Source organism: Nocardia brasiliensis, from assembly GCF_042691675.1.
In the GTDB taxonomy this organism is placed as follows: domain Bacteria; phylum Actinomycetota; class Actinomycetes; order Mycobacteriales; family Mycobacteriaceae; genus Nocardia; species Nocardia brasiliensis_D.
Genome location: NZ_CP170507.1, coordinates 8,488,776 through 8,542,586 on the forward strand (window position 1 = coordinate 8,488,776; position 53,811 = coordinate 8,542,586).

Sequence of the window (53,811 nt, forward strand, 5' to 3'; positions counted from 1 at the left end):
GCTGAGCTGGAACGGTTTATCGAAATTGTTGAGCGGTGGCGGGTAGAGGTTCGCACTGTCAAGGCTGGACACTGGGATTTGACTACACCATCGGGTCGAATGGTAGCCCGCCAACTTGGTGCAGTCGCGCGGTACGAGAGTGAACATAAATCGGACAGGGCTACGCGAGAGCGTCAGCAGCGGGCGGATATTGGCCAGTGGGCTGGGGGGCCACGCCCATACGGGTACGAGCCTGATGGCGTCACGCTTCGACCGTCTGAACAGCAAGTCATCGAAGGAGTAATCAGGTCACTCAGTGCAGGAATCTCGCTGCGCGCCATTGTGACTGACCTGAACGCGCGTGGTGTTCCGACGCCGAGAAGCGCCAAGCGCTGGACGTCATCGGTACTGCGCAACCTGCTACTGAAACCACGTATCGCCGGTTTGTCCTCATACCGTGGCGTCATCGTCGGCAAGGGAGCATGGCCTGCGCTCGTGAGCGAAGATCAATGGCGGGCCGTGCAGGCGATGTTAATGAATCCGGAACGCAGGACGAATGCCAAGGGTGCTGCGGTCCGTTGGCTGGGCAGCGGGATATTCAACTGCGGCGGGTGCAACGAGTACGCATTGTCTGTGAGTGCCATCCATGGGCGGCGAAAGGTATACAGGTGCAACAGTGTTCGCGAGCGGCGCATGCCAGGGGAAATCCACGTCGCTCGGGACATGCTGAGGCTGGATGAATACGTTGAGTTCACGGTTGTCGAGCGGTTGTCGCGCGGTGATCTGGTCGAGCTTTTCATGCCCAAGTCAAGCGCGGTGGATGTGAACGGGCTGCGATTGGAATTGGCTGGGGCGAAGGCGCGACTTGATGATTTGTCGTCGCTGTTCGCCGACGACCGCATCTCGGCTGCTCAGCTCGCTACAGGCTCCGAGAAACTTCGGGTGCGTGTCGATGAGCTCGAGCGCGACCTCGCGGATATAGCTCAGGTCGGTCCGCTGGCGGAGTTCGCGACTGTTGCCGATGTCGAAAGGCATTGGTTTGGGACACAGCCGAATCGTTCGGATGGCCTGTCGTTGATGAAGCGCCGGGCGATCATTGACGAACTCGTGACTGTGACGATACTTCCCGGTCGGTGTGGTTCGACCTTCGATCCGTCCCTGGTTGATCTATCTTGGAAGATTGCTGCGTGAGTCCCTAGTGGACCGTATTTGGTGATACGTGTTCACCGCTCAGTTTCTCGCTATAGGCCCCCGAACTGCGGCCTGGTTCGGGGGCCTACGCATGTCCGAAGCACTTTCGATCAGGGGCGGGGATCCGCGGTGGTGGCCGGTACCCGCTAGGTCTGCGTGCGCTCGGGGTGGCACCGTCGCTGTGTCGGAAGGGTGGACTACCCTGCCGCGCTATGCCGTACGTGTCGCTGCTCCGCCGCAAGCCCGTTCTGGTGCTGTGGTCAGCGAACGCCCTATCGGTGCTCGGAGACAGGTTCTTTGCGCTGGCGGTGATGTGGATCGCGTTGGAACGGTCCGGGCCGGTAGCGATGGGAGCTGTAGCGATTGCCGAATCCGTTCCTTACGTCCTGATGGGGATGTTCGGGCGGCGAATCGTGGCCCGGTGCGCGTCGTTCCGGGCGCTGGCCGGGTTCGATGTAGTACGGGCTGGGCTTGTCGCCGCTCTGCCTCTCGTGTGGAACCTCGGCGGAACGCCCGCAATGCTGGTGGTGGTGCTGACCCTGGGTATCGCAGGCAGTGTCTTCGATCCCGGATTCGGCTCGCTGGTGCCGGAACTGGTTGCTCCGGAGGAGCGGCAAATGATTCTCGGGGCGATGGACATCACGGGGCGGGTGGCCCGGATCGCCGGGCCGGGTCTGGCTGGCCTGCTGCTGTTGGTCGCTCCGGCCTCGGTGTTGTTCACAGCCGACGCGGCGACGTTTGCGATCTCGGCGGTAGCGCTGCTTGTGGCGGCGCGGATCGCTCCTGTATCTGCGGTTGTCAGTTCGGGTCGGCCATCGGATCGAGGAGCCGACCCGGCGCGTGCTCGGGTGCTGCTGCGAGCCCATCCCGCACTTGGTGCGGCGTGGCTAGTACACGGAGTCGGGTTCTTTCTGTCCGCGATTCCGGCGATCGGTATGCCGCTGCTGTTGGCTCAACATCTGCACGTCGGTGCCAGCGCTTACGGGCTGGTGCTGGCCGCCAGCGGAGCCGGTGCGTTGCTAGGCAATCTCGCCGCCACGCGCGTGCAATTGGCCGACCGCTTCCCTGGCTGGTTCTGTGGGGCGTGGGCTGTTTCCGGTGGCCTGATGATCGCGACTGGGGCCGCGTCGAGTCTGGCGTGGGTGGTGGTGTTCTCGGTGGCCTCGGGTGCGGTGTCGCCGTTCATCAGTATCGCGATGGCGGCGCGTTTGGCGATGTTCCCGGCCGATCAGCGATTGCGTTTGAACTCGCTGAACTTCACGGTCATGCGGGCGTCGGGAACATTGGGGATGGCCGTCATTCCCGCGCTGATCGCGGCCGGACCGGCACGGGGATTCGTGCTCGGCGGGTCAATTCTGGCCGTGTTGGCTGCGGTCGTCGGGGTGTTCGGCTCGTCATGGGCCACTGCGCGTACGCAGGCGGCGCGGGTGGTGGAGGCGGTCGACTCCGCCTCCACCACGTCGGGACCTGATCAGGCGGCATCGACCCGATAGTGGGTCACCTCGATGGCTTCGAGGGGTATGCCGATCTGCTGGTAGATGCGCTGGTGCATCGCACCGAACCAGGCAACCTTGCGGTCTGCGTAGAAGTCGGGGTCATACCAGCTGACGCCGAGATGGATTGTGCCGCCGCCGTTCTCGTTGTCGGGGTCGGCCTGCCACCAGGTGGCGGTCCAATCCCACAGCATGAGTTCTTCGGGCCGGTTGCGCAGTCGCTCGTCGGAGTCGCGCAGGGCTTCGATGCACTTGGCGGCAACTGTGGCGTCGGGGCAGTAGTAGCTGCACTGCGACGTGGCGATCAGCTTCTTGTCACCGCGTCGTTCGCTGCCTGGTTCGCCTTCGCCTTCGAGCACGCGGACGCGGGTCACCGCGGTGTCGGAGATGAGGTCGAGCAGAGGTGTCGACATGGGGTTCCTCCCGTGAATTCGGTTGTTACCTGGGTGCTCCCGCTGTTGGCGGAAGATTCAGTGGCGCCCAGCCGGGGCGCTCGGTGGGGTCGCCTCGGCGGAATGCGTCGGCGGTGGCGTAGCGGATGTTGAGGCCGATGCGGGGTGCGTCGGTGGTGTTGCTGGCGCTGCGGTGGATCAGGCGGGTATCGAAGATCAGGGCTTGGCCGGCTGCGAGTTCAACCGCGGCGAGGGCGTGGCGGTCGGTGATGTGGTCGCCATAGACGGTCAGGGCACGCCCTCGTGCCGCGCCTGCGGCCGGTTCGGCATCGAACGGGAGATAGCCTCCGAGGTGTGACCCGGGCAGGATCTCGAGGCAGCCAGCGCGGGCGGTGGCGTCAGTGAGCGCGGCCCAGCAGGACACGGCGCGGGCTGGGTCCAGTTCGATGTGCTCGTTGATCCCGTCCTGATGGGCTGGGACTTCGAAGGGTTTGCCTGGCCATTTGATGACGAGGAAGGTGTTTTCCACGGCGGCGTCGGGGCCGAGGAGTGCGCTCACGCGGGCGATCAGGTGGGGTGAGTTCACCAGTGCCCAGGCCCAAGTTTCGGAGCGGTGCGGGTTGCGCACGATCTCCTGGTGGTCGCGGCCATAGGTGTTCACGAGTTGAGCGGCCAGTGCTCGCGCGTGCTCCGGTTCGCTCCACTGGCATGGGTTTTCGTATCCGCGGACGTCCAGGCCATTCGCCGTTGCCTGCTGAGCCATTGCGTTCCCCTCGATCCGCTCGGGTGTCTGTATCGAGTGGACGGGGTGACAGCCGATGTGCACCAGGTGCGCACTATGAGTCGTCACAAGTCCGCACATTCGTGCGAGGGTGCGCGCTACCGTGGAACTACCACCGACACGTGCAGGGGTGGTGGCCGGATGGGTGGATCACAGGATGCAGCCGAACTAGGCTCCGCGCTGCGTCGTGCCCGCCTCGATGCTGGCTTGAGTCAAGATGCCGTGGCCCGCCACTGCCTAGTCCACCGGACTCACGTCACGCACGTCGAAGCTGGCAGGCGGGTACCGGAACGGCCGTTTTGGGTCGCCGCGGATATCGCTGTGCACGCCAACGGCGCGCTGGTTGCCGCTTACGACGAACACATCCGCCGCCACGCCGTGACCGCTACCGGATTCGTCGGTGGCGGGTCTACGGTGCCAGGGATCGACGTATCCATACTCGACTTGGATGTGAGGGTGTGGCTGGATATGAACCGACGCGATGTCTTGCGATTCCTGTCCGCGGTGGGTTCGTCGTGGCCTGCGGCGATGCTGCTGGCAGGGCTCGAACAGCCCGCACGTGAGCAACTGGCCTACGCGCTGACCGTGCGCGTGGACGCCGCCGCTATCGACCGGATCGAAACCGTGCTCGAATCGACCTATCAGCAGTACGAGGCATTCGGTCCGCGCGCTGTCTTGACGGTGCGGCGCGGCCAGGCCGATCTCGTCGACGCGTTGCTGACCAACTGCCCTGGCGAACTGCGCCCGCGGCTGCTGTCGATCCGCGCCGAGCTAGGGCGGACGTTGGGGTGGATGGCCTACGACGCAGGCCATTACGACGATTCCCGCACCGAGTACAAGGACGCTCGCGACGCGGCCGAGGCGGCTGGCGATCCGGCGCTGTGCGCGTTGGTGCTGTGCAACTGGAGTCTGCTCGAAACACGCGATGGCAAGCCGGGGCTGGGTTTGGATCATGCTGTCGCTGGACGGTATTGGGGCCAGCGGGCCGGAGACCCATTGCTGATGGCCTACAGCACCGACATGGCGGCCGAGGCATACACCCGCCAGGGTGAACGGCGGTTGTGCCTTGCCGCGATCGAAGACGCGCACAATCTGGTCACCTCCACTCGCTACAGCCCGACCCCGAGCCATGTCTACGACGCGGCGCTGAACGCCGGTTTCCGGTCAGAGTGCCTGATCAAACTCGGCGTCGCTGACGCTGCGGTGCCAGCGGCGGCCGAATGTGTGGAGTTGTTCGACCCGGCGTTCGTACTGTCGCGTGGATTCGCTGAAATCGGCCTGGGCAAGGCGTACTGCCTGATCGGGGAAACTGATGAAGCTGCCCGGATCATCAGCCGCACCGCCGATCTCGCGATCAGCTACGGATCGACCCGGCTCGCAAGCGAGGTGGTCGACGCGCGGGCGGCGGTGGCGCGTGTGGCGCCGGGCTCGGTGAGCTTGCGTGAGCTGGATGGCAAGCTCACCGAGCACGGCCTTATCGCTGAACCTACGTCGATGTGAGGTCCGGGGGCGGATTCAGCTGCCCCATTTTCGTTTTCCATGCCACGATGCCCTGACGCAGTTCATTGACCCGGATCGGTCCCAGTTCCGCGATCTCCAGCAACTGGGCGTCAGTCATCTCTGCGAGGTCTGCCATGGTGCGAATACCGTTGCGGCACAGAAGGTTTTTGGACACCGTGCGCATCCAGTCGAACTCGTGGCCGGGCGCTGTTTTACCGTCCAAGGAAACCATCATGTCGTGTCCGTAAAGGGTGTTGTAGATCAGTCTTTGGATGCTGGGCTGTAGATCCCAGTGCTCCAGGCCCCTGGGGGAAACGATCCGAACGTCAGTCAGTTTCCAATCACCGGAAGATGTTTCGGTGATCGTGGTTTCGTACTCGACGCCGGGGCGGCCGTCGAGTACGAAGGTTGCGTCCTTGGTTGGGTTGCTCATAGCGGTGGCCTCCATGTCGGATTGTCGCGTGTGGTTGCTTTCGTGGTGCTCGTCTTCGATTCGTTACACAGGTTCTCGGCTGAGGTGGTCGTTGAGAACGCGCGAGCCGGCCACCGGGCACGGGGTTCCGTCGCGGTTGTGATGCTCGGGGACCACTGCGTCAACGAGGCCGACGCTCTCACCGCAGGCCGGGCCCGGGCAGGCGATCAGCATGGGGGTCATCAGGATTGCTCGGATGACGGCGGCACGGCATTCGGACAGCTTCACGGTGCGTCCGGAGTCGGTTCTCAGCATGGTTCCTTTCCTCGAACCCGTTCCGGTGGAGCGGGTGTCGTCGTGCGGATTGACACGTAGGTGTCAATCGCGTGAGCGCTGTGTGATGGTCAGGGCTTGCGCCCAAGTCCGACGTAACACGGCAGATCCGTGGGATCGGGCACTTCGCCGGGACGGAGTCGGCGCGGACCCTCAGCCGGGGTGACCGTCCATTTATCGACGGATACGACGCCGGGGCTGAGGAGTTCGAATCCGTCGAACAACGCGCTGAACTCGGCCAGGCTTCGATTGCGGAAGGCGAGCCCGTTGGCCTTGAAACTGGCTTCGAGGCCATCGCGCCCGGCCGCGTGGTCGGTGAAACTCGCCAGCAGCAGGTATGAGCCGGAGGCAAGAGCGTTGCGCAGAGCGGTCAGCATCGTGTGCGGTTCGACGGGCATGTACTCCAGGACTGATACCAGTGAAACCGCCACCGGTCGCGAGAAGTCCAACAGAAGTTGACTTTTGGCTAATATCGGAGAGGGATCGGTGAAATCACCGTGCACGTACATCGCATGGGGACGAATGTCTAGGAGAGCGCGAGCATGAGCCGCCACCAACGGGTCATAGTCCGCGTAGACAACCTTCGCCTCACGATTGAGCGTGGCGGCGACGTTGTGTAGATAGGGGTCCGCTGGCAACCCGACTCCCAGGTCGAGGAACTGCGTAACCTTGCACTCGGTGATCAGGTGTTCAGTGACGTCGAACTGGAATCTACGTGCGCCATACGCGGCTGAGGCCAGGCCAGGGTATCCACCGACCTGGTCCGCGAAATCCCGGTCAGCCTGGTAATGATCCTTGCCGTGGTGCCAGAAGTTATGCACCCGTGCCAAACTCACCTCTTCCGTGGTGAATCGGACGCCTGTCTCGCTGTCCACGAGAACGCCGCTCTCGTCCTCGTGGACGTTCGAACCGCTCATGAGGTGCGTGACGCCCCGCGCGCCTGTGCGGCATTGCGCATGTGGCGGATGATCTGGTCACGCAGCGGTGCGGACAGGTCGGGGTATTCCTCGAGGGTGGGCTGGTGAGGGAGGGTCGTCACTGTGCCGTCGTGTTTGATGCTGAGCAGGTGCACGGCTCCGGTGGTCTCGCTCACGAACCATCGTGCCGATTCGTTGTCGACGGCAGACTGTTGTATTCCTGTCATGGCGAATTCCTTTGCGGCAAAGCGTGTTTAACTGGTGCAGGCCGTAGGACTGAACAGGCATTCACACGGCAGGCGAGTCAAACCGGTTGTGGGACCGGGGATTACCGTGATGTCGTCCAGGTAGTGATGGATCTGCTCGTCGGCGATAAGTGCATTAGCCGCCTCGGCGCTGGCTGCGTAGTGCAAAATCACCCCGCTCAGGTCGATCTGCAGGTGCACGTCCGGGGCGCTCATCTCTCACCGCTCCGACTGCGGCGCGTCCTTGATGGTCACACCCGGTTGCTCGGTGAACGCCGCGCGTACCTCGGTCAGGCTGACTTGCTCGTCGCTAGCCGACTCAGGCTTTGCGTCAAGGTTCCGCAGAGCCTCGGAAAATACTTCGTATATTTCGGCCGGATGCGGCGGCCATGGAGCAAGGCCGAGTAGCTGCGGAACGCGCTGCGGTAGAGCATCTTCCGTTACGTCAGGCTCGGTATCAGGTAGCTCCTCAGACATGACTCAGCCTCCGAAGGGGCCGACGTATGCCGCTGGTGCATGCCTCGATCGCGTCGACAACGACGCGGCCGGATGGCCGGAATGGCCCGTGTGGCGCTTCGATCCACTGACGGAACACCGAGCAGTTGTCATCCGGCGATGGCAACGCGATGGTTCCGCCGTTGCGGACCACCTTCACATCGAGGCGGAACAATGACGCATACACCGCCGCGTCGGCGGGAAGGTCGGGCACGATCAGGAATGACCACTGGTGCGACCGGGGGTCCGACAGAATCGGCCCGATCTCTGCGCCTTGGCGATCCAGTCGAATCCGGACCGCCGCGCCGAGCGGTGCAGACGTCACCAACGCCCAGGTACGTCCGGCGCGCATCGAAATCCTCCGCAGCTGTGGAGGATCGACAACCGCGGGCAGGCCACACACCCGCCGATAGAACTCACACCGGGCGTACAGCGTGTTCCCTATGCCTGTGTCGTCCATCTGTCGGCCTCTGCTCGCATCGAGAAGTTCCAGGAGCGCGGTATCCGGCGATTCGGCCCGCAACCCGCAGCCGTACTGGTCGCCCGCACAACGGCGTCGAGTTGAGGGGGCTCCCCGCCACTCCGGATACCGCGCAGTTCCAACGACAGCACCCCCGGTGACCTGGGACAACGCAGAAGCGAAATCCCATCCAAGAATTTCCATTTCGCCAGGTAGGTTTCCGGTGATCATGTGAGACTGATTCCGGAATCCGGATCGACATGTTCCGCAAACCCTGTTTGCTCGTTCCGGAAACCGTGTCAAACTCGTGTTCGCTCCCCGCTGTCCACCGTTCCGTCCACCCAGGAGCTACCAACAGATGGCCGACGATGACAGCACCCTGCCCCGCCGACAGCTGGGGCGACAGCTACGTAAGTACCGCGAGGAAATCGGCATGACCCTGGCCCAAGCGGCCAGGAGCGTGGAAATCGGCACGACGACGTTGCACCGCTTGGAGAAGGGAGGGGCCGACAAGGTACGCGTACGAATCGTGCAGCACCTGTGTGAGGTCTATGAGCGTTCAGCCGAAGAGACTGCCGCGATGAAGCACCTTGCCCAGCAGGCGGCGGTCAAGAGCTGGCACGCCGAGTACAACGATCTGCTGCCGGACAACTTCGATAACTACGTCGGACTGGAAGCCGCAGCACGCCAGCTCATCTCGTATCAGGAGCTGGTTCCTGGACTACTCCAAACCGAGGAGTACGCCCGGACGATGATCCGCAACTACTTCGTAGATGAGGCCGACACCGATATCGACCGTCGCGTCGAACTGCGAATGACGCGACAGACGATCGTCAAACGCAAGACCGAGGCGGTTACCCTCGATGTGGTGCTGCACGAGTCCGCGCTGCGCCGCGCGGTCGGAAGCCCCCGCATCATGGCCACCCAACTCCGTCACCTAGCCGACGCCAGCACGTGGCCCAACGTCAGCGTACGGGTACTACCGTTCTCGGCGGGAATACCGCTGGGCCTGCTACCGGGACCGTTCGTCATCCTGGCCTTCGGGGTCGACGCCAAGGGGCGACCCGTCGAACCCGACGTGGTCTACGTCGAAAGCGTGGTCACCGCGAACATCTACCTGGAGAAGCCCCACGATGTCGACCGCTACCGTTCAGTATCGGCGGCTTTACACGGTGCATCGCTGAGCGCTGCGGACAGCAGAGCACTATTGAGGAAGATAGCGAAGGAGTATCAAAAGTGAACGTGAACCTTGCTGGTGCGAAGTGGTTCAAGAGCAGCCGCAGCCAGGGGGGCTCGGAATGCGTGGAGGTCGCATTTCTTGATGGCGGGCACGTCGGTGTCCGTGACTCGAAGAACCCGGCCGGGCCTGCGTTGGTCTTCACCCCGGGCGAGTGGTCTGCATTCGTTGCGGGCACCCGTGACGGCGAGTTCGATCAGCCGTAAGTCTCTCTGCAATTCAGGCCCGTCCGTCCGAATGTGTGACAGTGGCGGGCCTGAACTGTTTTCGGGGACGGCCAAGCGCTAAGACAGGGCCGAGCTACGGTGGGGGCCGATCCGGTCTGGAAGGAGAAGCGCGAACGATGGAAGACACGGCACCCAGGGGTGCGGCGTGGTACCGGGCTACCCGCAAGCTGCTCGGCCTCAACGACCGCCAGTGGTGGTCGGAATTCATCGGCGTTTCAGGTAGCTCCGTCGATCAGTGGGAACGCGGCAAGCAGGCGATACCGGAACACCGCATCGCCGAGCTGGCAGCGATCTCCGAGAAGACCCTGGACCTGATCGAAGAGACGATTACCGCCCTCGATCGCGACGATGCGGAACAGGTGCTCTACACCTACCGCACGAACCATGACTACCGCTTGGCCGAGCCGGATAGCGTCTATCCGGCCGCGTGGCATGAGGCATGGACCGCTCGGGTGGTCGCTGAGCGTCCGAGTGTCCAATTGCGCTGGTACACACCACCGCAGGCGTGAACGACCGGAAGCCTCCGAGCCGGCCAGTGGCAGGCCCGGAGGCTGGTGGTCGAGTTGGTCAGTCCTCGTCGGTTTCGGGAGCCTCGTAGGGTTCCATACACAGCCCGCAGATGATCGGGCCGCGGTCGCGCTCCTTGTTCGATACTCGGAGCTTGCGACCGCACGGGCACGACAGCGAGACACCGTTGTTGTTGGACTTGCGCCCGCCGTTGTCCTCGCCTTCGCCTTCCCCGTCTTCGCCTTCGGTCCCGCTCTCGGTGTCGCCGGGACTCATCTCGTGGCGGCGGTGAGTGGTCATGGCCCGTTCGAGGGCTTCGATCTCCTTGCGCCAGTCCCACCGTTGAACCTCGTCCAGCGTGCTTGAGGACCAGCCGATTTCCTTGGTGTGGCTGACCTCGAGACGGAGTTCTTCGGCGATTTCTTTGAACTTCGCGTTGTGGTAACGGCCCTGGCGGCTGGTGTCCTTGATGCCCCGCGCTGCGGCTAGGCCGTGTGCTGCTTCGTGCAGCAGCGTCGTCAGTAGCTCGTGCGGTCCGCGCTGGAGCCCTTCACCACCGATGAACAGTTCGTGCACGGTGGTCCCATCTGCCTTGGCAACCCAGCGGTTCGCCGCGAAGTGTCCGAGGGTCTGGAACTTGCCGTTGATGGAACCGGGTCCGATGGTGACGATGACGTCGGGCACATCGGGGTGCCGCTCTTGAATGCGCTTCCAGGTCTTTTCGACGGCGACGACGAGAGGGCTGATCTTCATGAGTGGTTGCTCCGGTGGAGTCTTGAGCCTGTGCGTATCCGCTGGGCTCCGCTGAGTTGAGGGGGTTCGGGTGCCCCGGCCGGTCTGGACCGGCCGGGGCGTAGGTTCAGAGTTGGGTGCGCAGGAACATCACGACGCGTTCCATACCTGCTACCTGGCACCAGGGTTCGTCTGCGTGGGGCCAGTGGTTCTGTGCGCACATCCGGAGGTCGTCCAGGATCTTCTCGGCTTCGGCGAGAGTGTCGGAGGTGACCGGTCGAACCCCTTCCGCCCAGGCGTCGAGGTTGAGGTTCCCGTCAGCCCAACCCTGGGCAACGTGGCGGGCCTGTTCCTCAGTGAAGTAGTTGTCCCAATCCTCGTATGCGTATTCGCACAGCCGCAAGTATTCGGCGTGCCAGATTTCATGAGATCGCATTTACCGCTCCGATATTCGAAGGCTTGAGCCTGTGCGTGTCCGCTGGGCTCCTGACAGGAATGAAATTACCGGGCTGACACGTACGTGTCAAGGCAGTGACCTGGGCAAATTAGCGGTTGACACGTAAGCGTCAACCACTTAAGTTCGTTCTTGCACGGAGTCCAGCGGACACGCACAGACTCAAGTCCTCACGAAAGGCAAGCTAATATGTCGAACACCGCAGGCAATACATTTATCGATCGCGTCTACATCCGCGCAATGGAACTGGTCGTGAACGATCTGGAGAACCAGAATCTTTCTGGCGAGGAAGTACGCGAAGCGATCAGGGAGAAGTTTCTGGAGTTGGTTTCCGTGCTGGAACAGGTGATGCCTGCGCACATCGTCCAGGTTGCTCTTGCGGAGTTCCTTCAGGCGCACGGTCACGACTACGAGGCTGGTCAGAGCTAGAAACATAGAGCGCGGGGCACCCGATGCCCGAGTGCCCCGCAGGGTTTGACACGTACGTGTCAGCCATTTAGATTCAGTAACCGAGGAGCCCAGCGGTCACGCATAGGCTCAAGCCCGAAAGAGGCAGTATGTCTATCACTCCCGCCATGGATGTTTACGACAAAATCGTTGAATTGTGCATCGCAATCGCGCGCTACGCACATCAGGACGAAGCGTTGTCCATCGAGGAGATGGAGCAAAAAGCGAATGACCTTTTCGACGTTGTCACGCCGACTCTCTGGATGTCTCTTCCGCCGAAGCTGGTGAAAAACCTCCGGGAGTCATTCATTCATGAACACATGATGAAGTTCGGAAGCACCGAATAATAGAAAAGCGGGGCACCCGGCGAAGGGTGCCCCGCGCTCTCTTTCGATTCCATAGGAGTCCAGCGGTCACGCACGGACTCAAGTCCATAGATAGGCGAATTCAATGCATATCGAGCGTTTCGGTGAGAAGTACTACGACGAGATTCTGCTGGTCACAGATCACTGCATCAGCGATGCCGAGGTTGATTCCAACGGCGGAGGCGGCTGCTACGCGATCTGGGGAACGCTGCCGTGTGGTCTGCGCGTCGGTGCGTCCAACGGCGATATGGAAGGCTGGGGCGACGATCAGTGCACGTGGTCTGTCGGCCTGTACCACGATGGTGCGCAACTGGCGTATCTGATCGCCGGGTCGCTAGCTGATCAGATGAGCATCGTTGGCACGTTGACCGTCGAGCAGGCGCGAGCGTTGATCGACAACACACCGGAATCGTTGCTGTTGCCGACACAGATCATCATCGTCAACTGAACGAACCCTGAAGGCGTCCGGTGGTCCTCCGAATCGGGTGTGACCATCGGACCCTTCGCTTTGTGTCGATCCCCCTCTTATGCTTCGAGTGATTGCGGCTCGACATGATGGAGGGGAATTCGCTTGAACCGCTTTGAAACTCCGCGCCAGACCTGGACGCGCACGCTTACCTGGATCGCCTGCACGCTCGGCCCTCTGCTGCTGGTCGGCTACCTCGTCAACGGCAACGCGGGCGCGACTGCAATCGTCATGCTTTTCGTCGTCGTGCCGATCGCACTGGTTGTTCTGCTCGTGGTTGTCCTGGTGCGCGCGGCCAGTTCGAAACGCACCGTACCGGTTCCGGCGGTACCACCGGTGCCCGTTCGGCAGGGTCCGCCGCCTGGCTGGTACCCCGATCAGGCCGGGGCGCAGCGGTGGTTTGACGGCCACCAGTTCACCGACTTCACGCGATAGGGCAAGATCGAAGAGTCGTTCGATTACCCAACAGTCGACACAAAGCGCCTCCGGACATCACGTGCGACCCGTCCGGAGGCGCTTTCGTGTTCTCACACCGGGGTCGCGGTCAGGTAGGTGCCCGTCCCGGCTAGAACGGTGTTGGCCCCGAACGAACCGCCCCTGAACAACCCGGCCAATCCGACCACATCCCCGGCACGAACCTCGATATTCCCGGTCACCTTCGACACCCCTTCGTCGGCCTCGACACCGCTCAGTAGAAGCGACGCGTTGTTGACTCCGACACCGACGTTATGTGTGCCGAGATTGCCGCTGGACCCCCAGGTGATCTGTGCCGTGACCTTGAGTGCTCCATCGGAGCTGGCGACGAATCCGCCAGCGACCACGCTGGTCAGCGGGAAGCCCTCACGCAGGACGTAGCCAGTGATCGTGACCCATCCTCCATTGGTGCCGAGTGTCTGGTCCTGGTTCTTGTTGATCCCGGCCGGATCGGGTGCGTTGCTCCACACCAGCACCGAACCCAGTGACACTCGCTTGATCGGGGTCGCTCCGATCGACAGCCGTCGAATGGCGTTGCCGCCCAACGAGCTACCGGCCATAGTTCACGTCCTGTGATAGAGGGTATTCGGGTCCTTGGTAGTGATCGCGGCGAACTCGGCTTCGGTGCCGAACCACAAAGTCACAGTCTTTGCCCCGCCCGCCGACGCACCGGTTACGCGCCCGGTACCGAGCTTGGACACCGCGATGCCTGCGGAAGCGCTGATATCGGTATCGGTGATCGAGCCATCGGCGATCTTGGACGAGTCGACCGCGCCGGGCGCCAGTTTGGCGGTAGTGACCGAGCCGTCTGCCAGGTCAGCGGACGGGATGCCTGCGGCAGGCTTGCTGTACTTGCCCGCGAGCGCGGCGGCCGTGTCAGTGGCATAGCTGGCGTTGTTGCCCAGTGCGGCCGCGAGCTTGCCCAACGTGTCGAGCGCGGCGGGCGCGCTGCCGCGCAACTCTGCGGCCACTGTGGCAGCAGCTCCGACGTTCTCCTTGCCGTCCAGGGTGGCCTGCAGCTGGGCTATTTCGGCAATGGTGTGGCTGTGACCGGGTTGTGTGGCCGTGTCGGCGCGTGCAAGTGATGCTCGCACCGCTGCCGCGAGTTTCGCGGCGTTCACGCTGTCGTCGGGCAGGGTCGCGTTCTCCGCGGTTTGTGCCCAGGCGCGGGCCTGCTCGGCTGAGCCGGCCGCAGCAGTGGCCGAGCTGGTCGCCGTGCTCGCGGCTGACTGCGCTTGGTCTCGCCAGCCTGCCAGGGCTGACACTTCCGGGAGCGGTACCGGTTCGAGGTCTCGGGGCGGGATGGTATCGATGGTGAACACCAGTGCGGCGCCGTCACGTCGAACCGCGGTCACGCTGTCGCCCTTCTCACCACGCGTGATACCCGGCGCTGGGGTGCCGGGTACCGGGAAGGCGCGCGCCAGGTCGACCGTTCCCGGTGTCGCTGGAATCTCGATGGGCCGCAGATTGATTCGCTGCCCACCGATCGACATGTTGATGAAGTCGACGCGGTACGCCCCACGCGGCGGATTGGTCCACTCGTCCAGCGCGGGCAGCAGCACGTACTTGCGCCCGCGCTGGGACAGATCACCGTCCGCGTCGATTTCGACTTCGAAGGTGTCGACCACGCGCAGCGTCGACCCGCCCGGATGGTGCGGCATCAGCACGGCGTCACGATCGGCGAGCAGCAGCGAGAATCGGATGGTGCCGCGTAGCCCGATCTCGTCGGGGCGGTCGTCGGGGTCGAGGCCGTCGATGATGAACCCGCCAAGGTTGCCGACCACCTTGACGTACTGCACAGGATTAGTCATTGGGGTCAACCCTTCGGCATATTCGAAAACGCCAGCCACGGCGCGCGGGTCGAGCGACCGAGCGAGGACATGTCGAGCGTTTCGGGAAAGTCTCGGATGTTGTCGGCCCACATCCACCCATACATGACTGGGAAATCGGAGCCGACCGAAGCGGGCAGCAACCCCGATATAGCAGCGGTGCCCAGGATCGGGTAGTCGCCAGTGGTCGCGTAATTCACCAGCAGCGACGCCAACGCGTAGTACTTACCGGCCTCGACCTGTATCTGATTGCCGATGTGACCGCGAAACTCGGTCGGGTTGCGTGTCACCTGGTTGACAAGATTCTGGGTCTTCCCGACGAGCCTGAGCCGTCCACCGCGCACCGACGAGTCGACGGTGTAGGCGGCCATCGCGAAAAGCATTGTCACGTCCATTTTTCCGAAGATGGAGGTCACCGAGTCGAACGTCTCGTTGCGTCGCGCACGAATTAGGCACACTTCGAACGACCCGCGTTGGAAAGGCTCCAGCGAGACCGCATAGCGCGGAAACGTCGCTTCGGTGGTGCCACCGGTCGATGTCCAGGTTCCCTCGAGCCCGCCGAACAGGCTGGTCCGGACCTGGCCTGCGGCTTCGAGGACGTACGGGCTAAATTCCATCTTCTACCTGCTTCTCGATGCTCTCGGGCACGCGCGGGATGCGGGCTCTGCGGTCGGCCAGCACGGCGAGCAGAACCCGGATGTAGGCCACGGCTTCGCGCAGCTGGAACTGGGTTCGCGCTAGGTCACCTTCGCGGCGGGACAGCTTGGTTTTCAACTCGGCGATATCGGCCTTGGCCTTGTCGAGTTCTTCGCGAAGCGGCTTGATCAGCAATTCGGCCTGGCTCTTGACGAACGCCTGCCAGTCCGCGGAACGGTTCGACTCGCGCTGCGAGCGGCGCGCGTAGAGAGCGGCCACGACCGCGCTGAGCCCAGCCAGGACGGCGGGCAAGTTCTCGGTGATCACGCTCACGGCCGGACCACCCTTTCGGTTAAGCGGTTGGGATGCAGGTCAATTCGAGGGTGGCGTGCTCGGCGTAGGTCACCCACGCGTCCCAGAACCCCTCGGCTTTGACCGCGTGCACGTAGTACGTGGCTTCGGTGCCTGCGGGCACGCGTCCGATGTTCTTGGTTGGGTCGATCGGCTCGTTTCCGGCGTACTCGGTGAGGACTTCGACCGGATGAGCGACGCCGTTGAGGCCGGAGGTCAGCAGCGAGCCCAAGCCGTAGCCGACCTGGAGGCCGGTGTCTGGGTGGCCGTGACGCACCTCGATATCGACGCGCGTGGACGCTCCACCGCGGACTCGCACGCGGCCACGCACGCTCGGCCGCCAGGCAAAGGTCTGTGCTGGGATGGTGATCTGGGCCAGCTGCACCCGCGTCGTGGTCGAACCGGTGGTGATGTTGGCGGCGGCGAACTGGCCGGGCTGAATGGTGTACATCGGCAAGCCGAGGTTTGGGCCGGTGGTGTAGCGGCCGTCCGCGGTGCGGATGATCGCGTCGCCGGGCGCGACGTTGGCTGCTGGGGTGAAGTCGGACGCGGCGCCGATCGCGGCGGCCGGGCCGGTCGCTCCTCGCTCGCCCTTGTCGCCCTTGGGCCCGCGCTGGGAAACGACATTGATCCGGTACGCACCCGGGCTTACCTGCTCGATCGAACCGCCGGGTTGCTCGCCGCTGGTGAACGTCCCGCCGACCAAGGTAGGCATCGGCCCGACCGGGCCTTGGACGCCAACCCAGTTGTCACGCTTGAGAAGGCTTGTACCGTTCCAGATCCACCCGGCCGACGAGCCGGCCACTGCCCACCAATGCCCGATCTCGGCGGCGGTCAGCTTCTCCGCAATCGGCACCAGCTCGGCTTCGGTGGCGACAGTGCCCCGATAGAGCGGGGACGGGCCGGGCTCGCCCCGCTCGCCCTTGTCGCCTTTGTAGGCCGGGATGTTCACCGCGACCGCATCATCGAGATATTCAAGGATCGCTCGATGGGAGTCGCGCACATTCCAGATGTCCTTGAACTGGAAAATGACTCGGGCGGTGCGCTCCAGGTTGTACATGAATGTCCTTGACTCGACAGTGATGTCGTTCAGCGCGCTCACCCATCCGCACGGGTACGCGTCTCGAATACATAGTGGTGCGCCCCTGCCCAGGTGCGCACCAGCTCGGATACGAGGGGCATCACGGGAACTACGGCCCCGTGATGCCCCGTCAGGCCTTTAGCGGCTGGCTGCCAGGAACGGAAGGAACCGAGATAGGAACTCGTCGACGCCGGGCAGCGCCAGAACGCGGGTCACCGCACCGCATACAGCGATCACCTGGGCGACGGCGGGCACGGTGTCGATGCCGCCCGCGACCGCGACAACGGGGAGCAGCGAGGCGAGCGCGACGAGCACGGCGAAGACCGTTCGCGCGGTGGCCTGCCACGGGTGGGCAATCTGGGTGGGGGTAGTGAAGTCAGTCATGGTGAAACTCCCTGTGTTGGTTCAGTTCCCGGCCTGCTCGGCAAGGATTCGGTCGAGCTTGATTTCCAGTGCCTTCAGGCGTTGTTCGTTGCGGTAGTCCGCCGCATCGGAATTCAGTACGTAGCCAGCGATCGTGTCGCGGTACTCGGAATCGGCAACCCGTGATTGAAATCCGTAGGTCAGCTCGAAGTGCACCTGTCGCAGCTTGTCGAGCAGCTCGCGCTGTTCCTGATCCGAAAGTGCCATTAGCTCATCACCTTTCAGTCGGCCCGCGATATCGGCGCGGAACCGGTCCATATCCATCGAGCCTGGGTCCCACTTGCCTTGCTTGGGTCCGGCCCATTCCTTGTGCCCGATCACTCGATCGGCGCCGTAGCCGAGTCGGCGCAGGATCGCCGCGCAGCAGCGCACATAAGCGTCGTATTGCGCCGCAGACCACCCCTCGGTGCCGTTGTTGGCTGCTTCGATTCCGATCGTGTGGAAGTTGGCGTTGTCCTCTGGCAGGCCGGGCCACGAGCCCACGCCCGCGTGCCAGGCGACACCGGCAGCGACGACGGTCACCGTGCCGTCCTGGGCCAGATGCAGTTGCGACAGTGGGCCTTCCAAAGACGGTATTCCGTACGCGATTTCGGTCGGAGGAGTACGCGAACCGCCAGTGTGATGGGCGACTATCCCCCAAATGCTTCCGAAGTCTCCGTGCCCGCGGTCACGCCAGCCGGGGAATTCGACCACCCGCAAGCCTTCATCACGTAGTACGTCGGCCAGCCATACCGGGTCACCGGACCAAGCCATATTGTTCCTGCTTTCTATCTGCGGATGCGCCGCGGTGTTAGTTCACGGCAAGGAAGTTCACTGCCTCATTGACGGACTTGATCAGCCGCATTCCCTTGGCTCCGGGTTCTTCGTCGGCTTTGTCGTCACCGATGAAGGTGGAGACCTTCACTCGGTCGGTGCGGGTGTCTTCGATGCTGATGGATTGGATTCGGTCGAAGTAGATTTCGTCTTCGTCTTCCCATCCAGCGACCACACCGACCTCGTAGTCGGCAAACGCAAGGAACGGATAGCCGTCGAGCACTTCGACTTTCGCGCAGCGTTGACCACGCCCTTCCCACAAGCCCTTGCTTCCGGCCTGGTTCGACGCGAAGCTGTAGGCCGATCCCGCATTCACGAACCCTTCCGGGAAGGCCAACGGGCCGAGTTCGGCGCGTGCTGTCCAGTTCACGAATTTCTGGAACGCTAGGAAAACGTCGTGGAATATCGACGCCAACAACGTTCCGACACCGGGGATAACGGTCAGGGAGAGCAGCGCGAATATCGCGTTGACCGCGAGTTCGGCGATCAGGTCGACCATTTTGTTGACCCATGTCGGGGACTTCCCGCCGACGACGACGCTGTAGTACATCGGGTGCTTGACCGTCAGTTCGGCATCGACCACGCCGGAGGAGGATTCGGACCAGATCACCCACGGGACTTCTTTGCGGCGCAGCAGCCCGTCGAGGGCTTCGGCCAGGCCGGGGATGAGGAACCCGCCTACGGCGTTGATGAATCCGGCGATCAGCTCGCCGAGCAGGTCGGCCAGACCGTCCAGGAACGTCCCGGTGTTGATGACGCCGCCGGTCTTGGGGCGGTCGATGACCTGCACGATGTATTGCGGGCGGGTTAGGAACAGGTCCGGGTGCGGTTGCGGGTCGCCGGGCACCCACAGCGAGATGTCGAGCTTGCAGTCCTCTTCGGCCAGCCACGGTGCGAACAGCTCATCGAGCGGCACCATCCGGGCCATACCGACCTTCCATGGCGTGGTGTCGCGGAACAGGTCATAGGGCAGGAACGTGAACGGCAGCCCGAGCCGCCACGCGTTGCGCGCGGCATACCAGTAGATCAGCGTGCGCAGTGGCGCGACCATGATGTCCTGCGGCGGGAACTGGACCTCCGGAATACTCAGTGGCTGCGGCCACGCGATGATCGCGTGGAACCACGCGTAGTCATCGACCAGTTGCAGCGTGATCCGCTTGCGTCCCTTGATGCCCCGGCGGGTCGCCATATCGACACGGCCCGACCACCGTTTCCCGTTGTAGGTAATACTGATCGGCACGACGGTACGGTCAGCGGACATACATAATTTGGCGAATGGGTGATCACCGGGGATATCGAGCTCGCCGGTTCCGACTTCGTTCCACACGAATTCGCATTTGGCGCTGCTGTAGTTGTTGAGTTCACCCAGCGGGCTCAGGAACTTGTCATAGATGATGATCTCGAATTGCGCCCGGTCACCGATCGGAGGATTCGGAGCCAAGAGTTCGAAAAGCTCTGCGGCGGCGTCGATGTCGAGCGGCCCAGGCCGGAGCCGGCCAGGGTCGAACACGATACCCAGATGCTCATTGATGTCGGGCCGGTCGATGGTCGCGGTACTCACCATGGCCCCCTGTTCTTCGGTTCCACTCGGATCACCACCGAGCTATCTGCATTGCCGTCGATGAAGCGGATTCCGGCCAGGTCGAACAACGTGCGTTTGGGAATCGGCGCACGAAACCTGTTCGCGCCCATGGCCCGGAACAGGTTCTCTTCCGGATTCACGGCCACGATCGTGCGCTTGTCCGGGTCGGTGTCGACACGAAGCACCTGGCCGGGTTTGAGTTTCGGAAGAGTGAGGATTCGGCCGTCACCGTCTGGAACCTGTAGGACACCAGGGCCTTTCACGATCATCTGGTACCAGGCCGGACGGTTACCGCGGTTCCAAATCTTCGGCGCCGGTTGCCCGTTACGCCAGGCGACTTCCTCTTCCATCCCGCGCCACCACGGATTTTCCGCGACCACCGGAATCCGGTAACTCTGGAAACCGCGCAGCCCTGGGTCTTTGGTGTAGATGGCCTCTTCGGTGTCGTCCTTGCGGAAGTCCAGCCACCAGTACCCGGAGAACTCCGTCAGCACGTAGATACGTGACAGCTCCTCGAACACAACAGATTCGAAGAACGCGTCGTTCACGCTGCGCCAGCCCCGCATCCTGGTCTGTGACACGTGCACCGGAAGTTCGAACTTGCGCGGCTCTACCACAGCACCGAGCCAGGTAGCACCGTCTTGGCGTGCACCCTGGTTGAAGATGTGCCGGGTCGGCGGGTCGTAGATGTTGCTCCACCCCTCGAGCAGCAGCACACCGTCTTCACCATCGGTCAAATTCCACACCGGGCCTTGCGGTCCAGGCCCGCACAGCACCACTTGCGCGCGACCGTCGCGGAATAGCTGACTCATGGCGTCCCTCTTCAGTTGTGACGACACCTACGTGTCAAAAATGACGGCTGCCGTGGCCGCAGCCCGCCAAAAATCCTGTCTACAACGTAGATAAGTGCTGCTTGCTCGGTCGGGCTTGGAGTTGTCGGTGCCATCTGATCCACTTGCAATTGCCCAGGTACGGAGGCATTTTCGCGGTTCTGGAGCGCACGAAGACTTGGGTGCTTTCGCGGGTACGGTTTGGTGTCGGGTGAAGGGGTTAGGCTCGTTTCACCCGATCGACCGGATTCGTAAGGCACACAGTCGGATGCGTCCGTACGTCGGGAAAGGAAGTGCGGTCCCTCGCCTGTTAACGGCAGGCGAGGGCCGCGAAGAACCCATCACCCCTCCGGCAAAGAAGGACGAAAAGGCAACGTGAGCGTATCGCGAACCGACGACATCCCCGACCCGAGTCCAGCTTCCCCGAAGCAGCCCGAAACCCATCCGTTGTTGATTCTCACGCTAGCCGTGAGTTTGGCAACGGCCGCAGGGTATCTCGCTGACTGGGCAACCGCAGTCACTGTGGGGTTGTCAGTCTTGGCGGTGTTTGTGCGCCAGCGCCCGAATAGCTCGTAGCGGGAATGCTGGGTGGTGGCAGCAGCTCGGCTGCCGCCACCCAGCTGCTGACACGTACGTGTCAGACCCGGACCCGGTACCGGTTGCGGCGCATGTTGTCGTAGCGGCGCATTTCCCGGTACGCGCCTTCGACATCGACAGCGTTGATCGTTGTCGGAGCCGCACCGATCACTCCGGACAGCAGGGATTCGGCCATGCCTGCCCAGTTGTCGCGGGCGAAGGCGTCGACTTTCGACAGCGATTGCTGGCCCAGTTGGGCCCAGCGGTCCGGTTGCGGTGGCGGCGGGGTGTTGACCGCATTGTGCGCGGCCGCCGCCTGGTCGGCCGGGTTGTAGTCCGGCACTGGACCGGGCAGCGGTGCTACCGGTCCAGTGAGAGCGCGGACGAGCTGATCGATACGGGCGGCCCATTCCGGCGACAAGATCCACTCGTCACGGCCGGTGCCGTTGTAGACCATGCTCGCGCCGGGTTTGAGCACCCCGCCTTGATCGCGGACGATTCCCGGTATCCAGTTCAGCGGGTTCGCCGCCTGTGCCGCGTCTTTGACCTTGTCGTACAACCCGGAGATTCCATCGGTCAGCGCGTCGATACGCGATCCGATCTCTTCGCGTACCGCGCCGCGCATCGACTCGAACAGCGTGCCGGGAAGCTGGCCGAGTTTGGCGTCCCCGACCAGCGTGCCGACCCCGTCACGGATCAGGCCCGCGAGTGGTTCGGTGATCTTGTCGAACAACCGTTGCGCCTGGGTGGCGATCCAGCCGCGCTGATCGGCTCCAGCCGAACTGGAACCGGGGCCGGGGTCGATGAACGAGCCCGCCTCGGTAATCGGCAGATGGAACCGCCAGGGGAACTGACCGTCAGTAGCGCCAGCCGCGCCGCCCCCGTACCGCACACCCGCCGACGACGATTCGACATTGATGTCGGGCAATCCCTCGGCGCCGGAGAGAGTTCCGGCCATGTGGCCACCGCCCGGTGCGTTCGGGTTGTCGTTGACGCCGACGCTCAGGCCCGCACCGACGCCGGGCACGAATCCCATGGGGCCACTCGCGCCCGTGAACGACGCGGTACTGAAGTAGCGCTGCCAGGGGTTCTTGCCTTGCAGTACTGCCGCTAGCGACCCCATCAGACCCGAGCAGTCGAAGCTGTCGCCAGGGAACCGCGGGCCTGCCCATTGGTAGGGCTTGCCGTCCTGCGCACGGGCGAACTCGTGGGCCTTGGAGATGGCCTCCCAAGCCGGGTCATCGCGGGTGACCCGCCCGCCCTCGGCCATGTTGAACAAGCCCTCCGAACCCGGGCTTCTGCCCGCGAGCGCGGCGGAGTTGAACGCGTCCAGGTTCTCGATGCCTGCGGCGTTGACCGCGGGCACTGACAACACGAACTCCCCAGGCATCAAGTTGCGCAACACGGAGTCTTTGCCGCGCTGCGCGCCCTCCTCGAGCGGCACGAGGCCACCGCGGGCCAGGCCGGGCACGTCGGTCCAGTCGGGCAGCTTCCCTGCTAGGAAGTTGTCCACAGCCGTCCAGGCGCGCCCGATACCACCGTTGATCACGGTGGTGATCACGTAGTTGATCGGTTCGCGCACAGCGTCTTTCAGTTCCGACCAGTACCCCTTGGCGGCATCGACCACCTCCCGGAAGAAGTCGCGGACCCTGCCCAGACCTTCGGTCAGCTTCGGGAGTGCGGAGTCGATCATGTCGGACACCCCGGAGCGGATCGCGTCGGGCAGCGTCGCCCAATCCGTGACCGCCCCGCCCGCGACCTTCGTGAGCATCGACTCACCCAAAGCCCCGAGCCCGAAACGAAATTCATCGAGCGCAGGCCGCACCCGGTCGGTCCATCCGCCTGACACGGCATCGGCGAGGCCGCGCCAGTTCTCACCGACCGAGGTCACCCAGCCGGCCACCCACTCACCGAACCCGGTCAGCTTTTCGGCCGCCGCGTCGGCGAAACCGACTACCGCGTCCTTGGCCTCGCCCACCTTGTCTCGTACCGCGTTCCACCCGAAGGTCAGTGCGGTACCAGGGCCGGTCATCTGGAACGCGCCAACAACCCGCTCACCGATCGAGCTGTCGTCACTGAACAGCTTGCTCAGCCCCTGCGCCATCGGGTTGCCGCCGAGCTTGTCCGCGAGGCCGACGATCGTGCCCCACCAGTCCGCGGCGGTCTTGATGCCGTCAGCGATGGCGTAAACGATGTCCTTGACCTCAGTGAAGAACTCGCGGACCTTGCGCTGGCCCTCTTCCGAGCCCAGCCAGGCGTTCCACTCCCGCACCGTGGCCTGGATGCTGTCAAGGAACGATTCGCCCGACTCGTTCGAGCCGACGAACACGTTCTTGATCATCCCGCCGACGTTGGCGACGATGTCGAGCAGCTGCTTGAACTTCTCGATGCCCTCACCGATGAACTTCTCGAGGCTCCCGTCTTCGCGCATCTCGTGAATGCGTTCCCGCCACGAACTGGTTGCCTCGGCGAAGTCCTTGCCCAGGCCGGGCAGGAATTTCGAGCCCACTGCCGCTACGTCCCACAGGATCGCGCCGAGGTCGCCCAGGCCATCGACCAGGAATTCCACCGCTTTGCGGCTGTTGTCGAAGATGACGGTTAGATCGGTTTTCGCGGCGTCGGTCGACAGGAACGCCAGCGCCCGCCGAACGCCGTTGTTGATGACATCCGCGATCCCGGACAGCCCGGTTTTCAGGGTCGGCAGTTGGACATAGGCCAGGCGGACCACGTCGTCGCCCAGACCTTCGAAAAGGTTGTCCTGCACTGCCTTTCGCAACTCGGTCCAATCGTCGCCGAGCGTGCGCATCTTGGTCACGAAGTCTGCGGCATTGGGTGCCAGGTTCGCCAGTGCTTCGGCGTAGGCGTCGGCGGACTCCGATCCGGCCTCGAATGCCTCGGACAGCTGGGCTTGTGCGTCGCTGATCTGCTGAGCTGCATCGGCATTCGCGCAGGCAGCCTCTTGGATCGCGTCTGTGACCGCGGTTTCGGCGTCGGCTTGGCGCTTCTTGGCCTCGGTGACTGCTTGGGCGCCTTCCACGCCTTCGCGGTCGGAGGTGGCCAGGTCTTCGCGTAGATCGCCGTTGCGTTCCTGGACCTCGTGCAGGCGTTGGATGGCTTGGCGGTAGGCAAGGTCGGCGTCACGACGATCATTGCGCGATGCCCCGGAGCCGAAAGCGTTGATCTCGGCGAGCTTTTCGGCCGCTCGATCGACGGCGAGCTGAGCGGCTTCCTCATCCAGCGCGCCCCCGGTCACCGCCAGGTTCAGGTCCTCGATTTGCTCGGTGGCCTGCTTGCGAACACGGGTTAGCGCTTCCTCGGCGTCACGGGCGGCTTGCTTGGCGGCGGTGATCTGCTTTTCGCCCTGCTCGTGCGTACGTGCAGCCGAGTCGACCGCGCTGGCGAGCTGGCGTTGCGCGCTGGCTTGCGCCTTGGCGGACTGCTCGCCCGCGCGTCCGGCATCAGCGGACGCCTTGCTCGCGGCGTGGAACGCCTTGACCACCCCGGACGAACCGATCACCGCCGCAGCACCCACAGCGGCAAACGCCGCACCGGCAGCCGGACCAAGCGCGACCAAAGCTGTTGCCGCATGAGCGATTTGGCCGACGAGCGGTAGAAGGGACAGCCCGGCCAGCGCGCCTATCGCGATCACGGCCAGCCCGGCAGGGTTGACCAGCCCGGCTAGCCCGGCGCCGAGGTTGCCGACTGAGGTGTTGAGGTTGCCCAGCGACCCGGCCATCCCTTGCAGCAGCGCCAGCTGAGCGAGCGCGGCCGTCAGATCGACATCCACCCGGATCGGCAGGACCCGGTACATCGCCATGAATTCACGCATGACCAGGTGTGCGTGCGTACGGTCGATGTTCAGTTCGACATCGAGATAGCGGCCGTTGCGTAGCTCGCCGAGCTGGCTGCGGTCGAAGCGAATGTCGACGTTCACACGCGGGCGTACGGTCTCAGCGAACACGCGCAGCCGTTCACGAGCCGCGCTCAAATCGACGTCGACGCCCACTCGGACCGTGGTGTTCTTCAGTGACTCGCGGACCGTCGCCCGGAATGTGGCAAGCTGCGGTTTGATCTCCACGCCGAGGTCTTGCCGGATATCGCGGAGGTCTCGTCGCAGCTGGCGCAGGAACCCGCGCATACCGGGGACGATGGTGACTTCGGCGCTGCCCGCGTGATATTCAGCCATCGCCGCCGCCCTTCCGATATTCAGTTAGTTGTCAGTCGCGCCCAGCCTGGCCAGCGCGTCATCGACGGCGGCATCGTCACGGCGGAACAGCTCAATTTCCAATGCGTTGGTAGGCAACGGGATTGGGGCGAGCTTGCCGGGCTTGTTGCCATGCACCGCCAGCAGTACCGCTTCGAGGTGTTCGATTCGATTGCACAGCAGCACAAGCAATTTCACGCTCAGTGAATAGCCGTGAGGGGTGATCGGTGCGGCCGTAGCTGGTGCGTCTGGGTCGTATTGGTCGGCCCACTGCCGCGCCAATTCTTCGTCCATCGCCTGATCAGCGCGAAACTGTGATTCCGGCGGCAGCCTGGCCAGCAGGCGAGCCAGCTTCGGCCATGCGTGTACCCCGCGGAACCAGTCGAGAAGATCGAGCCGGTAGTAGGTGTGCAGGTCAGCCTCGATGGACTCGCCCCATCGGTTGATCAGTGCGACGAGTCCTCGGAACCCCCCGCCACATCATCGGCCCCGCGTCCGGCGATGCTCGGATTGATGGCCGCCTGGAGGTCTGCGAACAGCTTCGTCAGCACGGCCGGAGGCTTGGAAGTCACTTCGGGCCAGAACCGTTCGAAGTCTGGTTCGGTCATGAACACCTGGAAGAACTTCGCGGCCAGCTCGGTCTCGCTCGTGCCGTCTTCGATCGCGGACAGCTGATCGAACAGGCGCGTGCGTTCGGCCACGCTTTCGGGAATCGGCACGCTGATCGGCGGATTGAGCGGGATCACGAACGGCGCAGGCGGGGTGTAGTCCTCGCCGAGTGCTTCACGGCAGTACTGGGCCCACGGGTCAACGGCCGGGGTGATCTTCTCAGTGCTCAACGTTCTTACCTTCGCTCTTGTTCTGGGCTCGTATTGCCGGGGCCGGAGTCGGTGCGGGTTTGACGCGCCATCCGCGCGCCTGGAGATTGACGACCTCGGTCGCGGAATCAGTGGTGAACTCGCGCCCGTCAGCGCTGATCAGGATGGGCATCGCTCACGACCAGCCCATCTTCGCCAGCAGCGGTTTCCAGCCCGGCCCGCCGAATGCCCAGGCGATTGCGTAGCCGAGCTGGCTGTCGACCTTGGCCTTACCGGTCAGCGGGTAGGCCATCGCCCCATCGCGTGTGGCCTGCTGCGCCCCGACACTGGTGATCTGGAACTTCGGTGCGATACGCCAGATGTAGATAGCGGTCGGGCCCGCACCGTCGATGCCGAGGTGCAGATACCGGTAGAACTTCGTCGCCGGAGTCGTGGGCTCCTTGATCCACAGCTCACCCGTGGTCGCGTCCGGCGTGACCGCGGACAGGTCCGCGCCGATGTAGAGCTCGAGGACCTTACGGCGAGTCTCGTGCGGGGTCAGCTCGATCGTGGTGTTGCGGCTGATGATGTCTTCGCGCGAGGACTCCAGATCGCCGAACGAGTCGATAGCGCTGGTTTCGATCTCGGGGGTGTATGACGGTGCGCCGTCGACGGCGAGCTTGCCGAGTGACTGGTACCCCTCAGGCAGGCTCTGGAGCTCGGCGGTCGCGCCTGCGGTGAACGCGGTAGGTACCGCGACGGTGTCGTCGGCCAGGAAGCACGCGCCTTTGAGGTGCTTGCGGATCAGCTCGTTCTTGAAATCGGCGAGCGTGTCGAAGCTCGTTGCTGGCATAGGTTCATCCCTCGGTTAGGACTCTCGGAACGAGAGCTGATATGTGCTGATCACCCGGCGGTCATCGGGGTCGATCTCGGGTATCTGCTGGTGTCCGACCGCTGTTCTCGTGTCATCGACGAGAACACCGCCCACCATCGACCCGGCCGCGCTGCGGACCGCGTGGCGAACCTTCTCGGCCAGTGCCCACGCTTGAGCGCGTGTCGCACCGAATACCGCAACCTGGACCACCGGGCGATCGGTGATCCCGTCATCGGTGCCGCCGACCCGATTGACTTGGATGAACGGCACTTTCGTGGCCGGGGTCATCACCGTGTCCGTCGCCGCGATCGGGTCCAGCAGTTCGACCATGACCGCCTCGGCGTCAGGCCAGCTCATAGGCTGCCCAGGCGTGCGAGTGCGTCACGCAGGCCACGTTCAGAACGGTTGCGGCGCGTGCCCCACTCCCGGTACGCCGCGTATGGCGAATACGCGTGCACGGTCGCGACCCAGCGGTCCCCCAGCGCTCCGCCGACGCGGGTCGAGACCCGGACCTCGCGGGCATTGCGCCCGGTACGGTGGCGCACCTCGGCCCTGTAGAGGGCCATGGTGATTTCGGCTTGCTCGATCAGTACCGCGCGCAGCTCGGCAGAGGTCTTGAGGTACGCCGCGAGCCCCGCCTGGTCTGATCGGAACTTCACGCGCTCACCTCGCGCAGCCGAACGACCGTGTTCCCGACTCGTCCGGAGCGGGCGAACGCCTGGGTGATCGGGCGGCCCTGGACGCGGTAGCGCACCCCATCCACCTCGAGGATGTCCGAGGCGATCACATCGGCCCCAGCCGGGCCGAACAACTCACACTCGACGTAGTCGCCTTCGCGGAAGTCATCCCCGGCAGCAGGCCCGCCGTCGACATCACTAGTTGTGCCCCATTGCATTACGCACGGGCCGATCTCGTGGTCGATCAGTGCGGCGCCGTCGCCGAACTTGCCGCACGCGCCGCGCCTCCAGACGGTGACCATCACGCCATGAGTGATCCTCACCAGCCCCACCCCCCGTACTGCTCGGCCACCTGATCGCGAGCCGGCCAGCCGGACTGAAACCACAAGGCCGGGTCGATGTTACGGCGCGCGATGGCGTAGGCGTCGGTAGCCGGGGCGAGCTGAGCGGAGACCTCCACTCCGAGGTCTCGCCATTCCTCGGGCAGGATCGCCAAGAAGCCCGCCGCGACGCGGCTGTCGACTTGGTAGGAGAAGCTGCCCGCGGCTTCGCTGCGGTAGCCCTCGGGATTGCGCAGCACGCGACATACGGCGTTGGCCTGCACCATGATCACGGTTTCGATGTCGAGGACACCGGACGCGAGTTTGGCGGCGAGGTCAGGAATCCGTGCCATGATCTTGCGGGCCGCGCCGTCCACCAGTACGGCCGCGAGGTTTCGTTCCGGCTCGCTCAGCGTCCGGCCCAGCCACCGCGCTACGTCCTCCGGTGTCGCCAGGCCGGGTGGAATCATCGCCATCACCGATCAGCTCCCACCCGGTCCAATCCAGCACACCCGGGCACGACACAACCCCGCCGGTTTCGGTGTTTCGGTATCGCGGCACGCAACTCCCCGATCACGCGGTCGCGTCGTCATAGGCGACAAACGCGGTGGAATCGGTGATGATCCAGCCGAAAATGGCTTCGACCAGATAAGCTTCCATGTTCTGCTGCCACAGATGCACGGTGGTGCCGCCGTCGTCAATCGTGGCCTGATCCGACCGCGAAATCGTCAGCTCCTCGGCGAAGCCGTATTTCAGTGCGCCCCAGTCGCCGCCAAACGCGCGTACCTTGTTGTCGGTACCGCCACCGATGTAGCGACCCGAAATGGTCTTCGAGTACGCGGCGTCATAACCGAGCAGAGTGGCGAAGCCGTTACGCAGGTTCACCGCGTCCTGATAAATCGGTCGGCCCTGCAAATCTGTTGCGGTGCGCAGCTTTTGCTTGAGCCTCGGATCAGCGGCGAACCCGGAGAACTCACCGAATTCGTAGTGATCTTCGACTAGCGCGTGACCGTTGGCGAAGTCGGTCGACAGGCCACCGTCAGCCTTGGCCGTGGTGCCCAGCTCCACCCGCTGGGCGGTCTGGTTCACGAACTCGACACCGGCAATCGGGCCGGTCAGCGGATTCGTGCCGTGCAGGACCGCGAGGTCGAAAGCCCGCGTGATCGCACCGACCATATCGTCGGCGATGTTCTCCAGGATGCCCAGCGGATTCTTGAGCCGCAGTTCCTTCGAGAAATATGTCAGGGCCGCGACTTTGATCGGTTTGATGCTCTTGGTCGCGTAATCGGTCTTCGTCACAGGCTTTTTCTGGCCTTCCCCGACGACACCAGCCTGAACGTGTCCGGTCTGCACTGCAATCGCGGTGCCAGTCAAGGGAATAGCGGTCTGGCCGGAAAGCCTCCGGACCACTGACGCGTCCTGTACGCGGGCGATGATTTCGGTAGCGATTGGTTTAGGAACCAAACCCCTGCTATCGACACCAGCAAGAGTTGTTGCACCTACAGCAGGCATCTGTTTCTCTATTCATTTGTTATTCAGTTGTACGTACTGGTCACACTTTTCGCCTCGTAGAACTGGCTTCCAGCGCGTAATCAGTGCGCGCTCGGTGTGGCAAAACCGAACGCTTGCAAGGATCCGGCTGGCATCTACGCACGGCCGGGCGACCACGGAATATGTGGTCGAACTCAAGTTGGCAGAGTCCGAACTTGACGTCAGCGGAGTATAGAAGTCACGAATTTTCGTACCGGCAGCACTCCACGAGCCGTAAAAGGCACTTTCTGCTGCGACCCATCCAGATGCTCCACGGCAACGAATACTCTACGGATTACACAACCAAAGGAGTACACAGTGGTAACTACGAAGAACGCAGCAATCCTTATCGCCACCGGCACTTTCGTGTCGATGGTGTCGCTGTCCGCAGAAGCGCAAGCAGGTGAGTGGCAAACATATACCTGCGATAACGCCGTTGCCACTCACGTAGGCACAAAGGTCGTTCGGGGGAATAAGTACAGCTTCTCCCAAGAATTGCCTGTCTTCAATGTTGTCGCTGCGGACTGTAAACCATCGAAGGGCGCCCCCGCCGAAGGAGTTAATACCAAAGGAACTATGGTAACCATTTTGGCATCCACGAGTGAAATCGTTGACAAAAATGGAAAAACGATCAAAGAAGGTCGACTGATTTCAGAGTGCCAAGAAACGGATGCAGGAGATGGGCAAGGCCTTGTTACCGGCAGTAAGTGCACTGCGGTAAGAAGTTCTTTCTAGCGAAAATGCGCTTGCAAACTCGCCTACCGCGACCTCCGCCCGTGGTAGCTACGTCCATAAGTGTCAACATCGCGTGACAGGTATCGTCCGAAATGGGCAGATACGCTTTATGTCGCTGTGACACGTACGTGTCACTGTTTTCTGACACGTGCGTGTCAACGGGTTTGACACTTACGTGTCAGCCCCGGCCGCTTCGTAGAACGCTCGCGCCAGCGCGGCCCGGTCATCGGTGGCCGGAGCGGCTGTCTGCGCCGGATCGGGAGTCAGCACCGGCCCGCCGGAGCCGACGAGTGCGGCCAGCGCGTCAGCGCTCGCGGCGCGTGCTTCGTCGGTATCGCCCACGATCAGCGACACCACCGGGACCTCGCCGCCGTCTTTCGTCGCGACCGTCAGCGGCAGCCCTCGCGCGACCGCGAGCTGTGTACGCGCATGGTCGGACTCGACTGCGACTCGCGCGGCTTCGCTCGCGCTCAGCTGTTCGCGTAGCTCGCGGTGGGTCTGCTCGGCCGCAGTTGCGGCGGTCTGGCTCTCGGCTTCCAGCTCGGCCACGCGCCGGTGCAGCGTGCGCAGCTCTTGCTGCGCCCAGTCCGGCAGCTGTTCGAGCTGTGCCGGGTCGCCGGTGGTCGTGGGGTCTGTGTCCATGAAGGAGCCTCCCAGGCTTGATGATTGGATGGGTACCGCTCATGCCGCAGCCCGCAGATCGGCGACTACAGGGCCTCCGCGTTCTACGAGCAGTCGCCGGACGGCGTTGATCTGGTGTGTATCTGGGTACCGTTTGGTGGCCTCGGTGTAGATCGCTTCGAGTTCGCGGGCGGCTGCCCAGCCCGGCCAGGCGTCCCGGTCGAATACCGGTACCGCGATGCAGTCGCAATCGAGGTGGTAGGGATCGCCTTTGGCGTCCTCGATCGCGTCTTCGCGGGTCGAGTACACCGCCCCGCGGCCGGCCATTGTGACGCAGAACGCGCACGATTCCGCGCCACTGAGCATCCGCGCCCAGCCCTGGGCGTCGTCCTGGTCGGCTTCGGCGTCTTCGTCGTCGTCCTGCAGCTCGTCTTCGTCTTCGGGTTCGTCGTCTTCGTCGGCCTGGTCGTCAGGTTCGTCGTCGGTGCCGAACTCTCCGGGACCGTCTGCGGTAAGGGCGTCGATCGCATCGTCGTGAACCACCGTCAGCGCTGGGCCGATCGGACGGCGGGCACCGCTGTTGTAGAGCCGTGCGGAGTCACGCGGGACCGAGCGGGCCGCGTGCTCAGCGTGTTTGATGACGGTGCCGACCAATGCTCGCTCGGCGGCGTTCGGGTAGTTCTCCAGCGCGTTGACGACCGCCCGGTCCAGGAACTGCGGCTCGTAGTCCCGGAGGTCGGGAACCACAGCGGCCTGCGGATGGCCTTGCCAGAGCCGCTGCGCCTCGAGGAATTGCACCCCGACCCGGTATGCCTGCTCACGCGCGTAGCTCAGATGCGGCAACAGCAGCTCCACCAGGCTCGCCCGCGCGGCCGGGGTCGGGTCGGCCAGAAACAGTCGCACCAGCGGTCGCGCTATCGCGGTCAGCTCGACAGCGATCGCGTCCAGCGCCAGGCGGTATCCGCCCGGCGTCACAACCCGACCGCCGAAAGCACCGGATCAATCCGCAGCTCAGCTGCCCGCTTTCGCTGTTCGGCACTGAATCCGATCAGCTCGAGCGCCATATCCGCGGGCAACAGCCCGGACTCGAACAACTTGACCGCAGCGTCGGTCTTGGACGCCAGCGTCGGTGTGGACGGGTCGCGCCACACCGTTTCCAGCCGCTCGCCACCACCGGAACCGTAGAGCCGCAATGCGATTCGCATCGTGCGTTCCCAGCTCGAACCGAATGAACGTTGCTTGCGCTCGGCGCGCTTGACCAGCCTGCCTTCATCTGACTGGATCGCTTCGGCACTGGCCGGGTTGTCACTGCTGAATCCGAGGTAGTGCGAAGGCAGGCCCGACAGCGACGACACCAGCCGCGCATACAGGTTCACAACCTCGGTGAAACCGCGCAAGTCCGCGCCCGGGAAGACACCGGCCTTGGCGTCGGGGTTGCTGATCGCCAGGACGTGACCGATATAGGCTTGCCACTTCGGCACGATGTCGCCGTTGCGGTCGACGAAGTCCGATGAGTTGGCACCCATGACCCACTTCTGTGGAATCGACACCATCTCTTGAGTGATCTGGATGTTTGTCAGCGAGCGGGCGCAGGCATCGGTCAAGCTCATCACATCGGCCATCTCGGTACGACCGAACGGGCCGTCGATGCGTCCGCGGTTGACGAAGGGCGTGACCGGAACCATGCCCAAGCCGTGAACGACGGTCTTGTCGACCTTCCACCCGAACCGGCCCTTCTTGTAGTAGACGGTCCGATCGGTCAGGTAGTGCGCCGCCGCGTCCACCCCGTCCAGGTCGCGATACTGGCGCAACGCCTCCACCGGTTCACTTGTCACCGGGTCGAGATGGATAGCCATCCCTTTAGCGCTGTGCACGGTGATCGCCGGAGCATCGCCGGTCCCCGGTCCTGCAATGGAGAACGAGATTCGCTGAACCAGTGCTTCCAGGTGCGCCAGTGACGACTTGTTGTCCAGGTCGCAACGCTGCCACCAATCCCACAGCCGTTGGTCGGTCGTATCCGCTCCGGCAAGCCGGAAGCCTTCGACATCGAGGCGTTCCTCCACGCTCTCGACTACCAGGCGCGGCCAGTTCGCCACGATCTCCAGCACGCGGACTTCGGGCGGCAACGTAACGCCCAGTGCATCAAGACGTTTCGAGCCTTCGAAGTACGCTTCGTATCGTTCGCGGTCACGTGTGAGCGTGGGAATCCCGCGCATCAATCGGTCGAAACTCACAGCACCAACACCTTTGTCTGTTCGCGCATGCGCCCGGATTCCAGAACGCGAGTGCGGGCCATATCCGCGAGCAGCATTCCGGCGTAGCCATCGACTTTCCGGCCGCTCTCGCGATGTTCTTTTCCGAAGCTGACCCCGTGCTGGTTCAACCGGCGCCGGGCATTGAGCACGTGGCGGCGCAACACCTTGTTACCGGTGTGCCGGACCACGCCATCGGCAATCGCGGCGGTCAGCCGTTCATTGCCGCGCGTGAGGTCTTTCAACCCGCCCCGCATATCCCAGCCGACCCATGAGGCGACCGATGCGCGCACGAGCAGCCGCGAGCGATAGTCGATCGACCATTGATCGACATAGGATTCCCATAGCGCCACGTCCGCGAAAAATGCTGCGACCCTGTAGGTTTCCATCGCCCAGCGGACGACCCCGTCGACTTCGGCGCGGTCGATCTCGTCGGCGAATCCGTCGCCCTTCTCCCAGATCCGGATCGGCTCGAACAACCGATCAGAGACCCGGCAGGCAATCAGCGCGGTCGCGTCATCGCTGCGGCCGCCGTCGAACCCCAAAGTGATGTCATCACCAGGGGCAAGCCGGTCAGCCACTTCGCACCGGTCGTACTCGTGGGGTGCGATGAGTGAATCCGACGCGGCCACAACCTGATTCAGATAGAACCGGCGCGATTCCTCGACGGTCGTAACACCGTCCAGGATCTCTTGCACGAGACGATCGATGTCGAGCCAGACAGAATCGCCGCGTGCTGCGATCAAGCCCGCACGCAGCGAATCCCCGTCGCTCAATTGCGTATCGCCGGGCGCTTCGGTGGCGTCGTAGTAGACACCGGTATCGACGGCCAAGCCATCGCGAACACGCTGGAACGCGTCGTAATCGTCTTCGGCCACCGATCCCAAACCGGGAACGTGAGCGTTCTGAATAGCGAGCGCCCTGGCGGAACCGTCCCGCGACTTGCCGAGGTTGCGGCGGATAACCGCCGCCATCGCGGTGCCCGAATTCGTGGGCAACCAGCCCTGAGTCTCGTTCAGCGCAACAAAACTCGGCCGCCCGCCTTCGAGGGCCAGCGGTGAGCTGGTGACAGCCTCCACACGGCCGCCTCCGGCAATGTGGATGATTTCCTTACCAAGGTCGACGCCGTAGCTCAGGCGCGAATCCTTGCGCAGCATCGGACCGAGCAACGTCATCGTGTTGCGGGTCTGGTCCTGCGAAACAGCCGCAACCTGAATCCACGCGGCGGGGTGACGCCGAGAAACCGGGAGCTCCACCGCATTCCAGTGCAAGAACCGGCACGGACCGAGCGCTTCGAACCAGACCAGCGCGGCGACGAACGGGTCCTTGCTAACCCCAGCCCTTCATCCTGCGCAGCACTCCACGGCGATAGCGGAAGCGTCCGACATCGTTGATTTCGTACCAGCGCAACAGGATTCGCAGCTGTTCACGAGTGAGTTCGAACGGTTCGCCCGCGTTGGGGCCGTCTGGCTGTACCAGGTTTTCGGTCATCCACGCTGCGGCGATCCATCCGAGCGTCCGGTTTTCGGCCGGAATGTAGTCCTCGAGAGAGCGGATTGGTTGGGGGCTGGTCATGGCATCACCCCCTCTCGATATTCAGTTAGTCCGCGGCAGCCTTCCGGTAGCGCTCCATGATCGCGATCTGGGCCGAGGCTTCCTCGTTGTCGCTGGTGTCTCGTTCGAGTTCCAGCCGCGCCCGGCGTCGATCGCCTTCGGTAATCAGCAGCCGCTCAAAAGCGGAATAGATCGTTTGCAGCATTTGGGCAGACCGCTTGCTGGTGGACTTGTACGCGGACAGGTCGTCCATCAGCGAGTACGCGAACGCCCAATCGGACGCTTCGTAGTAGGTCGACTGACCTGACCGGGAGAGGGCATCCCAGATTCGCCGTGCGATCGGGTGCCAGTGCTCATCGGGTTCGGGGAACTCCGAACTCTGACCCGCCGCACCCTTGGTGATCCCGGTTTTGTTGCGGCGCCTGCGTTGGTCACTGCGTTTCGGGACGGGGCCAGGCATGCGATCCCTCTCTGTGGCGGACATGCGCGGACAACCAGCTGCCAGCCGGAACCGCGCTCACCCGGATGCCGTTCTCTGGGGGCTCTGGACCTGTTGCGAGCTGTTGCACGTGCTGATCTGTGGGCTGGTAGTGCAACGGTCTCCGGGGGTGTTCGGTCTGTGGCTGCTTGTTGGTCAACCAAGAGATGCGGTGATCATGGTCGACCGAACGCACCAGTCGCGGAGATTGCCGACCAGACACCGGCCGGGGTCTAGCGAGTTCGCATACATCCGTCTCTCGATAAGTATCCGGCAAAGCCATGAACGCACAGGATCCCCCGACAAGGCCGAGGGATCCTGGTGGTCTGAGATCGGTTCAGGGACGGTCGAACTCGCCGCCCTTCACACCAGCAGTAAAGGCGTCCCACTCGCCGGGGTCGAACACCAGGGCGGGCCCGGTCGGATTCTTGCTGTCGCGAACTCCGACGATGCCGCCGTCAAGATGGGCGACTTCCACGCATTGGTCCCCCGAACCACTACGTGACGATTTGAACCACTGAGCCCCGGTCAGATCAATGGACACTGTCATGCTTCCTCCCGATCGCTGAAGACATTCTGGCCAGCGACCCGTCTTGAGTCGCCATTCGGGCAATACCCCTTCTTCACGACACCACACGTAGAGAAGTCGGGTGACTTCAGATCCGTGCACCACACCTGTTGCCATCTGCTACCGCCACCGCCGCCGAAGTTGCTGAGCTGCAAGAACTTCTACGAGAGCCACGCTCAAGTCTCAGGCGCCCCTGAGAAATGGCGTCGAACTGGTCATGAGCTATCGGATGCGGGATGCGGTCGAAGCCGCGGGCGGTCGAGCTGATGACTTGCGCCCAGCCGAGACAGGCACGTATGCGTTTCATCTTGCGCCGATATGCGATTGCGTGTGGCTACCGCCCTCGGCGGCTGTCGGAGCGGGCGCGGTTTCGGTAGATGTCCGAATCAGAACATTCAGGCTGCCGCATCGGTTCTACTGCGCCACACCAGATTTCAACATGTCACCGACGCTTGCACCAGTGCGGCGATTATGCGATCTCGATGCACGCCTTGTGCCAGTGAATGTTTGGGCACCAGCCCCTCGGGTAGCTTCCAAGTGGAAGCACTCGACGGACACGTGGCAGGGGGCCTGTTCGATGACGACGCGAGATACACGTCAGTCGGCGAGACCCCTTGGGCTCAAGCGGATCTGGGCGACCACTACCTGGCGGGTGTGTTAACCGATGCCGTGGGGCAGCTGGTGTGTCAGCGAAGCGGACCTCGTACGCGCGGTGTTGACCGATTGCGACTTCAACGCAGGCATGTCAGGTTCTGCGGCGCGCCCATACCCGCCCGGTCGTCAGCAAGGCTGCGATTCCCCCGGCCGTTCACTCTGCACTGCACCACCAAAGGCCAACAGTTCCACGACTAGAGAAGGAGGTGAGCCTTGATCGCGATATGACACATCGCCATAAACCGACTGCCCCGTGGTGGCGCGGAGATGCAGGTGCCCGCTCGTCCGTCTGACTTTCCCGCAGGCTGAGCGACCTATACGCAGAGCAGAGAAGGTGCATCAGCCAGCTAGAGCGGACTGCAGCGGCTGCGCCGAGCGTCGTCGCCGTGCTTGTTCGGAGACAATTCTTGGTTGCCGAAGGATACGTGGAAGGATCAAATAAGTGCCTCAAAGTATCGACCTTGACAAGCATTTCAGGGATGCCAGCTATTCAATTATTGGGAAGGATAATCCCGATGCGACGAACATAGAGGTGCAAGAACTTCTGCTGGATGAGCTGAGTTTCGATGGCGATATCAACTATCATCTGGATAAGTTAAACCCTGACACGGTGATGGATACCATCGATAGTGTGTCCGAAAAAAATCATACGTCCGTCGAGCAAGAAACGACCGTCACTCGGCACGAGACAATTACCAACAGCTACACATGGTCTAGCGAACATTCCGTGTCCGTGGGTGTTTCGCTTTCAACCACCATCAAAGTCCCCTTAGTAGGGGGGATCGATACAACCGTCTCGACCGAGTACTCGTTCACGTCTTCCAAGTCCGCGACAGAGACGAAGGAGCGCGGCTGGGAGTTCCAAAAAAAGATCACGGTCCCGAAGCATACTAAAGTGACAGCAGTCCTCCAGATCGAGAAGACGAAACCGCGCATCCCCTACACAATGGTTGGCGCCTTCAGCGGAGGTGTGACAATCAAAGGCAAGGTTACTTTCCCTGACTATGAGACGGAGGTGAATTATTTTCGCTGGCCCGTCTTTCTCTTTTTTGAAGCGAAACCGCTTGCGGGGTTTCATAACGAGGGTACAAAGACCTATTTCCACACTGATGGCATCTTCGAGGCGAGTGAAGGAATCAGAGCTATTATCGATGTCATCGAGGAGCCACTGGACAATCATGAGTCTCCCAGGAATTACGTCATCGATGTCACCCCTGAGCTAGCGCATGCAATTTCTGAAACGCCCGCCGGATAACCTCGCACATTCATGGCACTCGGACAAGAGCTACCGCTCCTAATTATTCGTCAGCCCCGACGGTGAGATACGAACTGGCCGATCCCATGGTGGATCGGCCGGTTCGTCCTAGCACGGCAGTTCAGCTGCTGCAGCCGGCCACTGGCGACCCTGGAACCCGTACAGAGCCTGAACTGCTATACGGGACGCTGGACCAGGGTAGGGGGCGGGGGTACCTCCCCCAGGGCCTAGCTGGTCGGGTCGCTGGCGATCATTGCGCGCAGCCATCGGATGGCTCTCGCTGCCTGCTGAGGCACTACACCGTTGCCGAGTAGGCGCAGCTGGCCGCTGTAGGGCAGACCTATGGTCGGGGCAGTTACCCAGCCTTCGGGCAGGCCCATCATCCACTCGACGCACCGAGGGGACAGCCGGGGCTTGCCGTTTCGGTTGGGTTCGCCAATCCAGGGCGCCGGGCGTGTGAGACGTTCCCAGCGGCGCACTGCGGGCAGGAACTCACCCCAAGCGTCTTCGCTACGTCGATCATTCTCACCTGATGGTTCTGGTGCATGCGTAGCGCTACCGGTCGGCCCCCGCCTACCGCTTCGCTCGCCGCTGGTGTCGGTAGGAGACGCAGTTCCTTGGTCATACTCGCTGACTCCTATCGTCGGCGCGGAAATGGCCCAGGGCAGATGGGCACTGATTACCGTGAGCTGTGGATGTTCGCGCCTGTGCTGTGCTGGGCCGTCGCCAGTTCGGGAGTTCGCCGCCATCGGGGTCGGTAACAGCGATGAAGAGTCGGTCTCGTCGGTGGGGTGCGCCGATGTCGGATGCTCGTACAGACACCCATTGCGCAGATAGCCCGATCTCGGCAAGGTCGCCGAGTACCGTGTCGAATCCTTTGCTGCGGTGTCCGGCGACGTTTTCCAGCAATGTGAGGCGCGGTCGTAGTACGCGAATGGCCTGGTAGATGTAGGGCCAGAGGTGGCGTGGATCATCTTCTCCCTTCCGGAGGCCCGAGGTAGAGAATGGCTGGCAGGGATACCCGGCGGTCAGAATGTCGATCGATGGCACTGAATGCCAGTCGACTTCCTTGATGTTGCCGAGATTCCGGACGTCGGGCACGTGATGTTCGAGCAGCCGAATAGCGTTGCGTTCGATGTCGGCAACCCACACGAGTTCGGTATCGGCAAGTTCGGATTCCAGGGCCATATCCAGACCGAGGTAGCCCGAGCAGAGGCTTCCGATTCGGAGCATTGTCACCTTGTATTCAGTTGTGGCGGTGCGCTGTTGACACGTAGGTGTCAACCGAGCGCGCCGGGATGCTTCTCACGGGGACGCTTGCGTGTCGGCGGTTTTGAGCGGCACACGAAGTTCCACCACCCGTTGCACGGCGAGCAGGCTGCGCGCAGATTGGCCGGATCGTTTGTGCCGCCGCGTGATACGGGGATGATGTGGTCGACCTCGCTCGCGCGGACCAGGCACCCGTCAGCGCGGATTTGGCATAGGTGGGCATCCCTGGTCAGGATCATCCGGCGCACTGTTGACGGCAGGTTCGGGCGCGGGTTCCTGGTGTGCCAGCGATGCATTGGTCTTCACCTGCTTCACGGCGTCGATTCCGGTGTGTCCGCGCAAGATGAGCGCGACGATTGCGCGTGCGTCTTCGAAGCCGTCGTGTGCGAACGCGGCAAGGATCTCGGTGACTCGACTGGCCGCATCGAGTGCGTTCGGGTCGGTGGCGCGAATCCCTTTGCCGTAGAGCGATTCAGCGACGCGCAACGGTTCGGGGAATTCGAATCGAATCGGCGGCATCGCGTTCTTGGATGGCACGTCGATGATGCGCAGCGCGTCAGCCAGTGCTTGAACTTCCGGCGAGGTCTGCGGGGCTTGGTTGGTCTGGGCGAACTGCTGTGGGTTCACGCGACCGCTTCCCAGGCCAGGCCGTGACCGAGTCGACGGTAGAGCCGTCCGCCGTGCTCGGTGATGTGGGATTCGGCTTCCTCGCGGGTGGTGAACTCGTGGACGGGCGGAACGCCGTTGCGGTCGATCGCGGCCCAGCCTTTTTGGCCGGGTTCGGTCAGCGAGTGTTTGAGTGCTTCCAGCCGCGGATCGGTCAGCGTCATCGACACGGATTCCTTTGTTCAGTTGTGTTCGGTTGTAGTGGCTTCCCTGTCGGGTCTCGAACCCGTTGCCGCCCGAAAGTTGCGGGCAGGGAACGCTATTCAGTTGTAGGTGGCGGAGTGGGCTCCGCACACAATCAACGTTATCGATGGGGTGGTCCAAACCGCGTGAACTGCTGGTTTTCGTTCTTGCGCCGAAGTGTTCGGTCCAAGGAGTCGGTGCGGTAGAGGCGTTGTCCGCCCTGCCAGGTCCAGAGCAGGCCGCCTTCGAGTCGCCAGCGTTTCAAGGTGCGTGCTCGTCTGTCGATGCGTCGGCAAGCTGCCGGTTCCGGCAGCCACGCCGGGCCGCCGTACATGTTCGGGAACGCGGTTCGATATGCGAGAGTCAGGATTCACCGCCTAGTCGTTGGGGCATTCGGGCGCGGTAAGCGGCCAGCGGGTCAGGTGCCGGGCGCGTACGTCCATCAGGTCGGTCAGCATGTCGCCTACCCAGTCGTGTTCTTCGATGTGGTCGAGCCGGGCGGCGATCCACGCCGACGTCTTGACGACTGGTTCGAGGTTGCCACCGCTGGCGAGTCCGCGGACTCTGCCGCGTACGCGGTGGACGGGTCCGGGGATTGGGTCGAGTCCGGCGACGGCGGCCCAGTACGCCAGCGCTTCGAGTTCAAGGTCTGCGGCGTCGATGGCAACCACATCACAGGGCGGGCGGGAACTGGGTAGCGCTCGGCTTATCGGGTTGTCGAATCCCGCTGCGGTCGACGAATTCGCGCACAAGCGCAGCCATGCGACGACATCGGGTGTCTGGTCGATGATGGAGGCGAACAGCGCGGAGTGATCACGGCACAGGTTGCTGCCGGGTCGGTGAGCTGGATGCGGGTCGCGAAGGTCAATGGTGGACTCGTGGCCCGAGGCGATCAGTTCGCGGCCGTTGAGCGAGTACGGTTCTCCGGCGGCTCGGTAGCGCAAGTGCGGCATGACGCAGAGGGTGGCCACGGTCGGAACTCCTTACGGGATGGGGCGAACGGTGATCAGAGCGCCGGGGTCTTCCCCAGTGACAGCCAGCCGCTTTTCGGCGTAGAGCTGCGTCACCTGGGAGTCATCGGCGTAGGCGATGCCGGACAGCCCGTCCAAGATGGCGCGGACGAGCTTGTCGACATCAGGGCGGCGGATCGCGTGAACGTGCTTGGTTTTCGGTGCGCTGAGCGGGCGGCGCATCACGAACGCAACCGCTACCGCTATCGGGCCGGTGGCGGGTTCGAATCCCGCTTGTCGAGCGCGCTGCGCGACGAGGTTGCGCCAGGGCTTGAGGAATTTCGAGGACTCGACCATTCGTCCGCCGCCGACGTGGCGTTTGCTGCCCTGCGGTGCCGGTTGGCCCGGCACCCACAGAGTCGTCACGCCGGGTTCTCCTGGCGGGCAAGGTAGTTCAGCGACGCGGCGATCCACTGCGTGTGTGTGATGTGCAGGCCGGGCACGTTCTCGGCCGCGTAGCAGGTGTGACGCCCGCCTGCGAGGTAACCGTGGGCGTCGTGCAGCGCTTCGCTCAGGCGCCGGAACTCTTCGAAGGCGTTCCACGGTTTGCGGGCCGCGTTCTGCCAGGTGCGGCTACGCAGGGTCGCGATTGCGTCTTCGAGCCAGGGTCGAAGGTGCGGCGACATGGCCGGGGTGAAGTCGGCGAAATCGCGGAGCATCGAATCTGTTGGGGCGCTAGTGATTACGTCTCCGGGTGCGGCCAGCCAGTGGACGAGTCCGGCGCGGTCGATCGCCCCGGCGAGTCCGCTACCGCCCGGGTCGAGCAGGCCGATATAGCGGCCCGCGGGTCGGTGGGGGTCAGCGAGCAGATACGTGCGAGCGACGTTGCGATGGTTGGTAAACGCGCCTGCCACTGCTGCGCCCTGGGAGTAGCCGACCAGGTACACGGGCCGTTTCGCGCTGTCGATCGCTTGCTGGGTTTCCCGCATGCCCGCAGCCTTGGAATCCTCGTAGCTGCGATGGCGGCCGTAGTCGGCTGGATAGGCGATGTTGCGCGGGCGGAGTCGGCTCGTGTCGAGTCGGCGGGCCACGTCGCCGAGGAGGCCGTATTGGTCCGGTCCTGCGGTATCCGAGCTGGCCCAGGTGCCTTCGACAATGATCACGTCACGCATGAATGGTCTTTCTGTTCGAATCGGATCGGTCGGCGGAGTCGGTCAGATGTCGCCCCACTGGCCCGACCCCGAGCCCCACGATTTGGAGGCGCGTTCACGTGCGGCGCGGCTGCTGCCGTTCGGACGCTGCCCGCGCTCGCTGTTCTTGGACTGCTGGATCGGTCCGGACAGCGACCACACGATGATTTGCGCGCTGGTCCGTTCGTTGCCCTCTCGGTCGGTCCAGCTCTGTAATTCGACCTCGCCGGAGATGTTGAACGTGTCCTTGAAGGAAAGACGCTCGGCGGCGATCTCTGCGTTGTCATCGAACGCGACGCATTGGGCGATGAATTCGGCCTTCTTTTCGTATTCGCCGGTCTGATCGTTCTTGATGCTCTTGTTGAACGCGACAGCGAATCGAGCCATCTTCTTGCCGCTATCGAGTGTTTGAATCTGGACGCCGTCCTTCGAGAGCATGAAGGCGCGACCGGTGATCACGGGCAATGACATGGTGATGACTACCTTTCAGGCGAATTGTTTACTCGGTCGTAGTACTCGTCATCGGCCGGACCCCAGGGAAGCCGGATCGAGAATTGCAAGGAGTCGGGCCACGCGCGTTCTTCGCGGGAACCGCGCCAGGGCACGAGGTCGACTATTTGGGCTCGGCCTTTTCCGGAGTCACGGGTATTTCGGCGCATTCCGAATCCGAATTCGGGCCACCGTCGCCACAGGCTCGATCCGATGGGCCGCATGTTCCGTTTCCCGCTGGAATCGAGGCCGTTGCCTGCGTGGGCTTCGGTGAGCAGTGCGCAGCCGTAGCGTTCGCGCAGGCCATCGAGAATCCAGGTCAGTTCACGCGCGGCCGGTTCGTCGGATGGGTCGCGGTGGTGCAGCTTGTACAGAGGGCCGAGGATTAGCAGGTCAGGCTGTACGGCATTGATGGCGTGTTCAAGGCGGGCGACGTCCCGGCCGGCCAAGAGGTCGATGCCTTTGGGCTGGACTTCGATGCGCATGTGGGCCGACCAGTCGACTGGTGTCATGCCGTAGCCGTCGCGTAGTTCATCGACTCTGGTTGTGATCAGGCGGAACCGGCGCCTGGACTGGGCAGCGGAGTTCTCGCAGTCGTAGACGAGTACTCGCGCGCCGTCGCCGTTGTCCTGAAGGTCTCCGGTGAACGGGTGCAGGCCTCCGGCGACGCATGCTCCGATTTGGCTGCACAGCACGGACTTGCCGCCGCCTTCTTCACCGGTGAGGATGACGCGCTCGGTGCGTTCGATCAGGCCAGGTACCAGCCAGTTGTGAAAATCTTCCTGAGCGAGGAATTCGCGCAGGCCCATCGGTTCCGGTCGGTTCTTCTCGGTGGCGATGGCGTCGGCATCGTCACAGAATTGGCGGAGTTCGCGTGTGGCTAGGCGGACCTCGGTATTCGCGTCGGACTCGTCCACGCTTTCCAGGCGTTGCAACGTGTTGGTGAGCCCGTGGATGAGTTTGCGCCGCGCGGACAGTTCACGAACTCGTTCGGCGAGTTGGGGTGCGGCCTGCGGGTTGTATGCCTGTTGAAACAGGGTCAATACATCCGGCGGTGTGATGCGGCTTGCCAGGCCAGAGGCGAGGAGCTTGCTCGTGACGGTGTTCGGGTCGATGACCTCGCCAGCGACGAGCATTGCGCGAATAGTGGCGGACAGGTCGACGTGGCGCGGGTAGAACCAGTCGTCGGGGCCCACGGTGCGAAACGACGCGAGTGCATCGGGATTGCCTGTGAGGGCAAGGCCGAGCAATGCGCGTTCGGCGTATGGATCGGCCGGTTGGCCGATCACGGGTTCCGTGGGGAGCACGTCGGCGACGGTATTACTAGTGTCAGAGATTCCCGCGTGACACAGTTTCGTCTGACACTAGAGCTAAACTGCTCTTTATCTATTGAGTGAATACTACTAGTAGTTGAATATAACTATTCAAAAAGGGAATATATTCAATACTCAATAGCTATTCTCTCCTCATGAAGCATTCTTTTTTCGCCGGTCAAACCCGAAAACGGAGCGGCGGCACGGACCGCATTCGCAGTCCGCGCCGCCGCGCGTAGGGAACCAGATTGTCAGGGACGGCAGGAACGGGCCCGTCGGCGCGCGTCCCGTTCCAACCACAGGCACGACCGGCAGGTACCCGTAGAAGCCCGGCCGATGCGCACAGTGCCGCCGTAGCGGCCTTGTGAACCGAACTCCCGTCCGCATTTGGTGCAATGGGTGTACGCGGTGCGGGGCTCGATGCCACATCGCTCGCGCTGCTTGCGGTAGCAGTTGCCGCAGCGACCGCCCGCATTCGCCAATACCGTTCCAGGCTTCGGCGGTTCGGATCTGTGCCGCATCGGCCTGTGGCAGTCCGAGCACCGCACGGCCACAGGCGAAGACTCGGCAGACTCCGAAACCCCCTCAGCGGCAACAACAGACGGCCTCGGCACGCGGCGCTGCCCCAGCCCCAGCGGCACCCCACCGCGGACCACTCCGGACTGCCCGATCACGTCCGGGCGCTCCCACACCCCCAACAACTTCGACATGTTCAACGGCATCAGCGCCTCACGCAGGCACCGACTCCGAACCGGACACCCCTCACACAGTGCGTTCGCCGTTTCGTGCTCCCGTCCGCGTGGAAGGTTCGCGACTTCGTACTTGGCTGGGTCGTCACCCGCACACTTCGCGTAGCTACGCCAGCTCACCTAGGCCGACCTCCCGCTGATTCGACTTGCGACAGAACCGCCGTCAGCACCGACACGTCGTCACATTCGGAGAGCTTCCCGCCACCTCCGGCATCGCTGAAGATCGCGCGCAGGTCCGTAGGTGTCAGCCCCTGCGCCTCGCAGGCGGCGAAGATTCGGCCGCGCAAGGTCTCGCTGTCAGTACCCCGTTCGTGATACTCGGCATCCGGATCGGGGTCGTCGGTCGGGAGGTTGAGAGTCTGGATCAGCGCAATGCGGTAGGCCACGGTCATCGCCTTCGCGGTGGCCTTGTCGCTGAAGTCCAGGGCCTCGGTGGCAACCTCGGCATCGAGGTAGTCACCTTCGGGTCCGGTGAACCGGTAGACCACGGTGCCGGTAACCCATGCCTGCCGCTTGCCTCCGCCTGATGCGACCTCTCGGACTTCGAGCGCGCACTTGACCGGGCGGGCGAAGATGCCGAAGCGGTTGAGCGCGGGGGCAACGGCGTTGATCACGTCGTCGGCCTTGCGGAACGCGAAGCGCTGCTGCGTGTTCTGGCCGTTCTTGCCGACCGGGCCGACAACCGCCTTGGCTTCGATGATGAGTTCGTGGATCTTCACAGTTGCAACTCCTTGAGCTTCGGGATGCGGCGCAACTCACGAACGTCGATGGCTGCTTGGGCGGCGGCCCAGCCCCATTCCAGATCCAGCGCGTACAGGTCGCACCGGTACCCGTCGACGCCGCGTTCGAGAGGGAGGTGGATCAGGACCCCGGTCGACACGTCCAGATCCGGGTGCAGCAGCGCGCGTTGCCCGGTCTCGGCGTCATAGCGTTTGCCGTGCGCGTAGATGGCGCACTGGGTCGTCACGCCGAGCGGATAGTCCGGTTCATGGGCACCGGTCTTGATGTCACCGACGATCACGCGTCCGTCTGGCAAACGAACCAAGCGGTCGAGGCTGCCCGCCGCCGTAAGCTCGTCCACGACCACGAACACCTCGATGTCGACCACTTCGAAAACCGCGGTATTGGACCTGTAGGCATTGAGCGGTCCCACCAGATCAGCGGGGATGAACTCAGGCCAGAACCCACCGTCGATAGCCTCGGTGAATTCGTGTACAGCCGTACCGATCGCGGCTTTCTGTCCGGCTCCGGCCGCCGCTAACGCCTGCTCACAGAGCTCGGCCAATGCCGCCCGGTTCGCGCGGTAGACGTCCCGGTTCGGTTTGGCGAGCATGGCGGCGATCCGGGCGAGCAAAGACCGGTCCTTTACTAGACCGATCGCGGTCATTGCCTGTTTCCACCGCGCGAGGTTAGTTCCATCGTCCAGAGCCTTAGCCAGCGTCGACACACGGATGTGGGGTCGAGGTTTACCGCCGTTGGGTGGGACGATTAACGGTCGCCCCCACCGGTCACGAGGGATGGTGAAATCGGTAATGATGACTCCTGATTTCGGGCAGACCTCTCCTACGAGATGAATAGGAAAGGCGCGAAAACGTCACCGAGACAGGAGCAAGCACCCCGCTTATGCGGCTGGCTCGCCCCTGTCTCGGGAGAAGTAAATACCCGGCTACGTCCGGGCTTGAATGATCGCGGCTATACGCTGCCGCTGCTGTTCGGTTATCGGAGGCGCTGAGGCGACGGCACGACGAATATGTGCGTCCAGCTCAGTACGCCGGGTCTCAGCCGGCCGTGTGGGCATTGCTGAGAACATCCCGCAACCGGTTCAACCCCTCCGGCGTTACCCGGACCACGGCGTGTCTCCCCTCGCGCTCCGGGCTTACCAGCACCAGCGATCCAGCAGGCGCACCGGTGGGAACATTGTGGGCGTCGACCCAGCCGAGCTGGCAGAGCTGGGCTTTGAGTCGATGCTGTCCGGTATCCACGCCGTGACGCTGCAACAGCTCTGCCGTTTCCCGGAGGGTGTAGGTAGTAGGGTCGCCACTGATCGGGGTGAACGGGCCGTACTCGTCGGGCGGGCACTCGAGCCAGTCATAGACCGCGCCGTTCTTGAAGTGCAGCCGCCATGCATGCTCGGTCTTCTCCCATACGTCGCCCTCACGATCGCGAAACCAGCGAGGCTCACCGGTGTCCCGCTGGTGGGACGAATCGTTCTCTTTGTCTGATCGCTTCTCTTCGCCTGCTTGCTCTTTGCGAGCTGCACGAAGGATCTCGACTAGCAAGACGTGCGTGATCGTTAGCTCGGTGATCATGTCCGTCATGCGCACATACTGCGATACGGGAATACTGATGGTACTGTCTACCGCTGGCATAGCTTTCTTTCGTCCGGTTGGGTAATCGTCGAGGATCGCGTTGTCATGGGCTTGACAGGTGTTCCCGCACCTGCCAAGCCCTTCCCATTTCATCAGCCTTCATCTCCCTGCACTCGCTATGTCGGCAATTCCCACATGGGGCGGCTCTTATTAAAGGCGGGTTAACAGTTCTGCGTCTCTTCTCCTTTTCGACCAGTACCTTTCTAAGGTCGATTCGAAGACTGGCCGACAAGTAGACCAGCAACTGAGCGGAAGGCGTTCCAGTAAACGATCTCCTAATGGTGGAAAGGTCGAGTTGCGAACGCTCAGCCAACTCTGTCGCCGAGTTAATCCCCATCTTCTTAAGCATTGGCATCAGCAGCCCTCTTTCGAGAACGGTGTACTTCATTCCCTCCCTTTCGAATGCTTGATCAACATCTTTCACGACCCACATCGATGGTCAAGTGCCTAACCACGCCAGCGTCCTCAAACACCCAGGTCAGAGCGTTGCGGGTAGGCATATATGCCCACTTTGCAGGATTCCGGACCGATCAAACCCCGCTGACCAACGGCTAATTTATAGCTACCATTCGTGCGCGGAGGATCCACCTCGCGTCACGTGACCCCGGCCCCTCCAAGACTTCGCCCTTGACCGACCGGCCGCGCCGCGAAGCTGCGATTAGCCAACATGAAGAACCCCCTGTTCCCACCCGACCCACACCTTAAACCTAATGGTTTGTAATCCTCGGATACGACCACCGTAGCTGTCAACGTGCCCCACCGACCAGCTCAAAACCCGCGCAGCAACGCGCGAGTTAGGTCCCCCGTTTTGATACTTACGCAGAAACTCCGGTACCGGAGTTTCGCGCCATATGCCTCGATACTCGGTATGTCAGCGTCAACTGTGGCGACACATGCCTAGTGGCACAGGCAATGACTACTGCCGATTTACAGCGTTACTTGATTAGCAATACAGTTTCGTAACGGTTCGCTGACCCGTCATGGAATCGGACATTTGCGCCCGCCCAAACAGGCTGGATACGCCGGGCACGCAAATGCAAGTACATTCGCACGTGCATTCACATCGCGTTTTGATGGACTCCAGGTCGCCGCCCAGGTCGGCCCGGGTTCTTCAAGGAGGCCGAGACGGGCACGGGTGGACACAGTCCTTCGACCGGTCGGTGCCTTGGCACGGAGGTGCGTCCTAAGTACTCTTTCGCGTACCCGATCATGGCCGAGATCGCCGGGGTCGAGGTGGTTCCGGTGCCGTTGGACTCGGCGGGCAATCAGGATCTCTCGGCCACGGCAAAGGCCATCGACAAGCGGACCGGGTTGGTGGTGGTGTGCCGTCCGCACAATCCGACCGGCACGGTGGTTCCGGCCAGGGAGTTGACGGCATTTCTGCGCGCGATCCCCGCGCGGGTGCCGGTGATCCTGGACGAGGCGTACGTCGAGTTCGTCGGGGCCGCCGAATACGTCGACCCGCTGGCCTTGCTGAGCAGGCATCCGAACCTCGCTGTCCTGCGAACTTTCTCCAAGGCCTACGGACTCGCCGGGCTGCGCATCGGCTACGCGTTCGGCAGGCCCGAGCTGATGGCCAGGGTGCGCAGGCTGCAATTGCCGTTCGGAGTGAGTTCGACGGCGGTGGCCGCGGTGGCCGCGTCCTACGCCGCCGAACCCGAACTCGCCGCTCGGACCACGCGGATCACCACCGAGCGGGAGTCGCTGCGGAACTCGTTGCGCCGCTGTGGGATCGCGGTGCCGCGCAGTCACGCGAATTTCCTGTACCTACCGGGGCCGGGGGTGGCTACCGCGCTGCGGCGGGCGGGTATCGCGGCCAAGGCGTATCCCGATGGGAGCGCCCGCATCTCGGTCGGCGACCCCGACGCGGCACAGGCGGTACGCCAAGCCCTCGCGGGGCTGCGCCAAAGACCTTCAGCTGGCCACTAGTTGGTCGGGTTCCGCGGTCTTGGCCCACCGCTGGGCCAGCGCGGCGCAGACGATCAGCTGGATCTGATGGAAGATCATCAACGGCAGTACGATCAGCCCGACCGGCTGGCTCGCGAAAAGCACTGTCGCCATGGGCAATCCGGTGGCCAGACTCTTCTTGGAGCCACCGAACACGATGACGATCCGGTCTTCCCGGGAAAAGCCGAGGACCCGGCCGGTCACCATGGTCGCGGTGATGACGAGCGCGAGCAGCACGCAGCACACGCCGACCAGGGCGAGGATCCGCCAGGGCGAGAGCATGTGCCAGATGCCCTCCACCATGCCCGCGCTGAACGCGCTGTAGACGACGAGCAGGATCGAGCCGCGATCCACCAGCTTGGTCGGCTCCGCGTACCGGCGCAGCCAGCCGATGACCTTCGGTCGGATCAGTTGCCCGATCGCGAAGGGCACCAGCAACTGCAACACGATGTCACCGACCGAGGAGAAGTCGACGCTGGCCTGGCCCGTGGTGTTCATCAACAGGATGACCAGCAGCGGAGTGACGAAGACGCCGAGCAGGTTCGATGCCGTCGCGCTCACGATCGCGCCGGGCACATTGCCTTTGGCGATCGAGGTGAACGCGATCGAGGACTGCACGGTCGACGGCACCAGGCACAGGAACAACAGCCCGGTGTACAGGTCATCGGTCAGCACGCTCGGCACCAGCAGCCGCGCCGCCAGTCCGAGCAGGGGGAACAGCACGAAGGTGCTGGCCAGCACGATGATGTGCAGCCGCCAATGGGTGAGCCCGGCCAGTGCCTCCTTCGGGGAGAGGCGGGTTCCGTAGAGCAGGAAGAGCAATGCGATGGCAATCTTCGTCAGCACGTCGACTACGTCGGCGGCCGTGCCTTTCGCGGGAAAGACACTGGCCAGGGCAACGGTAGCGAGTATCGACAGGATGAAACCGTCGATATAGAACTTGCTGAGGAATCGCACACCACACGCTAACGCCGGGGCTGTTCCCATATGGAACCGAAGAATACGTACTTGGTCACATCCAGCGCCCGCTTGGCATACTAGATAAACACGAACGTTCGTCCGTATAGTTGGCAGCGCACGAGTGCGACGAAGGGACGACGATGAAGATCCGCCGATTGGGCTGGGCAGGTGTGGAGGTCGAATTCGACGGCGCCACACTGGTGATCGATGCCGTGCAGGACAGCGAGCCGCTGCGCAGTTTGCTGCCGGACGACGCGTTGACCGCACCGCGGCAGCCGAATGCCGCGCTGGCCGCATTGGTCACCCACTTGCATCTCGACCACGCCGACCCGCCGGGGCTGAGCCGCATCCTGGCACCGGACGGCATCGTGCTCCGTCCCGCATCGATGGTGGGCACGGGCGATGACGTCGTGTGGACCGCCGAGGCCGAAAGTGGTTTCGCCGCGAGCGCGCTCCCGACGCGAGTGATGACCGAATGGGAGACCACAACGATCGGCCCCTTCGAAGTGACCGCGGTTCCCGCCGTCGACGGACTCGGCGACCCGCAGCTGAACTGGGTGGTCGGCGCGGGCGGGCACCGCATCTTCCACGGCGGTGACACTATTTTCCACGGCCTGTGGTGGTTGATCGCCCGTCGCTGCGGCCCGTTTGATGCCGCGTTGCTGCCGATAAACGGTGCAGCAGTGAACCTTCCACACCTGCAACCCGCGAGTCCGCTGCCCGCTGTACTCACGCCGGAGCAGGCGGTGCTGGCGGGGAACATACTCGGCGCCCGAACGGTCGTCCCCATCCACTTCGGCCTCGACCGACCGCCGTACTACGTGGAGATCGATCGATCGTTGGTCAAGGTCCGAGCCGCGGCGGCGGAAGCAGGAGTCGGGCTCACCGTGCTCGCCCCTGGCGAATCTCTCGACCTCGCAGCCACGGAGGTAGCAGTCGCGGAATGAAGCCCCGTTCGGACTCGGGCTAGGTCGCGGGCTGGCAGGCGTCGCGGAGGGAGCAGGCGCCGCAGGCGCTGCCGCAGCCGCCGACTTCGGCGGGCGGGGCGATGGCTGCCGCGGTCGAGGCGGCGGCGTTGGCTCCGGCGCCGAGGGTGAACAGGGCGATGATGCCCGCGCCCCCGGCGACGAGGAAGACGACGATGCCGCTCGCGGATAGGGCGACGAGACCACCGGCGAACAGCAACGCCCCGGCCGCCAGCGAGGTGGGGGCGGCGACGCGATTCGCGATGCGGAAGGTCTCGTCGTCGGCAAGGGCGGCCTCGGTGTGCACCCCGACGAAGCGGTTGCGCGGCAGCCTGCCGATCAGCCCGAGTGCGCCGGTTGCGATGGCTACGAGGGCCAGCACGAACAGGACGAGAGCGACGACGAACACTCATGCAGGCTAGCGCATCGGTGTCCGCCGTCCGCTGGCCACTCCCCCGCAATCGCTCAGCATTCCGCGTGGCACCACCCCGGACGAGCGCTTTCCACACTGGACAGCATCCGGCCCGAGGTGTAGCAACCAAACGCACTGTTGGGACCGCTCGGATGGGAACGACAACCCGGGAGTGACCGGAAGGGGATGCGGCGCACGCCCATACCGACGCGTGGGTAACCCCGGACGCGGTCCGGGCGCGGACGCGCCGACGGAGCCGGCACAGCCCGATTTTCAGTACTGCGGTGCACACGTTCTACCCTGATAGACGAAGTTTGTCGGGGATCGGCGATAACAAGAAGGCAGGGCCGTGCAGGACACTCGTGCAACCGAAAGCGATGTACCGGAGCATCGGTACAACGCGGAGCTCGCGGGCCGCATCGAACGCCGGTGGCAGCAGACGTGGGGGGAGCGCGGAACGTTCCACGCGCCGAATCCGGTCGGTCCGCTGGCCGGTGCCACGCCCGCGGACAAGCTGTTCGTGCAAGACATGTTCCCCTACCCGTCCGGTGCCGGTCTGCATGTCGGGCATCCGCTCGGCTACATCGCCACCGACGTGTTCGCGCGCTACCACCGGATGCACGGCCGCAACGTGCTGCACGCGCTGGGCTACGACGCGTTCGGCCTGCCCGCCGAGCAGTACGCGGTGCAGACGGGTGCGCACCCGCGCGACACCACCGAGGCGAACATCGCGACCATGCAGCGCCAGCTCGATCGGCTGGGCCTCGGCCATGACCGGCGACGTTCGTTCGCGACCACCGATCCCGAGTACTACCGCTGGACCCAGTGGATCTTCCTGCGGATCTACAACGCCTGGTACGACCAGGAACTGGATCGGGCCCGGCCGATCAGCGAACTGGAAGCGCAGTTCGCCTCCGGCGCCCGGCCCGCCCCGGACGGGCAGGATTGGGCGACGATGACCGCCGCGCAGCGGGCGGCCGTGGTGGACTCGTATCGCCTGGTGTACCAGACCGATTCGATGGTCAACTGGTGCCCCGGCCTCGGCACGGTGCTGTCCAACGAGGAGGTCACCGCCGAAGGCCGCAGTGAGCGCGGCAATTTCCCGGTGTTCCGTAAGCGGTTGTGGCAGTGGATGATGCGCATCACCGCCTACGCGGACCGGCTGGTCGACGATCTCGATCACCTGGACTGGCCGGACAACGTGAAGGCCATGCAGCGCAACTGGATCGGGCGTTCCCGCGGTGCGCAGGTCAAGTTCGACGCCGACGGTGAACAGCTCGAGGTCTTCACGACCCGCCCCGACACCCTCTTCGGCGCAACCTATGTCGTGCTGGCTCCCGAGCACGAACTGGTCGACAAGCTGACCGCGGCCGGATGGCCCGAAGGCACTGATCCTCGGTGGACCAACGAGGGCGCCGCCACCCCGGCGGAGGCCGTTGCGGCCTACCGCAAGTCGATCGCGGCCAAGTCGGATCTGGAGCGCCAGGAGAACAAAGAGAAGTCCGGCGTCTTCCTCGGCACCTACGCGATCAACCCGGTGAACGGCGAGTCGACGCCGATCTTCATCGCCGACTACGTGCTGAGCGGCTACGGCACCGGCGCGATCATGGCGGTGCCGGGTCACGACCAGCGGGACTGGGATTTCGCCACCGCGTTCGGCCTGCCCATCAAGGAGGTCGTCGCAGGCGGCGATCTCAGTGTCGCGGCCTACACCGGCGACGGCCCGATCGTGAACTCCGACTACCTGGACGGGTTGTCGATCGAGGAAGCCAAGGCGACGGTGACCGCCCGGCTGGAGGCCGACGGCCACGGCAAGGGCACCATCCAGTACAAGCTGCGCGACTGGCTGTTCGCCCGCCAGCGCTACTGGGGCGAGCCGTTCCCGATCGTCTACGACGAGGACGGCGCGCCGCACGCGCTGCCGGAATCCATGCTGCCCGTGCGGCTGCCGGAAATGGACGATTTCGCCCCGGTGACCTTCGATCCGGACGACGCGGACTCCGAGCCGTCGCCGCCGCTGGCCAAGGCCACCGACTGGGTGAACGTCGAGCTGGATCTGGGCGACGGACCGAAGAAGTACCGGCGCGATACCAATGTCATGCCGAACTGGGCGGGCAGCTCCTGGTATCAGATCCGCTACGTCGACCCGACGAACTCGGAAACGTTCTGCGCCAAGGAGAACGAGGAGTACTGGCTCGGCCCGCGCACCGCCGAACACGGTCAGGACGATCCGGGCGGTGTCGACCTGTACATCGGCGGCATCGAGCACGCGGTACTGCACCTGCTGTACGCCCGGTTCTGGCAAAAGGTGCTGTACGACCTGGGCGACGTGTCGGGGTACGAGCCGTACCGGCGCCTGTTCAACCAGGGCTACATCCAGGCCTACGCCTACACCGACGCGCGCGGCGCCTACGTGCCCGCAGCCGAGGTGGTGGAGCGGGACGGCAAGTTCTTCTGGACCGACACCACCGGCACCGAGCTGGAGGTGTTCCAGGAGTACGGCAAGATCGGAAAGTCGCTGAAGAACGCGGTCTCGCCGGACGAGATGTACGACCTGTACGGCGCCGACACGTTCCGTTTCTACGAGATGGCGATGGGCCCC

At 63.4% G+C, this 53,811-nt stretch carries 66 protein-coding genes (2 of these 66 running past the window's edge); 15 read left to right on the forward strand and 51 right to left on the reverse strand.

Annotated elements, in window-relative coordinates; genetic code table 11:
* Both ACFK0J_RS39175 and ACFK0J_RS39180 read left to right on the forward strand, forming a co-directional pair.
* Positions 1–1,170: the 3' portion of a recombinase family protein gene (locus ACFK0J_RS39175; RefSeq protein ID WP_378734858.1), read on the forward strand. The gene continues 384 nt to the left of window position 1, outside the view; 1,170 of the gene's 1,554 nt are visible here — the last part of the coding sequence; its start codon lies off the left edge, out of view; its stop codon occupies positions 1,168–1,170.
* 212 nt (positions 1,171–1,382) lie between these two features.
* Complete coding sequence (locus ACFK0J_RS39180; protein WP_378734860.1) at positions 1,383–2,663, forward strand: MFS transporter; 1,281 nt, start codon at positions 1,383–1,385, stop codon at positions 2,661–2,663.
* Here ACFK0J_RS39180 and ACFK0J_RS39185 read toward each other — a convergent pair.
* Both ACFK0J_RS39185 and ACFK0J_RS39190 read right to left on the reverse strand, forming a co-directional pair.
* Positions 2,642–3,076 carry a hypothetical protein gene (locus tag ACFK0J_RS39185; protein WP_378734862.1) on the reverse strand — a complete coding sequence of 145 codons (435 nt, stop codon included), beginning with the start codon at positions 3,074–3,076 and terminating at the stop codon, positions 2,642–2,644. The two genes, ACFK0J_RS39180 and ACFK0J_RS39185, sit on opposite strands and share 22 nt — an antisense overlap.
* 25 nt (positions 3,077–3,101) lie before the next feature.
* The gene (locus ACFK0J_RS39190) at positions 3,102–3,818 is read right to left on the reverse strand and encodes a phytanoyl-CoA dioxygenase family protein (RefSeq protein WP_378734864.1); all 717 of its coding nucleotides are present in this window, start codon (positions 3,816–3,818) and stop codon (positions 3,102–3,104) included.
* A gap of 159 nt (positions 3,819–3,977) precedes the next feature.
* On the opposite strand from ACFK0J_RS39190, the gene ACFK0J_RS39195 reads away from it, so the two are divergent.
* Entirely contained in the window at positions 3,978–5,336 is a 1,359-nt protein-coding gene (locus ACFK0J_RS39195) for a helix-turn-helix domain-containing protein (RefSeq protein ID WP_378734867.1), read from the forward strand.
* Here the strand turns inward: ACFK0J_RS39195 and ACFK0J_RS39200 are convergent.
* The 7 genes from ACFK0J_RS39200 to ACFK0J_RS39230 all read right to left on the reverse strand — a co-directional run bounded on the left by ACFK0J_RS39200 (position 5,323) and on the right by ACFK0J_RS39230 (position 8,090).
* The gene (locus tag ACFK0J_RS39200; RefSeq protein WP_378734869.1) at positions 5,323–5,769 is read right to left on the reverse strand and encodes a hypothetical protein; all 447 of its coding nucleotides are present in this window, start codon (positions 5,767–5,769) and stop codon (positions 5,323–5,325) included. The two genes, ACFK0J_RS39195 and ACFK0J_RS39200, sit on opposite strands and share 14 nt — an antisense overlap.
* 63 nt (positions 5,770–5,832) lie before the next feature.
* The gene (locus tag ACFK0J_RS39205) at positions 5,833–6,063 is read right to left on the reverse strand and encodes a hypothetical protein (protein ID WP_378734871.1); all 231 of its coding nucleotides are present in this window, start codon (positions 6,061–6,063) and stop codon (positions 5,833–5,835) included.
* A gap of 89 nt (positions 6,064–6,152) precedes the next feature.
* A complete protein-coding gene (locus ACFK0J_RS39210; RefSeq protein WP_378734873.1) occupies positions 6,153–6,998 on the reverse strand; it encodes an SAM-dependent methyltransferase in 846 nt (281 codons plus the stop codon).
* Positions 6,995–7,225: a hypothetical protein gene (locus ACFK0J_RS39215; protein ID WP_378734875.1), complete on the reverse strand. Its 231-nt coding sequence runs from the start codon at positions 7,223–7,225 to the stop codon at positions 6,995–6,997. Before ACFK0J_RS39215 ends, ACFK0J_RS39210 begins: the two co-directional genes overlap by 4 nt.
* Positions 7,226–7,252: 27 nt before the next feature.
* Complete coding sequence (locus tag ACFK0J_RS39220; RefSeq protein ID WP_378734876.1) at positions 7,253–7,459, reverse strand: hypothetical protein; 207 nt, start codon at positions 7,457–7,459, stop codon at positions 7,253–7,255.
* A gap of 3 nt (positions 7,460–7,462) precedes the next feature.
* Positions 7,463–7,720: a hypothetical protein gene (locus tag ACFK0J_RS39225; RefSeq protein WP_378734878.1), complete on the reverse strand. Its 258-nt coding sequence runs from the start codon at positions 7,718–7,720 to the stop codon at positions 7,463–7,465.
* Positions 7,713–8,090, reverse strand: coding sequence for a DNA-directed RNA polymerase subunit beta (locus ACFK0J_RS39230; protein WP_378734880.1), 378 nt, complete (start codon positions 8,088–8,090; stop codon positions 7,713–7,715). The genes ACFK0J_RS39225 and ACFK0J_RS39230 overlap by 8 nt, the downstream gene beginning before the upstream one ends.
* 466 nt (positions 8,091–8,556) lie before the next feature.
* Here ACFK0J_RS39230 and ACFK0J_RS39235 point away from each other — a divergent pair, with 466 nt between their 5' ends.
* The 3 genes from ACFK0J_RS39235 (at position 8,557) to ACFK0J_RS39245 (ending at position 10,171) form a co-directional block, all read left to right on the forward strand.
* Positions 8,557–9,438, forward strand: a complete 882-nt coding sequence (locus ACFK0J_RS39235) for a helix-turn-helix domain-containing protein (RefSeq protein WP_378734882.1) — start codon at positions 8,557–8,559, stop codon at positions 9,436–9,438.
* Positions 9,435–9,641, forward strand: coding sequence for a DUF397 domain-containing protein (locus ACFK0J_RS39240; RefSeq protein WP_378734884.1), 207 nt, complete (start codon positions 9,435–9,437; stop codon positions 9,639–9,641). Before ACFK0J_RS39235 ends, ACFK0J_RS39240 begins: the two co-directional genes overlap by 4 nt.
* Positions 9,642–9,778: 137 nt before the next feature.
* A complete protein-coding gene (locus ACFK0J_RS39245; protein ID WP_378734886.1) occupies positions 9,779–10,171 on the forward strand; it encodes a DUF1870 family protein in 393 nt (130 codons plus the stop codon).
* A 58-nt stretch (positions 10,172–10,229) separates the two neighbouring features.
* On the opposite strand, the gene ACFK0J_RS39250 is transcribed toward ACFK0J_RS39245, so the two are convergent.
* Together ACFK0J_RS39250 and ACFK0J_RS39255 are read right to left on the reverse strand one after the other, a co-directional pair.
* A complete protein-coding gene (locus ACFK0J_RS39250) occupies positions 10,230–10,922 on the reverse strand; it encodes a hypothetical protein (protein WP_378734888.1) in 693 nt (230 codons plus the stop codon).
* Between the two features lie 106 nt (positions 10,923–11,028).
* Positions 11,029–11,337 (reverse strand): hypothetical protein, encoded by a 309-nt coding sequence (locus ACFK0J_RS39255; protein WP_378734890.1) that lies wholly within the window; start codon positions 11,335–11,337, stop codon positions 11,029–11,031.
* 207 nt (positions 11,338–11,544) lie between these two features.
* Between ACFK0J_RS39255 and ACFK0J_RS39260 the strand changes: the two genes are divergently transcribed.
* From ACFK0J_RS39260 to ACFK0J_RS39275, 4 genes are all read left to right on the forward strand, one after another.
* Positions 11,545–11,784, forward strand: coding sequence for a hypothetical protein (locus ACFK0J_RS39260; protein ID WP_378734892.1), 240 nt, complete (start codon positions 11,545–11,547; stop codon positions 11,782–11,784).
* Positions 11,785–11,912: 128 nt separating this feature from the next.
* The gene (locus ACFK0J_RS39265; protein WP_378734894.1) at positions 11,913–12,149 is read left to right on the forward strand and encodes a hypothetical protein; all 237 of its coding nucleotides are present in this window, start codon (positions 11,913–11,915) and stop codon (positions 12,147–12,149) included.
* A 103-nt stretch (positions 12,150–12,252) separates the two neighbouring features.
* Positions 12,253–12,615, forward strand: a complete 363-nt coding sequence (locus tag ACFK0J_RS39270; protein ID WP_378734895.1) for a hypothetical protein — start codon at positions 12,253–12,255, stop codon at positions 12,613–12,615.
* A 123-nt stretch (positions 12,616–12,738) separates the two neighbouring features.
* Positions 12,739–13,068, forward strand: a complete 330-nt coding sequence (locus tag ACFK0J_RS39275; RefSeq protein ID WP_378734897.1) for a DUF2510 domain-containing protein — start codon at positions 12,739–12,741, stop codon at positions 13,066–13,068.
* A 92-nt stretch (positions 13,069–13,160) separates the two neighbouring features.
* Here ACFK0J_RS39275 and ACFK0J_RS39280 read toward each other — a convergent pair whose 3' ends face one another.
* The 18 genes from ACFK0J_RS39280 to ACFK0J_RS39365 all read right to left on the reverse strand — a co-directional run bounded on the left by ACFK0J_RS39280 (position 13,161) and on the right by ACFK0J_RS39365 (position 29,612).
* A complete protein-coding gene (locus ACFK0J_RS39280) occupies positions 13,161–13,667 on the reverse strand; it encodes a hypothetical protein (protein ID WP_378734899.1) in 507 nt (168 codons plus the stop codon).
* Between the two features lie 3 nt (positions 13,668–13,670).
* On the reverse strand, positions 13,671–14,918 hold the full coding sequence (locus tag ACFK0J_RS39285; protein ID WP_378734901.1) for a hypothetical protein: 1,248 nt from the start codon (positions 14,916–14,918) through the stop codon (positions 13,671–13,673).
* Positions 14,919–14,923: 5 nt separating this feature from the next.
* Positions 14,924–15,553, reverse strand: a complete 630-nt coding sequence (locus tag ACFK0J_RS39290; protein ID WP_378734903.1) for a hypothetical protein — start codon at positions 15,551–15,553, stop codon at positions 14,924–14,926.
* A complete protein-coding gene (locus ACFK0J_RS39295) occupies positions 15,543–15,905 on the reverse strand; it encodes a hypothetical protein (protein WP_378734905.1) in 363 nt (120 codons plus the stop codon). The genes ACFK0J_RS39290 and ACFK0J_RS39295 overlap by 11 nt, the downstream gene beginning before the upstream one ends.
* A 19-nt stretch (positions 15,906–15,924) precedes the next feature.
* On the reverse strand, positions 15,925–16,983 hold the full coding sequence (locus tag ACFK0J_RS39300) for a hypothetical protein (protein ID WP_378734907.1): 1,059 nt from the start codon (positions 16,981–16,983) through the stop codon (positions 15,925–15,927).
* 159 nt (positions 16,984–17,142) lie between these two features.
* On the reverse strand, positions 17,143–17,388 hold the full coding sequence (locus ACFK0J_RS39305) for a hypothetical protein (protein WP_378734909.1): 246 nt from the start codon (positions 17,386–17,388) through the stop codon (positions 17,143–17,145).
* A 21-nt stretch (positions 17,389–17,409) separates the two neighbouring features.
* The gene (locus tag ACFK0J_RS39310) at positions 17,410–18,180 is read right to left on the reverse strand and encodes an N-acetylmuramoyl-L-alanine amidase (RefSeq protein ID WP_378734911.1); all 771 of its coding nucleotides are present in this window, start codon (positions 18,178–18,180) and stop codon (positions 17,410–17,412) included.
* A gap of 37 nt (positions 18,181–18,217) precedes the next feature.
* Positions 18,218–19,804 (reverse strand): hypothetical protein, encoded by a 1,587-nt coding sequence (locus ACFK0J_RS39315; protein WP_378734913.1) that lies wholly within the window; start codon positions 19,802–19,804, stop codon positions 18,218–18,220.
* Positions 19,798–20,634, reverse strand: coding sequence for a hypothetical protein (locus tag ACFK0J_RS39320; RefSeq protein WP_378734915.1), 837 nt, complete (start codon positions 20,632–20,634; stop codon positions 19,798–19,800). Before ACFK0J_RS39320 ends, ACFK0J_RS39315 begins: the two co-directional genes overlap by 7 nt.
* A 655-nt stretch (positions 20,635–21,289) precedes the next feature.
* Positions 21,290–25,414 (reverse strand): hypothetical protein, encoded by a 4,125-nt coding sequence (locus tag ACFK0J_RS39325; RefSeq protein ID WP_378734917.1) that lies wholly within the window; start codon positions 25,412–25,414, stop codon positions 21,290–21,292.
* A 24-nt stretch (positions 25,415–25,438) separates the two neighbouring features.
* A complete protein-coding gene (locus ACFK0J_RS39330) occupies positions 25,439–25,726 on the reverse strand; it encodes a hypothetical protein (protein ID WP_378734919.1) in 288 nt (95 codons plus the stop codon).
* 152 nt (positions 25,727–25,878) lie between these two features.
* Complete coding sequence (locus ACFK0J_RS39335; protein ID WP_378734921.1) at positions 25,879–26,271, reverse strand: hypothetical protein; 393 nt, start codon at positions 26,269–26,271, stop codon at positions 25,879–25,881.
* 154 nt (positions 26,272–26,425) lie between these two features.
* On the reverse strand, positions 26,426–27,082 hold the full coding sequence (locus tag ACFK0J_RS39340) for a hypothetical protein (protein WP_378734923.1): 657 nt from the start codon (positions 27,080–27,082) through the stop codon (positions 26,426–26,428).
* Between the two features lie 15 nt (positions 27,083–27,097).
* Positions 27,098–27,460 (reverse strand): hypothetical protein, encoded by a 363-nt coding sequence (locus ACFK0J_RS39345; protein WP_378734925.1) that lies wholly within the window; start codon positions 27,458–27,460, stop codon positions 27,098–27,100.
* Entirely contained in the window at positions 27,457–27,762 is a 306-nt protein-coding gene (locus ACFK0J_RS39350; protein WP_378734927.1) for a hypothetical protein, read from the reverse strand. The genes ACFK0J_RS39345 and ACFK0J_RS39350 overlap by 4 nt, the downstream gene beginning before the upstream one ends.
* A complete protein-coding gene (locus tag ACFK0J_RS39355; RefSeq protein ID WP_378734929.1) occupies positions 27,759–28,103 on the reverse strand; it encodes a hypothetical protein in 345 nt (114 codons plus the stop codon). The genes ACFK0J_RS39350 and ACFK0J_RS39355 overlap by 4 nt, the downstream gene beginning before the upstream one ends.
* Positions 28,100–28,570 (reverse strand): Gp19/Gp15/Gp42 family protein, encoded by a 471-nt coding sequence (locus ACFK0J_RS39360; protein ID WP_378734931.1) that lies wholly within the window; start codon positions 28,568–28,570, stop codon positions 28,100–28,102. The genes ACFK0J_RS39355 and ACFK0J_RS39360 overlap by 4 nt, the downstream gene beginning before the upstream one ends.
* Positions 28,571–28,673: 103 nt before the next feature.
* Entirely contained in the window at positions 28,674–29,612 is a 939-nt protein-coding gene (locus ACFK0J_RS39365) for a phage major capsid protein (RefSeq protein ID WP_378734933.1), read from the reverse strand.
* Between the two features lie 336 nt (positions 29,613–29,948).
* On the opposite strand from ACFK0J_RS39365, the gene ACFK0J_RS39370 reads away from it, so the two are divergent.
* Positions 29,949–30,365 carry a hypothetical protein gene (locus tag ACFK0J_RS39370; protein ID WP_378734935.1) on the forward strand — a complete coding sequence of 139 codons (417 nt, stop codon included), beginning with the start codon at positions 29,949–29,951 and terminating at the stop codon, positions 30,363–30,365.
* Positions 30,366–30,536: 171 nt separating this feature from the next.
* Here the strand turns inward: ACFK0J_RS39370 and ACFK0J_RS39375 are convergent, their stop codons facing one another.
* The 7 genes from ACFK0J_RS39375 to ACFK0J_RS39405 all read right to left on the reverse strand — a co-directional run bounded on the left by ACFK0J_RS39375 (position 30,537) and on the right by ACFK0J_RS39405 (position 35,814).
* Positions 30,537–31,007: a hypothetical protein gene (locus tag ACFK0J_RS39375; protein WP_378734937.1), complete on the reverse strand. Its 471-nt coding sequence runs from the start codon at positions 31,005–31,007 to the stop codon at positions 30,537–30,539.
* A gap of 39 nt (positions 31,008–31,046) precedes the next feature.
* A complete protein-coding gene (locus ACFK0J_RS39380; RefSeq protein ID WP_378734939.1) occupies positions 31,047–31,961 on the reverse strand; it encodes a hypothetical protein in 915 nt (304 codons plus the stop codon).
* Positions 31,958–33,220, reverse strand: coding sequence for a phage portal protein (locus ACFK0J_RS39385; protein ID WP_378734941.1), 1,263 nt, complete (start codon positions 33,218–33,220; stop codon positions 31,958–31,960). The genes ACFK0J_RS39380 and ACFK0J_RS39385 overlap by 4 nt, the downstream gene beginning before the upstream one ends.
* On the reverse strand, positions 33,217–34,494 hold the full coding sequence (locus ACFK0J_RS39390) for a hypothetical protein (protein WP_378734943.1): 1,278 nt from the start codon (positions 34,492–34,494) through the stop codon (positions 33,217–33,219). The genes ACFK0J_RS39385 and ACFK0J_RS39390 overlap by 4 nt, the downstream gene beginning before the upstream one ends.
* A 73-nt stretch (positions 34,495–34,567) precedes the next feature.
* Positions 34,568–34,813 (reverse strand): hypothetical protein, encoded by a 246-nt coding sequence (locus ACFK0J_RS39395; RefSeq protein WP_378734945.1) that lies wholly within the window; start codon positions 34,811–34,813, stop codon positions 34,568–34,570.
* A gap of 25 nt (positions 34,814–34,838) precedes the next feature.
* Complete coding sequence (locus ACFK0J_RS39400; RefSeq protein WP_378734947.1) at positions 34,839–35,252, reverse strand: hypothetical protein; 414 nt, start codon at positions 35,250–35,252, stop codon at positions 34,839–34,841.
* 355 nt (positions 35,253–35,607) lie between these two features.
* Entirely contained in the window at positions 35,608–35,814 is a 207-nt protein-coding gene (locus ACFK0J_RS39405; RefSeq protein WP_378743329.1) for a DUF397 domain-containing protein, read from the reverse strand.
* Between the two features lie 1,120 nt (positions 35,815–36,934).
* Between ACFK0J_RS39405 and ACFK0J_RS39410 the strand changes: the two genes are divergently transcribed.
* Positions 36,935–37,747 carry an ETX/MTX2 family pore-forming toxin gene (locus ACFK0J_RS39410; RefSeq protein ID WP_378734949.1) on the forward strand — a complete coding sequence of 271 codons (813 nt, stop codon included), beginning with the start codon at positions 36,935–36,937 and terminating at the stop codon, positions 37,745–37,747.
* Between the two features lie 621 nt (positions 37,748–38,368).
* On the opposite strand, the gene ACFK0J_RS39415 is transcribed toward ACFK0J_RS39410, so the two are convergent.
* The 13 genes from ACFK0J_RS39415 to ACFK0J_RS39475 form a co-directional block, all read right to left on the reverse strand.
* Positions 38,369–38,980: a DNA cytosine methyltransferase gene (locus ACFK0J_RS39415; RefSeq protein WP_378734952.1), complete on the reverse strand. Its 612-nt coding sequence runs from the start codon at positions 38,978–38,980 to the stop codon at positions 38,369–38,371.
* A 47-nt stretch (positions 38,981–39,027) separates the two neighbouring features.
* Positions 39,028–39,312 (reverse strand): HNH endonuclease, encoded by a 285-nt coding sequence (locus ACFK0J_RS39420; protein ID WP_378734954.1) that lies wholly within the window; start codon positions 39,310–39,312, stop codon positions 39,028–39,030.
* A complete protein-coding gene (locus ACFK0J_RS39425) occupies positions 39,212–39,643 on the reverse strand; it encodes a hypothetical protein (protein ID WP_378743412.1) in 432 nt (143 codons plus the stop codon). Before ACFK0J_RS39425 ends, ACFK0J_RS39420 begins: the two co-directional genes overlap by 101 nt.
* A complete protein-coding gene (locus tag ACFK0J_RS39430) occupies positions 39,640–39,846 on the reverse strand; it encodes a hypothetical protein (protein WP_378734956.1) in 207 nt (68 codons plus the stop codon). Before ACFK0J_RS39430 ends, ACFK0J_RS39425 begins: the two co-directional genes overlap by 4 nt.
* Before the next feature lie 396 nt (positions 39,847–40,242).
* On the reverse strand, positions 40,243–40,836 hold the full coding sequence (locus ACFK0J_RS39435; protein ID WP_378734957.1) for a hypothetical protein: 594 nt from the start codon (positions 40,834–40,836) through the stop codon (positions 40,243–40,245).
* A gap of 12 nt (positions 40,837–40,848) precedes the next feature.
* Positions 40,849–41,241: a RusA family crossover junction endodeoxyribonuclease gene (locus ACFK0J_RS39440; RefSeq protein WP_378734959.1), complete on the reverse strand. Its 393-nt coding sequence runs from the start codon at positions 41,239–41,241 to the stop codon at positions 40,849–40,851.
* The gene (locus ACFK0J_RS39445) at positions 41,238–41,987 is read right to left on the reverse strand and encodes a hypothetical protein (RefSeq protein ID WP_378734961.1); all 750 of its coding nucleotides are present in this window, start codon (positions 41,985–41,987) and stop codon (positions 41,238–41,240) included. The genes ACFK0J_RS39440 and ACFK0J_RS39445 overlap by 4 nt, the downstream gene beginning before the upstream one ends.
* Before the next feature lie 42 nt (positions 41,988–42,029).
* Complete coding sequence (locus ACFK0J_RS39450) at positions 42,030–42,464, reverse strand: single-stranded DNA-binding protein (RefSeq protein ID WP_378734962.1); 435 nt, start codon at positions 42,462–42,464, stop codon at positions 42,030–42,032.
* A 20-nt stretch (positions 42,465–42,484) separates the two neighbouring features.
* Positions 42,485–43,801 (reverse strand): AAA family ATPase, encoded by a 1,317-nt coding sequence (locus ACFK0J_RS39455; protein ID WP_378734964.1) that lies wholly within the window; start codon positions 43,799–43,801, stop codon positions 42,485–42,487.
* Between the two features lie 257 nt (positions 43,802–44,058).
* The gene (locus ACFK0J_RS39460; RefSeq protein WP_378734967.1) at positions 44,059–44,676 is read right to left on the reverse strand and encodes a WhiB family transcriptional regulator; all 618 of its coding nucleotides are present in this window, start codon (positions 44,674–44,676) and stop codon (positions 44,059–44,061) included.
* Positions 44,673–45,275, reverse strand: coding sequence for an ERF family protein (locus tag ACFK0J_RS39465; protein ID WP_378734969.1), 603 nt, complete (start codon positions 45,273–45,275; stop codon positions 44,673–44,675). Before ACFK0J_RS39465 ends, ACFK0J_RS39460 begins: the two co-directional genes overlap by 4 nt.
* Complete coding sequence (locus ACFK0J_RS39470; protein ID WP_378734971.1) at positions 45,272–46,003, reverse strand: hypothetical protein; 732 nt, start codon at positions 46,001–46,003, stop codon at positions 45,272–45,274. The genes ACFK0J_RS39465 and ACFK0J_RS39470 overlap by 4 nt, the downstream gene beginning before the upstream one ends.
* A gap of 331 nt (positions 46,004–46,334) precedes the next feature.
* Positions 46,335–46,874, reverse strand: a complete 540-nt coding sequence (locus ACFK0J_RS39475; protein ID WP_378734973.1) for a hypothetical protein — start codon at positions 46,872–46,874, stop codon at positions 46,335–46,337.
* Between the two features lie 1,260 nt (positions 46,875–48,134).
* Here ACFK0J_RS39475 and ACFK0J_RS39480 point away from each other — a divergent pair.
* Complete coding sequence (locus ACFK0J_RS39480) at positions 48,135–48,854, forward strand: aminotransferase class I/II-fold pyridoxal phosphate-dependent enzyme (RefSeq protein WP_378734974.1); 720 nt, start codon at positions 48,135–48,137, stop codon at positions 48,852–48,854.
* Here ACFK0J_RS39480 and ACFK0J_RS39485 read toward each other — a convergent pair.
* Positions 48,840–49,829, reverse strand: a complete 990-nt coding sequence (locus ACFK0J_RS39485) for a bile acid:sodium symporter family protein (RefSeq protein ID WP_378734976.1) — start codon at positions 49,827–49,829, stop codon at positions 48,840–48,842. The two genes, ACFK0J_RS39480 and ACFK0J_RS39485, sit on opposite strands and share 15 nt — an antisense overlap.
* 143 nt (positions 49,830–49,972) lie before the next feature.
* Here ACFK0J_RS39485 and ACFK0J_RS39490 point away from each other — a divergent pair, with 143 nt between their 5' ends.
* Positions 49,973–50,779, forward strand: a complete 807-nt coding sequence (locus ACFK0J_RS39490; protein ID WP_378734978.1) for an MBL fold metallo-hydrolase — start codon at positions 49,973–49,975, stop codon at positions 50,777–50,779.
* A gap of 19 nt (positions 50,780–50,798) precedes the next feature.
* Here the strand turns inward: ACFK0J_RS39490 and ACFK0J_RS39495 are convergent, their stop codons facing one another.
* Positions 50,799–51,206: an SdpI family protein gene (locus tag ACFK0J_RS39495; protein ID WP_378734980.1), complete on the reverse strand. Its 408-nt coding sequence runs from the start codon at positions 51,204–51,206 to the stop codon at positions 50,799–50,801.
* A gap of 352 nt (positions 51,207–51,558) precedes the next feature.
* On the opposite strand from ACFK0J_RS39495, the gene leuS reads away from it, so the two are divergent.
* On the forward strand, positions 51,559–53,811 hold the 5' portion of the coding sequence (gene leuS / locus ACFK0J_RS39500) for a leucine--tRNA ligase (protein ID WP_378734982.1). 594 nt of this gene lie beyond the right edge of the window; the window shows 2,253 of its 2,847 coding nt (coding positions 1–2,253); the start codon lies at positions 51,559–51,561; its stop codon lies beyond the right edge, outside the window.

What these genes read in the sequence shown, in the direction of transcription:
- ACFK0J_RS39180 (WP_378734860.1), top strand. Translation starts at nt 1,383, where the DNA reads ATGCCGTACGTGTCGCTGCTCCGCCGCAAGCCCGTTCTGGTGCTGTGG.
- ACFK0J_RS39185 (WP_378734862.1), bottom strand. Translation starts at nt 3,076, where the DNA reads ATGTCGACACCTCTGCTCGACCTCATCTCCGACACCGCGGTGACCCGC.
- ACFK0J_RS39190 (WP_378734864.1), bottom strand. Translation starts at nt 3,818, where the DNA reads ATGGCTCAGCAGGCAACGGCGAATGGCCTGGACGTCCGCGGATACGAA.
- ACFK0J_RS39195 (WP_378734867.1), top strand. Translation starts at nt 3,978, where the DNA reads ATGGGTGGATCACAGGATGCAGCCGAACTAGGCTCCGCGCTGCGTCGT.
- ACFK0J_RS39200 (WP_378734869.1), bottom strand. Translation starts at nt 5,769, where the DNA reads ATGAGCAACCCAACCAAGGACGCAACCTTCGTACTCGACGGCCGCCCC.
- ACFK0J_RS39205 (WP_378734871.1), bottom strand. Translation starts at nt 6,063, where the DNA reads ATGCTGAGAACCGACTCCGGACGCACCGTGAAGCTGTCCGAATGCCGT.
- ACFK0J_RS39210 (WP_378734873.1), bottom strand. Translation starts at nt 6,998, where the DNA reads ATGAGCGGTTCGAACGTCCACGAGGACGAGAGCGGCGTTCTCGTGGAC.
- ACFK0J_RS39215 (WP_378734875.1), bottom strand. Translation starts at nt 7,225, where the DNA reads ATGACAGGAATACAACAGTCTGCCGTCGACAACGAATCGGCACGATGG.
- ACFK0J_RS39220 (WP_378734876.1), bottom strand. Translation starts at nt 7,459, where the DNA reads ATGAGCGCCCCGGACGTGCACCTGCAGATCGACCTGAGCGGGGTGATT.
- ACFK0J_RS39225 (WP_378734878.1), bottom strand. Translation starts at nt 7,720, where the DNA reads ATGTCTGAGGAGCTACCTGATACCGAGCCTGACGTAACGGAAGATGCT.
- ACFK0J_RS39230 (WP_378734880.1), bottom strand. Translation starts at nt 8,090, where the DNA reads ATGCGCGCCGGACGTACCTGGGCGTTGGTGACGTCTGCACCGCTCGGC.
- ACFK0J_RS39235 (WP_378734882.1), top strand. Translation starts at nt 8,557, where the DNA reads ATGGCCGACGATGACAGCACCCTGCCCCGCCGACAGCTGGGGCGACAG.
- ACFK0J_RS39245 (WP_378734886.1), top strand. Translation starts at nt 9,779, where the DNA reads ATGGAAGACACGGCACCCAGGGGTGCGGCGTGGTACCGGGCTACCCGC.
- ACFK0J_RS39250 (WP_378734888.1), bottom strand. Translation starts at nt 10,922, where the DNA reads ATGAAGATCAGCCCTCTCGTCGTCGCCGTCGAAAAGACCTGGAAGCGC.
- ACFK0J_RS39255 (WP_378734890.1), bottom strand. Translation starts at nt 11,337, where the DNA reads ATGCGATCTCATGAAATCTGGCACGCCGAATACTTGCGGCTGTGCGAA.
- ACFK0J_RS39260 (WP_378734892.1), top strand. Translation starts at nt 11,545, where the DNA reads ATGTCGAACACCGCAGGCAATACATTTATCGATCGCGTCTACATCCGC.
- ACFK0J_RS39265 (WP_378734894.1), top strand. Translation starts at nt 11,913, where the DNA reads ATGTCTATCACTCCCGCCATGGATGTTTACGACAAAATCGTTGAATTG.
- ACFK0J_RS39270 (WP_378734895.1), top strand. Translation starts at nt 12,253, where the DNA reads ATGCATATCGAGCGTTTCGGTGAGAAGTACTACGACGAGATTCTGCTG.
- ACFK0J_RS39280 (WP_378734899.1), bottom strand. Translation starts at nt 13,667, where the DNA reads ATGGCCGGTAGCTCGTTGGGCGGCAACGCCATTCGACGGCTGTCGATC.
- ACFK0J_RS39285 (WP_378734901.1), bottom strand. Translation starts at nt 14,918, where the DNA reads ATGACTAATCCTGTGCAGTACGTCAAGGTGGTCGGCAACCTTGGCGGG.
- ACFK0J_RS39290 (WP_378734903.1), bottom strand. Translation starts at nt 15,553, where the DNA reads ATGGAATTTAGCCCGTACGTCCTCGAAGCCGCAGGCCAGGTCCGGACC.
- ACFK0J_RS39300 (WP_378734907.1), bottom strand. Translation starts at nt 16,983, where the DNA reads ATGTACAACCTGGAGCGCACCGCCCGAGTCATTTTCCAGTTCAAGGAC.
- ACFK0J_RS39305 (WP_378734909.1), bottom strand. Translation starts at nt 17,388, where the DNA reads ATGACTGACTTCACTACCCCCACCCAGATTGCCCACCCGTGGCAGGCC.
- ACFK0J_RS39310 (WP_378734911.1), bottom strand. Translation starts at nt 18,180, where the DNA reads ATGGCTTGGTCCGGTGACCCGGTATGGCTGGCCGACGTACTACGTGAT.
- ACFK0J_RS39315 (WP_378734913.1), bottom strand. Translation starts at nt 19,804, where the DNA reads ATGGTGAGTACCGCGACCATCGACCGGCCCGACATCAATGAGCATCTG.
- ACFK0J_RS39320 (WP_378734915.1), bottom strand. Translation starts at nt 20,634, where the DNA reads ATGAGTCAGCTATTCCGCGACGGTCGCGCGCAAGTGGTGCTGTGCGGG.
- ACFK0J_RS39325 (WP_378734917.1), bottom strand. Translation starts at nt 25,414, where the DNA reads ATGGCTGAATATCACGCGGGCAGCGCCGAAGTCACCATCGTCCCCGGT.
- ACFK0J_RS39330 (WP_378734919.1), bottom strand. Translation starts at nt 25,726, where the DNA reads ATGGACGAAGAATTGGCGCGGCAGTGGGCCGACCAATACGACCCAGAC.
- ACFK0J_RS39340 (WP_378734923.1), bottom strand. Translation starts at nt 27,082, where the DNA reads ATGCCAGCAACGAGCTTCGACACGCTCGCCGATTTCAAGAACGAGCTG.
- ACFK0J_RS39345 (WP_378734925.1), bottom strand. Translation starts at nt 27,460, where the DNA reads ATGAGCTGGCCTGACGCCGAGGCGGTCATGGTCGAACTGCTGGACCCG.
- ACFK0J_RS39360 (WP_378734931.1), bottom strand. Translation starts at nt 28,570, where the DNA reads ATGATTCCACCCGGCCTGGCGACACCGGAGGACGTAGCGCGGTGGCTG.
- ACFK0J_RS39365 (WP_378734933.1), bottom strand. Translation starts at nt 29,612, where the DNA reads ATGCCTGCTGTAGGTGCAACAACTCTTGCTGGTGTCGATAGCAGGGGT.
- ACFK0J_RS39375 (WP_378734937.1), bottom strand. Translation starts at nt 31,007, where the DNA reads ATGGACACAGACCCCACGACCACCGGCGACCCGGCACAGCTCGAACAG.
- ACFK0J_RS39395 (WP_378734945.1), bottom strand. Translation starts at nt 34,813, where the DNA reads ATGACCAGCCCCCAACCAATCCGCTCTCTCGAGGACTACATTCCGGCC.
- ACFK0J_RS39400 (WP_378734947.1), bottom strand. Translation starts at nt 35,252, where the DNA reads ATGCCTGGCCCCGTCCCGAAACGCAGTGACCAACGCAGGCGCCGCAAC.
- ACFK0J_RS39415 (WP_378734952.1), bottom strand. Translation starts at nt 38,980, where the DNA reads ATGCTCCGAATCGGAAGCCTCTGCTCGGGCTACCTCGGTCTGGATATG.
- ACFK0J_RS39420 (WP_378734954.1), bottom strand. Translation starts at nt 39,312, where the DNA reads ATGCATCGCTGGCACACCAGGAACCCGCGCCCGAACCTGCCGTCAACA.
- ACFK0J_RS39430 (WP_378734956.1), bottom strand. Translation starts at nt 39,846, where the DNA reads ATGACGCTGACCGATCCGCGGCTGGAAGCACTCAAACACTCGCTGACC.
- ACFK0J_RS39445 (WP_378734961.1), bottom strand. Translation starts at nt 41,987, where the DNA reads ATGCGTGACGTGATCATTGTCGAAGGCACCTGGGCCAGCTCGGATACC.
- ACFK0J_RS39475 (WP_378734973.1), bottom strand. Translation starts at nt 46,874, where the DNA reads ATGACGGACATGATCACCGAGCTAACGATCACGCACGTCTTGCTAGTC.
- ACFK0J_RS39480 (WP_378734974.1), top strand. Translation starts at nt 48,135, where the DNA reads ATGGCCGAGATCGCCGGGGTCGAGGTGGTTCCGGTGCCGTTGGACTCG.
- ACFK0J_RS39490 (WP_378734978.1), top strand. Translation starts at nt 49,973, where the DNA reads ATGAAGATCCGCCGATTGGGCTGGGCAGGTGTGGAGGTCGAATTCGAC.